This window comes from Niallia sp. WK069_GA_01 (assembly GCF_983173855.1).
On the sequence record NZ_OZ470138.1, the window covers coordinates 2,133,844 to 2,191,514 of the forward strand.

Consider the following 57,671-nt stretch of genomic DNA (forward strand, 5'->3'; position numbering starts at 1 on the left):
TTTGAACAACCTCTATAAACATATTTATTGAAACTTTGCTCATTATTGATAATAATAAAAGTATTAGACAAATTTTTAATAGACATGAATTATTTATTGGATAACAAAAGAGTATATTGAGAATTAATCAGATGAAGGAGCGAAATAATGAATATCGACTTTAATTTATTTATGAATGATGTTGTCCGTCAAGCACGTCAAGAGATTGTGGAAGCAGGGTATGAAGAGTTAACAACACCTGATGCTGTAGATGAGGCACTTGCTAAAAAAGGTACAACGCTTGTGATGGTTAATTCTGTATGTGGATGTGCTGGAGGGATTGCCCGTCCTGCTGCAAAATACTCTGTACACTATAGTAAAAAACCAAATCAATTGGTATCTGTATTTGCAGGACAAGATAAAGAAGCAACAGAAAAAGCTAGATCTTACTTTACTGGCTACGCACCATCTTCTCCATCGTTTGCCTTATTAAAAGATGGAGAGATTCTTACAATGATTGAAAGACATGAAATTGAAGGCCATGATCCAATGCAAGTAGTAGAAAAACTTCAGCATGCATTTGAAGCATATTGTGATGGGGAAGCATAAACTTAAATAAAAAAGCAGGCCAATAAGTTTTTTCTTATTGGCCAGCTTTTTTTATGCTACCCTGAAAAAAGGCTTTGACTCTCTCAAATGGGGGGGCGCAGCCGGAATACACTTTGGCTCATCTACGAGCCTCCTCGCTTTGTTGTGGGGGTTCGTCTTTCTCGAAAGAACTATATTGCTTGTTTATTAATATTCAGAAAAATCAAATAATTATATTTTTTCAGAATAATATTTAATCTTATGGAATTGTATTAATTCTATTGAATAATTATTAGTATGTGTTAAAATTCATAGTGTTGTATGAATATAAGTCGTAAATCGGCTATTTTTTTAAGAAAACAAGGCATATTAAAAAGAGTATAACAGGAAGAAATTATAGGAGGAAAATATTATGAAAAAATTAATGGCGCTATTGCTGTTAACCATAGTAGTACTAGCAGCGTGTGGATCTGGGACAAGCAATGGAGATAAACAATCAGGGCAAAAAGTATTAAAGATGGGAACATCAGCGGATTATAAACCATTTGAGTATGTAGATTCAGCAAAAAGCGAAGATATTATTGGTTTTGATATTGATTTAGCAAATGCACTGGGAGAAAAATTAGGCTATAAAATTGAAGTGAAAGATATGGATTTTAGTGGCTTGCTTACGGCACTTCAAGCAAATAAAGTTGATTTAGTGCTTGCAGGTATGTCAGCAACAGAAAAAAGAAGACAAAATGTTGATTTCAGTGATGTTTATTATTCAGCAAAAAATTTAGTGATTACGAAAAAAGACAGCGGGATCAAAACTGTTGAAGACCTTAAAGGAAAAACAGTTGGGGTGCAGTTAGGATCCATTCAAGCAGATTCAGCGAAAGAAATTGCTAAAACAGTTAAAGTGAATGTAGAAAACAGAGATAGAATCCCTGAATTATTACAAGAAATTAAAGCGGGAAGATTCGATGCTGTCATCATTGAAGATGTTGTTGCCCAAGGATACTTGAAAAAAGACAAGAACTTACTATCTTTTGAAGCACCAGAAGCAGAAGGTACAGAGGGATCTGCTATTGCATTCCAAAAAAATAGCAAGCTGACTGAGGAATTCAATGCTGAGCTTAAAAAAATGCAAGAAAATGGTGAGATCGACAAGTTAGTTGTGAAATGGTTCGGAAACTAATATATAGTATCAAAAAAGTATAATGGTAAAATTTCAGGCTGATTGAAAATGTTTGTCTATCGAGACTAGCAGGATGCTAGTCAATCGACAGTGCCACAGGACGTGGCTTAAGTCGACTCTCCTTAGTCGTTTGTGCTTGTTATTGGATAATGAGCACCGAAAAAATGGGGAGTAACGAAGGGAGCAAACGTTTTTCAACAGCCTGGAAACGTTTAAAGATGTACTGTCTTTAAAGTTTTTTTATTTTTTGAAGAATGCATTGCAAATTTTGAAAGGAATGTTGTACGAATGGACTTAAATTTCCACCAATTTATTCCCTCGCTCCCATTTTTACTGCAAGGGATTACTGTAACCTTAAAAATTGTTTTTATTGCTGGAATATTAGGATTTGTATTAGGAATTATTTTATCTGTATTAAAAATCAGTAAATTGCCGCTTCTTAGCTGGATTGCTGATGTCTATACATCGATTTTTAGAGGGACCCCTCTTGTATTGCAATTAATGCTGATCTATTATGGAACACCACAAATTACAGGAATTGAAATTGCTCCGTCTGTTGCTGCCATTTTATCATTTGGCCTTAACTCAGCAGCTTATATTTCCGAGATTATCCGAGCTGGTATTCTTGCTGTTGATAAAGGGCAAAATGAAGCGGCAATGGCACTTGGCGTTTCGAAAAAACAAGCGATGTTTGATTTGATTTTGCCGCAAGCATTAAAAAACATTTTTCCTGCATTAATAAATGAAGCAGTATCGTTAACAAAAGAATCCGCCATTGTAACGGTTATTGGAGTAACAGATATTATGAGACGGGCTTATATTATGGGAGGAGAACAATACTCTTATTTAGAACCATTAATATTGGCTGGAATCATTTACTATATTTTAGTAATGCTACTGACAATGCTGGCTAAGGTTCTGGAAAGGAGAATGAGACGTAGTGATTAAAGTTGAAGGTTTAAATAAATCATTTGGATCGTTGCACGTATTAAAAGAGATTACCACGGATATAAAAAAAGGGGAAGTAGTGACAATTATTGGTCCCTCTGGTTCTGGTAAATCCACTTTTCTTCGTTGTTTGAACTTATTGGAAGTACCAACAAGTGGTAAAGTAATTATTGATGATGTGGACATAACAAATAAAAAAAGCAATATAAAAAAAATGAGGGAAAATGTAGGAATGGTTTTTCAACATTTTCATTTATTTCCTCATAAAACCGTTTTGCAGAATATTACGTATGCTCCGATTAAAGTCAAAGGGCTGAGCAAACAAGAGGCAGATAAAATAGGCTTAGAATTGCTGCAAAAGGTTGGATTAAATGAGAAAGCGAATGAATATCCAAATAAATTATCTGGCGGTCAAAAGCAAAGGGTTGCAATTGCTAGAGCTTTAGCGATGAATCCTGATGTTATTTTATTTGATGAGCCGACTTCCGCACTTGATCCTGAAATGGTAAAAGAAGTGTTGGAGGTAATGAAGTCTTTAGCGAACACAGGAATTACGATGCTGATTGTTACTCATGAAATGGGATTTGCTAGGGAAGCGGCTGACAGGGTATTATTTCTTGATCAGGGTACTATTGTTGAGGATGCATCTCCTGCTCAGTTTTTTACTAATCCTGCTAGTGAAAGAGCGAAAGAGTTTTTGCAAAAAATGCTTTAAAATAAGGAGCTGCTTGTTAAGGTTTTTACTTTAGCAAAGCAGCTTTTTTTGTTGGCTACTCTGAAAAGAGGGGTGGTTCTCTCAATAAGTCCGCAGCCGGAATACACTTCGCTTTCCATGGGGCGGGCGCCGAGCCTCCTCTGAGCTTTGCTCCTGCGGGTCTCGCCTGTCCCGCAAATCCCATAGGAGTCTTCGTGTATTCCGGCTGCTCCCGGCTTCACATAACAACAAACTTCAAAAACACTCGCCTATTTTCATTCTTCATGGTGCAAATTTTTGTTTGCGTGAGTGTTTACCCGGAAAAAAAGGTTGCGGTCTAAATTAATCCGCAGTCAGAACACACTTCGTTTTTCATGGGACGAGGACGCCGAGCCTCTTCGTTGCGCTGCTGGGTTTATTTTTTGTTTCTACAGGCTGTTCTGGGGTATTTGTTATTTTATGAAGTGTAATTATAGGCGAGTATAAAAAGGGGAATGTTCCGCAAAATAAAAGCAAAAAGTGGTGAGGCTATGTTCAAGCTTTTATCATGTTTGCTGTTATTTCTTTCTCCTATTTGGCCATTGGGAACAAATCCAGTTCAAGGAGATCCTTTTGTAGTTATTAATAAAAGAACAAATGAATTAAGTTTTGTAGATGAAAATAGAGTGCAAACGGTTATTAGTGTAGCGACAGGAAAAAAAGCGGAAATGACGCCGGAAGGATTATTTACGATTACAGTAAAAGCGATCAATCCGTATTTTAGAAAAGCCAATATTAATGGAGGCGACCCGAAAAATCCATTAGGAACACGATGGATCGGTTTTGATGCGAAGGGGACAGATGGAAGAACATTTGGAATTCACGGTACGAATAACCCTGCATCAATTGGTCATTATGTTTCTCAAGGTTGTATTAGAATGCAAAATGAGGCAGTAGAATCGATTTATGACTTGATTCCAATTGGTACAAAATTGCTTGTTACCAATTCGACGAAAAGTGCTGAACAACTGGCAAAAGAGTTTGGAGCAATAAGTAATAGCGAGTGATCTACCTTTCGCTCTAAAGAAAACAGTTTTCTCAGAGGTTGTTGCTTTTAAATAAAAATTGGATGCGAATCAAAAGCAACAATTTATACAAAACAAACAAGAAAACGGAAAAAATTCAAACAATCTTTTCCGTTTTCTACATTATTATGTTAAGAAAATAACATGCCAAGACCTACTAATAAAGTCGACACAAGCATAATAAAAATCATTAAATAAACAACTAATTTTCTAAAATTACGGTTACGCATTATATCCTCCATTACATCAATCAATTTGTTCTTTTTATTTTACTAAGAAAAAGGGAATGTCACAACTAAAAAGTAAAGAAACACTGGTGAATTTAAGCAAGTAAGAACAAAAAAGATTAAGAAGATACTGTATTCTTTCATTTGCTGTTATATCGTACTACCGGTATACTAGAATAGTGAGTAATGACTTGGAGGAATGAAAATGATTAATCAAGAACGTTTACTAAAACAATTTTTAGAATTAGTGCAGATTGATTCAGAAACAAAGCATGAAAAAGAAATAGCTGCAGTATTAAAAAACAAGTTTTCTGCATTAGGATTAGAGGTTTTAGAAGATGACACAACCTCTGTAACAGGTCACGGCGCTGGAAATTTAATTTGTACATTAAAAGGAAATGTCGAAAATGCAGATCCTATCTATTTTACATCCCATATGGATACTGTAGTGCCTGGAGTCGGCGTAAAACCAACTATTCAAGATGGATACATAGTTACAGATGGAACAACTATCTTAGGAGCAGATGATAAAGCCGGCTTAGCTGTAATATTAGAAACACTTACTGTCTTAAAAGAAAATAATTTACCGCATGGTACCATTCAATATATTATTACGGTTGGTGAAGAATCGGGATTAGTCGGTGCAAAGGCATTGGATCCTGCACTTGTAACAGCAAAATATGGCTATGCACTGGATAGTGATGGAAAAGTCGGCAATATTATTGTAGCAGCACCTACTCAAGCAAGGGTAAAAGCAACTATCTTAGGAAAAACAGCACATGCTGGTGTTGCACCTGAAAAAGGAGTTTCTGCGATTACAATTGCAGCAAAAGCAGTTTCTAAAATGCCATTAGGAAGAATTGATAGTGAGACGACAGCAAATATTGGTCGATTTGAAGGTGGCAAACAAACAAATATCGTGTGTGATCACGTTGATATTTTAGCAGAGGCGCGTTCATTAATTGAAGAAAAAATGCAAAAACAAGTTACAAAAATGAAAGAAGCATTTGAAAGCACTGCAAAAGAAATGGGCGGAGAAGCAATTGTTGAAGTAAATGTAATGTATCCTGGCTTTAAGTTTGGTGAAGGTGACCATGTAGTAGAAGTTGCTCGCAAAGCAGCGGCAAAAGTTGGTCGAAGCTGTGAATTACAACAAAGCGGCGGCGGAAGCGATGCCAATGTTATTTGTGGATTTGGCATTCCAACTGTAAATTTAGCAGTTGGCTACGAAGATATACATACAACAAATGAAAAAATGCCAATTGAAGAATTAAACAAACTAGCAGAAATGGTGCTGGCTATTATTGAAGAAGTAGCAGCAAACTAAATATACTCTATAAAAAAGCACTTATTCCTCTCTAAAAGGAAAAGTGCTTTTTTAGCCTAAGGGATATAATAATAGAATGTTATTTAGAGGCATATACTAGAGTCCAATGAAGAAAATGGGTATAATGTAATTAATGGAACTTATTTAGTTAAGATGAAAAGGGAACAAAAGGGGAATAGTAGGGGTTGATAAAGAAATGGAAGAGAATAATAAGAAAGTAGTTGTTTTTCAAGTTGCAGAGGGAGAGTATGCTGTTTGTATAAATGATGTAATCTCCATTGAAAAGCAAGAAGGGATTACTGCTGTTCCGGCATTGCCATCTCATGTAGTTGGGATTAAAAAAGTACGAGACGAACTTATACCGGTAATAGACTTAGAAAAAGTACTATATAATCGCTCGATGGAGCAAAATGATCGCAATAGATTGATTGTGCTTAAAACAGAAGAGTTAACATTTGCCGTGTCAGTAAGTGATGCGAAAGAAATACTAGTAGTGACAGAGGATTCAATAAAACAGACAGGTATTTCAGCTTATCAGCATACACGTTATTTTACTGCTGTTATTCAATTGGAAAACCGTTTATTAATGGTGATTGATTCTTCCATCTTAATTCATTCTTTGGAAGGAATTAAGGAAATCAAAGAATATATGAATAATCAGCCTGCATAAGCTGCTTCATAAAGAGGATGTGGGTCTATTGCAAGAATATTATCCTAAAAAAGGAAGAGTTATTTTACATGTTGATATGAATAGTTTCTATGCTTCTGTTGAAATCGCATATGATCCTTCTTTAAAAGGAAAGCCGCTTGCCATCGCTGGAAATGAACTGGAGCGGAAAGGGATAATTGTGACCTGCAGCTATGAAGCAAGGAAATTTGGAGTAAAGACAACCATGCCTTTATGGGAAGCAAAAAAACTTTGTCCAAACTTACATATTATGAAACCAAACTTTGAACGTTATCGAAAGGCATCATTAGGTATGTTTACGATTTTGAATGAGTTTACGACAATTGTGGAACCTGTTTCCATTGATGAGGGCTATTTGGATATCACAAACAGCTACGATTTAGGAAGCCCAATAGAGATTGCCGAAACGATTCAGAAATGTTTAATAGAACGTTTGGATTTACCTTGCAGTATTGGAATTGCTCCAAATAAATTTTTAGCCAAAATGGCTTCTAATTTAAAAAAACCAATGGGTATCTCGATCATTAGAAAAAGAGATGTTCCCTCATGTTTATGGCCAATGGATGTGGAAGAAATGCATGGAGTAGGAAAAAAAACGGCTGAAAAATTAAAAACACTCGGCATCTTCACCATTAGAGATTTGGCGAATGGCGATTCCCTTCAACTGAAGGCTATTTTAGGGATTAATGGTTTGCGGTTAAAAGACAGAGCGAATGGGGAAGATAATAGAATCGTTGACCCAGAAGCTGCAGATGAATTTAAAAGCATTGGCAATTCAACTACATTACCAAAAGATGTAGCAAATCAACAAGAGCTTTTTCAAGTCTTACAATCCCTAGCTTATAAAGTGGCGACAAGGATGAAAAAAAAGCATGTTCATACAAAAACATTAAGCATTACGATTAGGTATGGAGATAGGAAAAATTACTCCAAAAGCATGAAGCTGGATAATCCGATTAAAATGGAACAAGAGATAGTTGAAAAAAGCAAGGAATTGTTCTTAAAGGCATGGAATGGCAACCCTGTGCGTTTGCTTGGCATTACGGCAACAAATCTAATTGAGAATAATATAGTAGTAAAACAACTTGATCTATTTTCATATGAAGAAGAGGCGGAAAAAGAACCACTTTGGAAAACGATAGCTGCATTAAAAGAAAAATATGGAAAATCGGTTATAGAACATGCGAGCGATATTCAAATGACAAAACCGGATGATAATATTGGTACACAAACTAGTTTTAACAAAGATTTTTTACAAGGAAAGAAATTTTTATAAAAAAAAGCTGCAGATGAAATTTTTTTTTGTAAAACGTCTAGCAAAAGTGGTGCTACTTCAGTTAGAATAGTTGCATATATAACAGAATCTTGCTAAAGTAAAGTGAATTCTACTATATAACGATACATAGAGTAAGAAGGGAAGTAAAAAAATGACAAAACAGCAATTTGGTGTTATTGGTTTAGCAGTAATGGGAAAAAACCTTGCAATGAATATTGAAAGCCGTGGCTACACTGTTTCTGTATTTAACCGTTCAAAGGAAAAAACAGAAGAAATGCTTAAAGAAACAGAAGGAAAAAATCTGTTCGGAACGTATACCCTAGAGGAATTCGTTCAATCATTAGAAGTTCCACGCAAAATTATGCTAATGGTAAAAGCAGGTCCTGCTACAGATGCGACAATTGAACAATTAAAGCCATTACTTGATAAAGGCGATATTGTGATCGATGGAGGAAATACATTCTTCGAAGATACACAACGCCGTAACAAGGAATTAAGCGAACTAGGTATCCATTTCATCGGTACTGGTGTTTCTGGTGGAGAAGAAGGAGCGCTAAAAGGACCTTCTATCATGCCTGGTGGACAAAAAGAAGCGTATGAGCTTGTTGCGCCAATCTTTAGAGATATTTCAGCAAAAGTAAATGAAGAGCCATGTACTACTTACATTGGTCCAGACGGTGCTGGGCACTACGTAAAAATGGTTCATAATGGTATTGAATATGGAGATATGCAGTTGATTTGTGAAGCATATTTTATTATGAAAAATGTGCTTGGCTTAGATGCAAAAGAATTGCATGAAGTATTTGCGGAGTGGAATAAAGGCGAGCTTGACAGCTACTTGATCGAAATCACTGCAGATATCTTTACAAAAGTAGATGAAGAAACTGGCAAGCCATTAGTAGACTTAGTATTAGATACTGCTGGTCAAAAAGGAACTGGAAAATGGACTAGCCAAAGTGCATTAGACTTAGGCGTGCCACTTCCAATGATTACTGAATCTGTATTTGCCCGCTTTATCTCTGCTATGAAAGATGAGCGTGTGAAAGCAAGCAAAGTATTATCTGGTCCAGCTATTCAACCGTTCACTGGTGATAAAGCTGCATTTATTGAATCTGTTCGCAAAGCACTTTATTTCAGCAAAATCGTTTCTTATGCACAAGGTTTCGCGCAAATGAGAGCAGCTTCAGAAGAATACAACTGGGATTTAAACTACGGAGAAATCGCAATGATTTTCCGTGGCGGATGTATCATTCGTGCACAGTTCTTGCAAAAAATTAAAGATGCATATGATCGCGATTCAGAATTAAAGAACTTATTATTAGATCCTTATTTCAGCGATATTGCAGAGAATTACCAAGCTGCATTACGTGAAGTAATTTCTGGTGCTGTAACAAATGGTATCCCTGTACCAAGTTTCGCCGCTGCATTATCTTATTATGACAGCTACCGTACAGAAACACTTCCAGCAAACCTTCTACAAGCACAACGTGACTATTTTGGTGCACATACGTATAATCGTACGGATAAAGAAGGCGTATTCCACACAAACTGGATGAAATAAGTAGTTATTTGCTACGTTTGAATGTTATTTTTAACATTCAAACGCGAATACAAAAGAGCTTGGGATATCTCTCAAGCTCTTTTGTATTCCTATACTATCATTTCCGATCCGTTCATTTTTTTCCTGTAAGTATTCTTAATAGTTCTGCTGATGTATTTTTGTCTAATTGAACATATTTGTTTTCAGCATGTATTACGAGCTCGACTTTATCTTTATTTGGACTTATCCAAAGTTGATATAATACAGTTTTTGCTTCTATTTCTGGGGTTTTGAATGAAAAGAAAAATCTGTAATCAGCTGGAAGTGTCATCTCTGTTTTTGTATTTTTCCAATTAATAGCATCTAATAGCTCTTTTGCTTCTTGAACTTGCTTCGTATTAGTAATTTTTTTGAATTCTTCATATTCGTTTTCTATTGCGTTTGAACAGCCAGTTATAAAAATAAAAATTAGTCCAATACAACCAATTAAATAGTTGAAATTTTTCAAGGTCATCATCCTCTTTATACCATTAGAAATTATTATTTGGAAGAATTGCGAATTTTTATAATAAAAACGAACGTTAAGAAGACAGACAAATAAATAAAGATTTGAAATTTCTAGTCTAAAGCGTAAAACTCTTTGCTCTTTTATATAAACTTTGAACTTTATTTATTCTTTCTTTTTCGATTGATCTCTAAAATAGATTCATAGATTATGTAAAAGATAACAAGCGCTACAAAAATTATATACCAAAGACTGTCGTTATCATTATTGAAAATTAAGATTAAGCCTAAACCAGTAATCACTAGTTTTATCAATAAGGTTAACTTGTTCATCTTTCTTTCCTCCTAGAAAATAATTGATTTTTAGTTGAAAATTAGGTGTATTAATACTGTATCAAAAGAGAAGGAAGGTATCCAAACAAGACCAATTAAAAAACTTTTTCCCTCACTAATCCCTGCAACTATTCTAAACGCATTTGCTCCGCCAGCTTGTATTTTCTCAAAGGGGTCTATTGATACAGTCTACTATACACTCTCCTAGAGCCACCGTGCTGGTCAGTATATGGTAAAGGTGACAACTAACTGTTGCGACAAAAAATTACTAGTTGTATTCATTTATATCGATGTTGACGATGCTTCTTAATTTCAGATTAACTGCTTTGTATCAACCTTAAGGGGTTATTATGCTAAAAAACTTAAAAAAAGCAACATATGCTATCTCGTTACTTTTTTTAGATTTATGGTTGATTCCAAAAAACAATAGAAGTAAGTGGAATGATAACTGACCAGAAAAGAACGATGAAGTTACCTGTAATTCCGATTATTTTTAATAGGCTTTTTGTGCCTAAAAAAGCAACAATTAATCCTATAATTGGGAGAATCATCCCAATCACGATTATAACTGAGTTAGAAAACAAATCTTCATTGAAAAACCAAGCTGTATACACCAAAAGCGAAATCGCAAAAATTGAAACGGAAATAATATTTAATTTGTTCATATACATCTCCCTTCTTGTAAACTTTACCATATAAAACGGTGAAAAACAGTACTTTTTCCATATATTCCTTTTAGTGTTAATTATAGCTTCCTATTCATTCACTTATTATAAAAATCTTTCGGGATAGATAACCGTTTTATCGTCTATATATAGATGATACTGATTGTTTTTTTAGTTGAAGCATTTTTACACATTTTTTTCAGAGTAGAAACCCATGCTAACAAATTTGTACCGTGGCCCATGAAAAGAAGGAGATTTCTTGAATTTATTAAGCAGGGAGCAGTCAGAATATACGAAGACTCCCGTGGGAATGCGAGAAAAGACGAGACCCCGCAGTACTCCGAGGAGGCTCAATGCCCACCCCATGGAAAGCAAAGTGTATTCCGCCTGCGGACTCATTGAGAGAGCCAATGCCTTTTTAAAACTTTAAAATATAAATCGGCAATAACGGGCAGTAAGAAATTACTGATGGAAGAAGATGTACTTATTGAAATTGAATATCGATAAAAACAATTTCTGAGCGGCTTCCTAACCGAATAGGAGGACCCCAAAAGCCAAAACCAGAAGAGACAATAGCATGAAGCTGTTTCTTCTGCTTATAGCCCCAGTCAAGCTCAAATACCCGTTTCGTAATAAAATGATTTGGAGCCATTTGTCCACGGTGAGTATGACCAGATACAATTAAATCTATACCTTCATTCATGGCTTCTGTTAAGGCTGCTGGTTGATGGTCCATCATGATAAGGGGAAGGTTTTCTGCTTTCTCAGAAACTAATTGCTGAATGGACTGTCTTTTTGGATCTGTTTTGTCTTTTCTCCCAATCAGTACAAAGCTATTATCTATCAACACACTTTCGTCCAGCATGATGTTTATCCCGATTCGATTCATTTCCTGTAAAAATTCAGGGATTTTTTTCCCGTAGTATTCATGATTTCCTAAAACCCCATAAACACCTAAAGGAGCTTTTAGATTCTTCATTTTTTCTCCCATCTTTTTCTTTAAGAAAGGATTGGGATCATCATCAATGATATCCCCTGGGAGCAGGATTAAATCTGCTTGCAATTCATTAATCATCGTTACGAGCTTATTTAAATGAGCGTTGCCGGAAAGGGTGCCAAAATGCATATCGGACGCCATAGCGATTGTTAATGAGCTGCGAGTTCCTTCTTTTTTTGGTAAAGTAAGTTTATATTTTTGGATAACAGGGGAATAGGCATTAAAAGTGCCATAAATTAAAATCAGCAAAAATATACTGACCGTAACAATCCCAGTTATTAGTATACTAGTTGATTTTTCCATATAAAATGACAAAAAATATGCTGCAATATTGGCAATTGGCAGGAGAATAATAGCGTATTGTAAAACGGCTAGCCAGTAGGAGCCAATTATTTTATATATGGTAATGGATGGAAAAGCGTGGCTTAAAAAATAAGAATACGCCAAAATAAGTAAAATGATAATATACGCAATCAGATGGAACTGTGAAAAAGCAGTATGAAATAATACATATCCATTCCAGCCAATATAAAAAAGAAAGACGTGGTAGAGAAGAACACTTAGAGAAATAAGTAAAATTGTCGTTGATTTTTTCATGATAAACTCCTTATGATTGATGACTATCCTTCCTAAACAACAGGAAATAAGCAAAAAAAATTAAAAATCTACAAAAAACTTCATACTGAAATTATACTAAGGTTTCCAGCGGGTTAATAAAGAAAAAACGCGAAATCTAAACGATTTCACGCTTTTCTTTATAGGCTAATGAACATTTACCTAGAATTGATTAACTGGCCACCAGAAAAATCCGTCTTCTTCTAATAGTTCATCAGCTTCTTTAGGACCCATTGTTCCAGAAGCATAGTTCGGATAGGTTGTAGCAGGAGTTTCTGCCCAAGCTTTAGAAATCTTATCAACATAGCTCCATGAAAGAGCTACTTCATCCCAGTGGGTAAAGTTGGTTGCATCTCCTTTAATACTATCATCAATTAATTTTTCGTATGCTTCCGGTGTATTAATGCTAGCGATGCCTGTATTTGCATAGCTAAGTTTAATAGGTGTTGCTTCCATATTTTGTCCAGCTTTTTTAGCATTTAAATGCAAAGTAATGCCTTCTTCTGGTGTTATATGAATAACAAGCAAGTTAGGAGTTAATTCTTTTTCTGGATGCTCATATAAATTCATTGGAATATCTTTAAATTGAACAACAATTTTTGTTGATTTTGATTCCATTCTTTTGCCTGTACGAATATAAAATGGAACGCCTGCCCAACGGAAATTATCAATCAATACTTTACCAGCAACATAGGTTTCTGTATTTGATTCAGGATTAACCATCTGTTCTTCTCGGTAGCTAGGAAGTTCTACATCATTTACGATTCCCTTGCCGTATTGCCCGCGAACAAAGTATTTTTTCACTTCTTCTCCTTCAAAGGAGCGCATTGCACGGAAAACTTTTACCTTCTCTGATCGGATTTCATCTGGTGTTAAACGAATTGGCGGTTCCATCGCAAGCAATGCAACCATTTGAAGCATATGGTTTTGCACCATATCTCGTAAAGCGCCACTTGTTTCATAATATCTACCGCGTTCTTCTACTCCTAATGTTTCACTAGATGTTACTTGAATATTGCTGATATATCGGTTATTCCAAAGGTTTTCAAAAATAGCGTTGGAGAAACGAATCGTTTCAATATTTTGCACCATTGCTTTTCCTAAATAATGGTCGATTCGATATACTTCATTTTCAGAAAAAGCTGTTCTTATTTGATCATTAAGCTCTTGAGCAGATTTTAAGTCATGACCAAAGGGTTTTTCAATGATTAATCGTTTGAAACCAGATACATCTGTTAATCCATCTTCTTTTAAATGTACGGCAATTGGACCAAAGAACTCTGGAGCCATTGCTAAATAGAATACACGATTGCCGCCTAATTCATATTTTTCATCTAAATCAGTTGCTATATTCTTTAGCTCTAGATAAGAGTTGGAATTTGTTACATCATGTGAATGATAGCAGAAATGTGACGCGAATGTTTCTAATTCTTTTGCGTTTGTATTGGAAATAGATTCTGCTACAGAGTTTTGAACATTTTGGATAAACTGTTCATTTGTTAATGTTCTTCTTCCTACACCGACAACAGCAAATCTTGATAGCTTTCCTTTTTGATATAGTCGGTAGAGTGAAGGAAATAGTTTGCGGTTTGCTAAATCTCCTGTTGCTCCAAAAATCATAATAAGTGCAGTAGATTGTTGATTTTGATTCAATTTCTTGGACCTCTTTTCATTAAATATGTATAAAAAACTTCAAATTAGCTTTGAATTGCATGTTTGCTATAAACTTTATAAAAGAATAACAGGTATTAAAGAAGATGAAAACAGTAGATTTTCTTTTTTTCTCGATATTGTTGTCAAAAATACCTGTACAGATATAAAATTCTATCTGTTTCTTTAAAATTAAGCAAACATTATGTTTGAAAAAAACACTTTAAACAGAAATTTTAGAAAAATTAATTTTTCAGGAAGCCTTGCAAAAAATCGTTGCTCCTTTTTTACTCCATTTTTCCTTTAGTATTTATAATTTTAGATATTACAATAAAATCGAGCAAGTTACTAGGAAAAGATAAAAAAAATTTGGTGAGTCCATCATTTTCTATTATACTTAAGGCATTATTCTGTATTAGGACATCGTACTCTTATAGTATTGTGTAGAAAAAAACGTTTTATCCGAGTATAAAATAAAGTCGATAATGAAATCTTTCGTGAAAGATTGACTTGTTCATTGATAAATGGTTTTAACCTTTTGACGTTTCAAGCTTCGAAGGAAAATGAATAGAAAGAAGTGTATAAAAAGTGGAATTACAGTTTCTGGGAACCGGCGCTGGCATACCAGCAAAATCAAGAAATGTGACGAGTATTGCATTAAAGCTTTTAGAAGAGAGAGGGAGCATCTGGCTATTTGATGTGGGCGAGGCAACACAGCATCAAATTTTACATACTAGCATTAAACCAAAAAGAGTTGAAAAAATCTTTATTACGCATCTACATGGTGATCATTTATACGGTTTGCCTGGATTTCTTGCAAGCAGATCTTTTCAAGGGGGAGAAACACCTGTAGCTATTTATGGCCCAAAAGGGGTTAAATCCTATATTGAAACTTGCCTTTCTATTAGTCAAACCTATCTTAAATATGAGCTGCAAGTAGTAGAGATAGAAGAAGGCACGATCTTTGAAGACGAAGGATTTAAAGTGGAAGCAAGATTATTAGAACATGGTGTCCCTAGTTTTGGTTACCGGGTGATAGAGAAGGATCGACCTGGAAAACTTTTAATAGACAGGCTGCAAAAATACGGCCTTACTCCAGGTCCGTTATTTAAAAAAATAAAAAGTGGGGAAGATATAACGTTAGAAAATGGCATCTATCTAAAAAGTGAAGATTTTGTTGGCCCAGCTATAAAGGGGAGAATCATTACGATTTTAGGAGATACAAGGGTATGTAAATCTGCCTCTCTTTTAGCGCAAGATGCAACCGTATTAGTACATGAAGCTACATTTGCAAGCAAGGAAGAAGAACTTGCCAGAGAGTACTTTCATTCTACAACGATACAGGCTGCTAGTATAGCAAAAGAGGCAAAAGTAAAACAGCTTATTTTAACCCATATCAGTGCTAGATATGAGCGTTGTCAAACAGATGAATTATTAGCGGAAGCGCAAAGTGTTTTTCCAAAAGCAGATATAGCAGAAGATTTTAAAGTATTCCCTATTTGATTTGAATAGAATATTAGTAAATTAGAGGAGAGAGGGAGAATTGATTTTAGGATCATAAAAGCAATTCTTCCTTTTTGCACACGCACTATAAGGGAGAAATGAAAAATGGAATCCATTACATTTACAAGTGTTGCTAGATTAGGAGATATTATATTAGAAAATAGCCTGTTTAAACATTTCCATTATCCGAATATGCTATTAAGTTATGATAATAATTTTCTTGAATTTAAAAAAATACCCTCCCTCTATAAATGTTGATCTATCAACGGTTTGACCCGTTGTTGGGGTATCAAAAAAATATTTTTCGACACAATCCCTAACAATATTTTTAAAATATGTGAAACTATTCCAATACATGGGTACGCTACGCGGTCACTACTGGATAATGGTGGAAAGTAGTGATAGGAAATTATGCGATGCACAATGGATCTCTGCGTAACTTATGATGACGTACCCTCCCATGTCTCTGGGCATCTAAGTGCCTACATTCCTTCGTTCGGTCTAGTCATAAGGCAGAGGCTAGCGAAGCTCCTTTAGGGACTCAAGGTCGAATGGAAAAAATAGTGCCAGCTTCTCCGTGTCATCCTGTTGTCTAGGTCTATTTAAGGGGATGAAGGGTCTTATGCAGCCTCTACGAGACTAGGAATATCCCTCATCATTCGCTGTGCGTCAAACGCTTTGTGCTTAGTGCTAATTCCATGTAATACTTTTAATAGCTTACCGCATAGAACCACGATGGATTGCTTCTTGCGTAATGGATTAACCATACGATTTGTGTAATACTCATGTAGCTTTCGAAAGGCTTCATTGTGACGGATCATCGGCATCATTACTCGGAACAGAAGGGCGCGAAGCTTTCTTCTCCCCCGTTTGGAGATGCGTTTTTGCCCCTTGTGCTGACCAGAGGAATTTTCACGTAACGTTAATCCCGCGAGTTTAATTAGTTGGCGTGGATCTTCGTAGTGTGAAAAGCTTCCGATTTCAGCTAATAGATCGACAATCGTTGTATCTCCGAGTCCCGGAACCGTTGATAGCCATTCGTACTCTACAGACGTTTTTACAAGGTCAACTAGATGTTGAGTAAGGCTTTCGATATCTTGTTCTAACTGATGGTAACGGCGAACGAGCGTGGTAATTTCAATACGGGCCATCTCACGTCCTTCTGTTACTCCGATAGAGTTAGCTGCGACTTCAATAAGACGCAATGCTTTGGGTCTTTGGGGGGATTTGAGCCCCTCAACCTTCCGATAAAGAGATAAAACTTCATCGGGTTGTTTTTGGTGAAGATCATTCGGAAATGGGGTACATTCAAGTACTGCCAAAGCCATTTTTCCGAATGACGGAAACACCTGAGTAAACTCTGGAAAATAGCGATCTAACCAACGAATAATCATGTTTTTGACAGACCCTAGTTCCTCAGTCAATTTACTTCTAAACGTTGACCCAACGCGAAGTTCGGCCTCCATACCTTTTAGGATACGGGGATAACTGAACCGTCCGTCTTTTAAAAGTCGAGCGATCACAAGTGCATCTTTTCTGTCATGCTTGGTTGGCAGATTGTCGTCCAACTCTTTTGAACGCTTAACATGCATAGGGTTAACCATGGCCAAGGGAATGCCCCGGTCCTCAAGGTAGTAGGCCAAATTGAGCCAGTAGTGTCCCGTAGGTTCAATCCCGACAATGACTTCCGTTTTTTCATTTTCTTTCATGGCTACCAGAATACGTTGATAGAAAAGCTCGAACCCGTCTCTAGCTTGAGAAACAGAGAACGATTTTTGGAGCACACGTCCACGGTCATCCACAAAGCAAGCGTAATGGGTCCGCTTGGCAATATCGATTCCGACTACGAGTGTTTTTTCGGTGACTTGATTTATTTTCTGATTTTGTTTAAAATCCATTTTGGAGTCCTCCTTGGTTAACTAAGTTAGGGGTCATTTCGGTCCACGATTTGACACCCCGTATCATACCAAGAGGGCTCTTTTTTGTTCAAGTCCCCGAAAATCCTTCTAACAGGAATGCTCTTTAGTAGAATTTAAAGAGGCAGCAGTCTATTTACGAGAATTTCATGCAAAGAATGATCAGAAGCATGTAAAATTCTATTTTCCTGCAAATAAAAAATTGAATTCCGAGCTTGAAGAATACTTGAAAGGCTCTAATTATGAAATCGGTTATCTTGAATTATATGCGATTTACCCTAATCAATTTCCTTCTGTTCATCGTAACGCGGATATTGTGATTGAAGAGGTGACAGCAAGCAACTATAATTTATTTGTTGAACTGCAGTATCAGGAGGATTTACAATATGGAAACGACTTCGCTGAACAAAAAAAAATCCTGTATAACAGACAATTAGTAGATCATACGGTTGTGCAGCTTCTAGCTCTTTATAAGGGGACTCCAGCTGGTGCTGTAACTGTTTTTATTTCGGAAAATACTGCAGAAATAGATGGATTGTTTGTCGTGGAAAAGTTACAAAAAAAAGGAATCGGAAGCAACATGCAAAAATTTATTATGGATAAATTCCCTAATAAACTTATTATTTTATTAGCTGATGGGGAGGACACTCCGAAAGAAATGTATAAAAAACAAAATTATCAGTATTGTGGCTGTCAATACGAAGCAATAAAAGTATACGAAAAATAAAACAGCATCGGCTATTTCGTAGGCTGTTTTTTCACAAGCTGGATTAAAAAAACTTGAGAATTATCCCTCAAGTTTTTTTGATCGTTATTTTTAAAAAATAAATAGGTTAAATGTTCCATCCTCTTGCATAGGGTGTAGGTGAATCCAATTCAAATCCAAGCTCCTTTGCCGCATGTTTCGGCCAATAAGGTTCTCGCAGCAGCACTCTCGCAAGGAAAATAAGATCTGCACGTTCATTTTGCAAAATTTCTTCGGCTTGAACAGGAGATGTAATTAATCCGACTGCACCAGTGTCTATATGCGCATGATGTTTAATTTTTTCTGCTAACGGAACTTGGTATCCAGGATAAACATCTATATGGGCCGGTACTACTGCACCTGAGCTGACATCGATAAAATCGACTCCTTGCTCTTTCATCCATAGAGAAAGGGTAAAATAATCTTCCACTGTTAATCCGTCTGGGTGATAATCCTCTGCAGATATACGGACAAATAAAGGGCCTTGCCATACTTCATTAACTTGATCAATAATCTCCTTTAAAAAGCGATAACGATTTTCCTTAGTGCCACCATATTCATCTGTACGTTTGTTCGTTAATGGAGAAAGAAATTGATTAATTAAATAACCATGTGCAGCATGTAGTTCAATTACATCGAATCCTGCTTTATTTGCACGTTCAGCTGCTAATTTAAAGGCTTCAATAGTAGCGTGTATCTGGTCTGTTGACATTTCTACAGGTGTTTTATACTGTTCATTGAATGGAAGGGAAGATGGAGCAATGATAGCTTCTTTTACAGTTGCTTTTCTGCCGGCGTGCCCTAGCTGGATGCCTGCTTTTGCTCCATGTTCTTTTATCATAGATGTTAGTTTTTTTAACGGTTCAATATGATCATCAGACCAAATCCCTAAGTCTTTTTCAGAAATTCTTCCTTGAGGTGTAACGGCTGTTGCTTCTATTAGTAACAATCCTGTTTGACCAACAGCTCTGCTTGTATAGTGGGTATAATGCCAATTCTCTACATAACCTTCCTCTGTACTGGAATACATGCACATTGGTGCCATTACAATTCGATTTTTTAGTGTAATGTTTTTAATGGTGTACGGGGTAAATAGTTTAATAGACATACATTATCCTCCCTTTTTGCTAATTCCTTCTATTATTATAGCAACATAGTGACAAAATGAAAAAGAATCGAATCGAAAAAAAGAAAGTCAGCTGGAATGCTCTCTCTGGGTGACGAAAAATAATAAATTTTATTCTTCAACAGCCTGAGAGCAATCATCCTTTTGACTTTCTAAGAGAGAGATGCCACTTTAGCTGAATTATGTAATTCGCCTCTTTTTTATCCTAATAACAGCAGACAGGGAAGGCTTTTCTAGCTTGTATTGGAATATCTCTAAACGCTCCATTTTTAACGCTCTTAACATGCAAGTTTTCTCCATCTTTAGATATAGAAAAAAGGAAAATAGGAAGGAAGCGATTAAATGAAACTAATTAGAAATCTTCAATTCTTCACTTAATGTGTCCCCAAGACGATTTGATTGTGCAGTTGCTTCTTGAATGCACTGAATAAAAGCATTTTGCACATGAAAAGATTCTAATACTTTAATGCCGGCTTCTGTAGTGCCACCAGGGCTTGTAACATTTTTGCGCAGTTCTAAAGGGGTTTTAGAAGAAGTGGCAATCATTTCAGCAGCCCCTTTTAATGTTTGTACAATCAGTTCATTTGCTAGTTGACGATCTAACCCTATGTCGACCGCACTCTTTTCCATTGCTTCCACAAGATAATAAATATAGGCTGGGCCACTTCCAGAAAGACCTGTTACTGCATCTAACTGGTTTTCTTCGACCACTGCAGCTAGGCCAACTGTTTCAAAAATTTCTAAAACAAATTGTTTTTGTTCAGCAGTCACTTGCTTATTCATGGCAATCCCGGTTGCAGACTTGCCGATAGCAGCAGAAGTATTAGGCATCGCTCGAGCAATTGGCAGATTCTTTTCTGCTAATAAGGTCATGCTTTTTATACTGACGCCTGCAAGTACGGAAATAAGAAGCGTGTTAGCGGATAATATTGGCTTTATTTGTTTCAGTGCGTCTTTAACATCTTTCGGCTTCATTGCTAAGATGACAGCATCTGCATCTTTTACAATAGTTTCAATGGAATAGGAAAAATTCACACCATATTGGTTTTTTAATGCTTCAAGTCGTTGTTGGTTTGCTCGGTTTGTTATAAAGATATCTTCCCCATTAATTAATTTGCTGCTTACAATTCCAGAAATTAATGCTTCGCTCATAGAGCCAGCACCAATAATAGCGAGTTTTGTCATGCTTTAACCTCCAGTAAATTTTTACTCTCTCTATTTTTATGAAATAAAAAACCTTTCATCCGATAAAGGACGAAAGGTTTATTTTCGTGGTACCACCTTAGTTCAATATGCAAGCATGTGGCATACTGTATCTTTTATCCGGGTAACGACGGAATACGTTTAGGTTTTCCTAACAACTCGTAAGGTAGGTTCAATAAGAAGAACGATGAAGTTTTCCAGCCTAAGAACTTCAATCTCTAATCGTATCTATCTCATTTACTCGTCTTAGTCATCATTATTTTATCTGTTAAATTTCTTTGATTATGCAAGAAAAAAGGCTAGTCTGTCAAGGGACAGATTAAAATCCATGCAAATAAAGATTCACACCATGACCCATGAAAAAAATAGTTTCCTTAAGTTTTTTATTAGAAGCAGGAGGAATACACGAAGACACTCGCAGGAAAGCGAAGTATTTTCCACCTGCGGAACCCTGTAGCCCAAACAAAAGATTGTTTATCTACTGAAGATATGTGAAAATAATTTTATTCTATAAACACAAAAAAATTAATAAATGTAGAAAGGTACAAGAGGTGAAAACATGCAATACACACTAAAAGATAAAAATATTGTAATCACAGGAGCTTCCTCAGGAATAGGAGAAAAAATTGCCCAAAATGTAGCTTCCTTAGGAGCAAGACCAATCCTCTTAGCTCGTTCAGCTGATAAGCTGCAGCAAATATGTGAAGAAATCAATCAGACTTTAAATGCAAAAGCTATTTATTTTCCACTTGATGTAGGCAATCCAAATGAAATAAGGACAGTCTTTCATCAAATTTACGCAGAAGTAGGTTTTATTGATATCTTATTAAATAATGCAGGATTTGGTGTATTCGATTATTTAAATGAAGCAAGTTTTGAAGATATTGAAAAAATGTTTCAAGTAAATGTGCTTGGATTAATCGCATGTACAAAAGAAGTGCTGCCAACGATGCTTGAACAAAACAGCGGACATATCATTAATACGGCATCAATCGCAGGCAAGCTAGCAACTGCAAAATCAAGCGGCTATTCCGCTACTAAACATGCAGTGCTAGGTTTTACCAATAGTTTGCGTATGGAACTTGCAAAGACTAATATTTCTATTTCTGCTGTAAATCCGGGACCGATTGCTACTAATTTCTTTGCAATCGCTGATAAGTCAGGAAATTACGTGAAAAATGTTGAAAAATATATGCTTACTGCCGATGAAGTTGCTCATGAAGTAACGAAATTAATGATGAAACCAAAAAGAGAGATTAACTTGCCGAACTGGATGAATTGGGGGAATAAGTTATATCAGTTATTTCCAAAAACTGCTGACAAAGTGATGGGAAAAATGTTTGATAAAAAATAAAGCTTGTTAGGAAGAAAAGAATTCATTTTCCAACAAAAAAAGTTCTCCTTAAAAATAAGCAGAATCTGTAATATATCCATACACAACATCCTGAACAAGATCGTAAATATTCATATCAGGTGTTTCGTTTTTACTGTACATAATGGTATTATACATGTTTTCATAATCCTGATTATTTAATAAGCTGCTTTCTGTATGATATTGCTTTAATGCCTTTTGAATCATTTTTATAATAAGGTTTTTATTCATGAGACTACCTCTGTTATTTTCGTTTTAAAGGAAGAAAAAATAGATTGCTTTCATAAAATATTATATACTATATCTCAATCGTATAAAATGGAACTTCTGACAGTGGGGGAACTTGCCGAAAGAAGCGATAAAATGATTGATGAAAAATGAAGGGGTATCTTTACGCAGAAATGAAAGAGAGAGGTCGGGAGTTATGGAGAAGGCTACATTTGCAGGGGGCTGTTTTTGGTGTATGGTTACACCTTTTGACGAGTTGCCGGGAATAGAAGGAATCGTTTCTGGATATATGGGTGGAACGAAAGAAAATCCAACATATGAAGAAGTGAAATCTGGAACAACAGGTCATGCGGAAGTCGTTCAGATCACGTTTAATCCAACGCTATTTCCGTATGAGAGATTATTAGAATTATATTGGCAGCAAATTGATCCAACAGATGCTGACGGTCAATTTCATGATAGAGGCTCCCAATATCGCACGGTTATTTTTTACCATAATGATACACAAAAGAAACTTGCAGAAGAATCAAAAAAAGTAGTTGTTAACAGTGGAAGATTTCGCAAACCGATTGTCACAACTGTGGAACCAGCAAGTGAATTTTACGTAGCAGAAGATTATCATCAAGACTATCATAAAAAAAATAAACAACATTATAAAGAAGATAGACAAAAATCCGGCAGGGATGAGTATATAACAGAATACTGGAAGTGAACTCGTTTTAGCGAGCTGAAATTTCGTGAAATCAGGTGGAGTCTCTACTCCGCCTGATTGAAAGATCCCGCCTTTGCTTCGCTAAGAGGTGGAGGTCTTAATCCTAAATTTCTTTGAGAACTGCTATGTTTCTTTGATAGGGACATATTCTTGTAAAAAATCATCGATCGCTTTTTCGTATGCTTCTTTGTTTTCGTTATAAGATTGAGCATGAACACCGTTAACAGCAAAAAATAATTTCTTTTGGTCTTTTTTCTTTTCAAATAATTTTTGCGTCATCTCTGGTAAAATAAAATCGTCTTTTTCACTATGAATAAACAGCATTGGCTTCGTTATTTTGTCAATTACTTTTATAGGAGATACATCGCGAATAGAATAATGCTCTCTCATCCTAATGAAAATATCAGCAATTGGCAAAATGAATTTTACAGGTAATTTTATTTCAGAGCGAATTAAATAATGGAGTTCTTCTTTGAAATCAGAAAAAGGACAATCTGCAATATAAAAGTCAGCTCCATCATCTAACATCCCTGCATAAAGAATCATTGTTGCAGCACCCATAGATTCTCCATGAATGCCCAGTGTAATATCTTCTCCTCTAGATGCATGAACCCAGTCAACAACTGCCTTTAAATCAAATTTCTCATAATGGCCAAAACTAGTCGTTTTCCCCCCAGATTCTCCATGTCTGCGATGGTCATATATAATGACATTAAATCCTCTTTTTAAAAAAAGATTCATATATTTAATCGAATTTGTTTTGTTTTCAGTAACTCCATGTGAAATAATAATATATCGTTTTGTCTCAAAAGGTTCGACAAGAATAGTTTTTAAAGTGTAGCCAAACGAAGAAGGTATTGTAACTTCTTGTTTATGCAATGCTGCAAAAGTCGAGGGGTTCAAACGCCCAGCCTTTATTTCTCGATTATAAATAAATTGATCTTCTTTTTTCTTCATGTACATTAATCGATTGGTGCAATAAACACCAATAGAGGTTAAAAATAATAAACATGAAAAGATATAACGCAAAAACCTTTTCATCATGCTCCCACCTTTGTTCGTTTACGCTGGCTGTATAATCTATATGTAGTTTACCATTTTTTTGAAACGAAACATAGGGACCGATTCCTATTCTTTTTTGTACAAGCAAAGATTTGTATAATGGATAGGTAATATTGAAATGAAGTACGAAAGGGAGGATGATTAAATGGAACATTCTACTGTATTATTAGAGGAATTGGCTATTAATGCCCAACCTTCTTCTACGATGATGTTAATGGATGGTTGGATTGCTCGTTTTAATGATGGGTATACAAAACGGGGTAATTCGATACAAGCCTTGTATCCTTTCTCCATGAATATAGATGAAAAGTTGTTGGATATGGAGTGTTTATATAAACAAAAAGGACTTCCTGTTATTTACAAGTTGACAAATTCCTCTAATCCTACAGAGTTAGATAGTATGCTCGAAAAAAAGGGATATAATAGGATAGATGAAACAAGTGTACAAACGCTGGCTTTATCTGATTGGAGTCCACTTTCGACTCTAGCAGCAACAGTTGAAATCTATCATTCTTACACAGAAGAGTGGCTGCAGCATTATTGTCAATGGAATCAAGTAGACAAGGCAAATCATTCGACTTTAATCCATATGTTACGTACTATTATTCCAGATACTTGTTATGTTTTACTTAAGGAAGGTACTGAAGTAGTTGCATGTGGGCTAGGGGTGCTGCAAGGAAAGTATATTGGATTATTTGATATTGTTACAAACAGTAATTATCGAAGAAAAGGGTATGGAAATGCATTAGTTCAAGCGATACTGCAATGGGGTAAAAATGAAGGTGCAGAATTTGCCTATTTGCAAGTGATGATAAAAAATGAAGCAGCATGGAGATTATACCAAGCATGTGGCTTCCAAGAAAGCTATCGTTATTGGTATAGAATAAAAAAATAACGATAGAAACTGCCGACAAGAGCTCGTTTTAAATAGCAGATTTTCTCTCCATCTAACCATTGTCGACAGGGATAAAATAACATTAACTATTGCTTAGCATTTTGTCTTTTTGTTGGATGGATAGCTTTTTCTAATTCTTCCACTGCAATCGTTTCTTTTACCGTATTGGCACTGTGTTTTCCCGCTTGACTAAAGCCTTTATCTCGTTTTTGGCTCATTAGGATGCTCCTTTCTAAAATAAAGATACTTTCCTAATTTAAGTCATATGCAGGATAATTATTCATTTTCATAAAAGAAAAACAACATAACATCCTAAGAGTGCGTGTTCAAAAAGGAGGGTAAAAAGGACCGAGAAGTTCGAGGCGGTTTCACCTTTAGCACCACCCTTTCACAGGATGTGATGACTTCCACGTTGCTCACAGGACGTGAGCGTTTTTAGTGGAAGAACCTCTAGTTAATACGTGAGAAGCGGAGAAGCAAACCAACGAAGAAATCCAATGTGTCATTTTTACCGGACTTTTTGAACAACCTCTAAGAGTAAAAGCAAGAAAAGGCTTTGATTCCTTTGGCGATAAACGACATACTTAAGACAGAAAGGGTGTACATATGGCTGAACATCATTTTTATTTACAGGCAAATTGGCCAGGGGGAAGAAATAATGTAGGAACTATTGCAAGCGGCATGCTAAAAACGGAAATATCTATTCCGAAAGAAATGGATGGACCAGGAGTTGGAACGAATCCTGATGAAATGCTTTTAGGAGCTGCTGCTACTTGTTTTATTATTACATTAGCAGCAATGATGGAACGAAATAACTTGCAAAAAGAAAGTTTAACTTTACAGTCTGAAGGCGTCGTAGATGTTACTAATGGTGTTTTTACGTATAAACAAATTATTCATCGTCCTACCATTGTTTTACTTCATGATGCAACGGAAAAAGATCGGCAGTTAGCTGAGCGTTTAGCATATAAAGCAGAAGCGTCTTGCATGATTACAAGAGCGATTAAAGGCAATGTAGAAGTGATATTAGAGGAAACGATTTACATACAGGATGAGAAGGCGTAAAGGATTTTTTCCCTTTGTGAAAGAGCAAAAATAAAAGGAACTCCTCTTTGTTTAGAGAGGAATTAATAGAAGAAAAGGATGAAGCAAGATGAAAAAACAGCGTAAACCAATAAAAAAACAAGAACAAGACAAACCAGTAACATTAGGAGATTTACTTAATGATCAGCTGTCAAAGCAGTTACAAGAGAAAAAACAGGAATTAAAGGCTGAAGAACAAAAGAAACAAAAAGCAGATGAAGAAAGAATAAAAGAAGAAAAAAGGTTAAAAGAAAAAAATAAATCTTTTGAAGAGCTTTTAAAGGAAAATCCTTTAAATTGGAAAGAATTTAAGTGATTTTACGTAATATGTTTTTAGGAAGCAAGCAACCTAAAATTAGGCTTACTTGGTGAATTCGCAGTCAGTGAAAAAGGGTTACGCAGGTGGAATACACTTTGCTTTCCTGTGGGCTCGTCTTTCTCGAATTCCCACGAGAGTCTTCGTGTATTCCGGCTGCTCCCTGCTTCAATTACAAGAATAAAACTTTAGAAAACTGCTTCTTTTTATATTATTAACGATGTTGACTATACGTATTTGCTTTTGTTATTTTTTGAACTAATTCTATTTCTTCAATAGATAAAGGATTACTATTTACTGCGTTAGCGTTTTCCACTAGCTGCTCAACGGTGCTTGCTCCGGCAATTACGGAGGCAACAGCTGGATCAGCTAAGTTATATTGAATGGCTGCTTCATTTAATGTACGTTTGTCCGCAAAGATCTCTTTGATTTTTGGCAAGGTATCTTCTAATTCTTCTAATGAATAATCTAAATAGCCATCTTTAAGCTTGTTTTGATAGTTTTCACTCAATAAACCTTTTGCAACTGGACCTCGTGTTACTACATTAATTCCATTTCCATATAATTGGGACAGCACTTCTTCTTCTGGTCGTCTATCCAACATACTGTATTGCATCATAACAGAAACGATGGAGGAGTGTGTCATATACTCACGAATAACATTTGGACGAATGGAAGAAATTCCATAATAGCGAATAAATCCTTCCGCTTTTAACTCTTCAAATGCTGAGATGGCTTCTTCGATATTATCTTCTAATGTACCGCCATGGAGCTGATATAAATCGATATAATCAGTGTTTAACCGTTTTAGACTTTGTTTAACGGCTTCCTTAATGTAAGCCTTGCTAGCATCCCATGACCAATTATCTTGACCTTCTTTCCACTTGTTTCCTACCTTTGTTGCAAGAATAATTTCTTCCCGGTTGTGTTTGAAAAAATTACCTAATAACGCTTCGTTTTTTCCGAAGTCATACAAATCTGCTGTATCAAAATAATTAATGCCCTGTTCAAGGGCCGCTTCTAAAATGGGAAAAGCTGTTTTTTCATCTGTACCTAAACTCATGCAACCTAATCCAAGCTGTGAAACATATAAATCAGAAGATCCTAATTGTCTTTTTTTCAAAATCTGGCACCTCATTTTTGTGAATTTATTACCTATTGTACCGAAAGAAGGAAGAGGTTTTCAAAAATATCGCCTTAACTTATTTAAATTCTTCTATTTTAGCCATTTTTCTCTTCTGCACTTTCTCCTCTTCCAACCATTCTTTTACATACCTATATTTTTTACTGTACTGTTTTAAAATTTGGCGGATTTCCCATGCTTTTCCGGCGCAAACTACTCTTTTATCATGTAAATAAATTTTCATATTGGGCTCCTTTCCTGTCTTTCTAAAAGGAAAAAAAGTATAATGACTTAAGAACTGATTTATTTCTTATCAAAGAGAATATTCGGCAGACTTTAAGAGGTTGTTCAAAAAGTCCGGTAAAAATGACACGTCGAATTTCTTCGTTGGCTTCACTTTTCCGCTTCTCACGTATCAACTAGAGGATCTTCCACTAAAAACGCTCACGTCCTATGAGCAACGTGGAAGTCATCACATCCTGTGAAAGGGCGATGCTCAAAGTGAAGCCGCCTTGAACTTCTTGGTCCTTTTTATCCTCCTTTTTGAACACGCACTTTAAGTATTTATATGTAAAAAACATAGTTGAATAGAACGAGAATAGGAGTGTATATAAAATGAACCTACAAGAAAAAACCATTTCAACGAAAAAAATATTTGATGGCAGAATTATCACGGTGCAAGTAGATGAAGTGGAGCTTCCTAATGGAAAAACATCGACGAGAGAATTAGTGAAACATCCTGGTGCTGTTGCCGTTATCGCAGTAACGGATGAGGGGAAATTAGTAATGGTCGAACAATATCGTAAACCATTGGAAAAGGAAATAGTGGAAATACCAGCAGGAAAATTAGAAAAAGGAGAAGATCCAGCAGTTTGTGCTGAAAGGGAGTTAGAGGAAGAAACAGGATATGGCTGTAAAAGGTTAGAGCTGCTTACCTCTTTTTATACATCTCCAGGATTTGCAGACGAGATCATACATATTTATATGGCAAAAGGATTATTTAAGCTGGAAAATGCTGCTGGACTAGATGAGGATGAGTTTGTAAATTTGATGGAGGTATCATTAGAAGAAGCACTAGAGATGGTGGGAAATCAGCGTATCTTTGATGCAAAAACCATCTATGCTGTTCAATATATGCAGCTCTTGAAAGCTTTGGAGAATGAATGAATCGGTACTATACAGATCTTCATATCCATATTGGTCGAACGAAAAGCGGAAAGCCAGTAAAAATTACTGGCTCCAGCACTTTAACTTTTACCAATATTATTCACTATGCAAAATTCCAAAAAGGGCTGGATATGATCGGTATTATTGATGCTCATTCACCGGAAGTACTGGCTGAAATAGAACAACAGATGGAAGATCATCTCATTGTGCCAAAAGCAAATGGTGGGTTAGATATGGATGGATTGACGATTATTTTAGGCTCAGAACTGGAAATATACGATCAAAATTGCAATGGTCCCGTTCATGTATTAGTATTTTTGCCAACATTGGAAAAAATGAAGCTTTTTTCTGATTGGTTATCTTACCATCTGAAAAACATAACATTAAGTTCACAGCGAATGTATACAACAGGATTAGAATTGCAGAAAAAAATAAAGAGCATGGGCGGATTATTTATTCCGGCCCATATTTTTACACCATTTAAAAGTCTTTATGGCAAGGGAGTCAAACAAACGCTAGCAGAAATTTTTGATCCAGAGTTAATTGATGCTGTGGAGCTTGGTTTAAGTGCTGATACAAAAATGGCAGATTGTTTAGCAGAACTGCACCGCTATACCTTTTTGACCAATTCAGATGCCCATTCGTTAGGCAAAATAGCAAGAGAGTACCAAATAATAGAAATGAAAGAAGCATCCTTTTTAGAATTGGAGAAAGCATTAAAAGGTATGGAAGGAAGAGGGGTAAAAGCAAACTATGGTTTGGATCCATTGTTAGGAAAATACCATGAAACCGTTTGTGCAAAATGCTTTAACAGACTAGCAAACATAGAAGAAACCTGTTCTGTCTGCGGCAGCCAAAAATCCATAAAAGGAGTCGCCGCACGAATAAAGGAACTGTCGAATTCGACGCTTCAGATATCAAGGCCACCGTATATTAATCAAATCCCCCTTGAATTTATACCTGGACTAGGCAAAAAAACATTAGAAAAGCTTTTGCAGTATTTTTCAACAGAAATGCAAATTATTCACGAAGTTCCAAGTGAGAAGTTAGCAGAAGTGCTGCCAAAAAAAATAGCAGATTATATAATAGCCGCCCGAAATGGAACATTATTAATTTCTATAGGAGGAGGCGGCAAATATGGAAAAGTGAAAAAAAGCTGATGAAAAGCAGTGTTGTTCTATCTAACCAGACGGACAGCACTGTTTTTAAATTTTGTAATCCCCACTAAGGGTGCTTTAATGTGCTGAGGGATAGGTGCACTATAAAGAATGACTAAACAAAGCCATTGATAATCTAAAGAAAACTAAAAGGGGATAATATGAAAAAAATAAGCAAAGAAATTAAATTAACATTAGATTTTGTTATTGGGAAACAAGATGTTAAACGTGGAATATTTGAAGGAGGAGTAAAGAGTCCTGAAGCTTTAGAATAGTTAGGGTTTGAGATTATAGAAGGTGAAATATATGATGTCGAAAAAGATGAATTTGTGCGAAATGGAAAACAAGAAATTCATTTAAAAGGAAGCACAAAGGCTTTTAGAGAATTAGGAAAAATCTTATTGCATTAACTTATTACGAATCCAAAGATCCAAGTTATCATAATCCTTGGATAACTTGTCTGATTTCAGTGAAAACAAAATTGTAGACCTGACAATTTATAAACCCTTGAAGTGAGGATTATGTTGATTTAAGTTTAATTGAACAAACAGAAGTAACTACTGAAAAAGCGAAAGTGTATTAAGCATTGTTATAAACTTCTAGACTTCCAATTGAATACCGCATTCAACCACCTAAAATAGTTCTAATATTGAGATTATTTAAGGTGAATAATATTATTATATCCATACCATGTATATAGAATAGCAAGAAAAAAAGGAGACTTTGATGAAAAAACATAAACTAAAAAAAATAGAAGAAGTAGTGGAAAGAAGAAGAGTAGAAATAAGCATAGATAAAAAATATGAATTAGATAGAAATAAATTAGCTTATAAAACGGATGAAAATGGCGAGTTACAAGCTACTTATATATTAACTCATGATACTAAAGAAGAGGAGAAGATAATTCTCTATGCTTTTGTTGAAAATGATAATTCTCAACTTTTGTTGAAAATTAATAATAAAGAAGCATCGTTTCATGCTATTAAAATGCCTAAAAAGGGAGAGCTAAAGCTTAATTTTACATTATCATGCCTGCCTTCTGGTGAACATATGGTCTTCATAGTAAGCGAAAAAGAAATGAACAAAAGAAGTACTGATGAATTAGAAATACTTCAATCACAACAAACGTTAGCAAAAAATTACTTCTCCTTATCTGTTACAAATAGTAAGAAGGAGCAGAACATATTTAAGGAAGAAGGTAATTTTAAAACTATAAAAAAAATTGGTGAATCTGATAAAAATAATAGGATATCAATGGAATTATATGATAATTCAAATTTGACAAAAGAAACTAATTTCATTGAAAAAAATAAGTACTATCTAGTAATAAATAATCCGCAAAAATTTGAATTAAAAGCTAAATTAAAATTGATAGTAGACTTTAAACCATATGAGGTTGATCAAATTATCTTACCAGCTAATTCTAAAACAGTTCTTCCCGTTACCCTCAATGATTATTATCCTAATAATAGTATTCGTTATATATTGGTTGGACAGCCAAAGGGAAAATTAGATGTTGCATTACCGGTTAGAATAATGTACAAAACAAAACGACTCCCAATAATTAAAATAGACAATACCTTAACTTAATACTCATAATAAGTTATTACTTTTTTCAACTACGAATATAAAAATTTTTTTGAGCTATGTGGTCTGTCTGCCCCCCTTGAAAGAAATCGAAAAATTTATCTGGTAATATTGAGCAATACGGTAGACATGATAGAAGATTAGTAAAAAACCCTTAAAAACATTTAACAAAAATACTTGTAAAGAGGTTAGAAAGAATTAAAAAAGCTAGAAAAAATTTTATGAAAAAGAAAAATAAACGAATTAGAACATCTAATGTGATTAAGAGAAGGCAGGTGAAAATAGTTGTTAGTTCTTTTCATTGATATCTTGATAAGTTTAATGACGTTAACAATAACATTCTTTTCAATTAATACACTAAAATTTAATAGTAGCACTTTAAAGAATATTGCTGCAGCATATCAAGGATTTGGAATTTTATTAGTAGGTACAGGCATGTACATTGGTGGAGGAAGTTCTTTTCATACATATCTCTATATAACATTTACCATACAATTGATTATTCTTGGTCTCTTCTTATTAGTTTATTATCTTCCTTTTAAAAAGGTAGGGCATTCAAAATTAATAAATATTTATTCACTTTGCTTAGTTACAATTAGTTATTTAATGTATGTTTATTATATTATTGCGAGTTTTATTTATTATTAGGCTTTGTTAAAGTTTGGTGTTGGAATAATGACAAGGATTTAGAGAATCAAGTGAATGTTCATCCATTCTTGTTTATAAAGAAGATAAGGAGTTATTCTAGTGAAAATATTTAAGATTGCATATTCTGATTGGATTTGTGAAATTGAACTAATGAATTTTTATGAAGCGGATGAATTTGACTTAGGTTATGAATTCGAAGCTTCTATAAATATTAAATGCAAAGGGTATTCAGCTAAGACTAATAGTTTTTATTTTACTAACAAAGATCTTAATGAATTTTATAAGAGTATAAAGAGACTTTCGAAAGGTCAAGAGGAAAATCTGGTTTTTAAATCCATGTCCGATGAATTAGTATTACGTTTTAATAAAATTAACAATGGTTTTACTATTATAGTTGATTACAAAAAGTTGGAAGATGAAGATCAATTATCTACTTATACTAACTGTGATTATTTTACCTTAGAATACATTATAAAAGATTTAGATACTTTCTTTTTATCCTTTCATTAAATGGATTATTCTTGGTATGGGATCCAGTTCCAGGCGATGTTAATAATTCATTATCAAAAAATGGAGATAGATATCAGAAAATAATCCTATTTATCTAGTGGAGGTTTCAGCAAAAGCATCATTTGGTAGAAGTAACTTTTTTATAAGCCATTGAAGTAGATTATATGGTGATTTTTCTGGAACTATTGGTTCACTAGTATCGGGATTTAGTAGTGGCAAAGCAGGTGAAAAATACTTAGAAAACCTAGTAGGTGGTGGATTCAAGGTTTAGTTAAATACGAGTAGGGATGAGAGGTATGTTGACCAGTTATCCCTTTGAGAACACTTGGAAGAATAAAGTACGAAATATGAAGAGGTAATATTTTGGAATATATATTAATGACTCCACCATTTGAAGTTAAACCATTTGAAAAAATGAAAAAAAAAGAAGCACAAATGCATTTTGATTGGTTTTTAAGTGAAATTCCTAAAAGAATTGAGTTGATTAGTAAAGCATATTTAGAAACTGGCGGTGGAAAATTAGAAGACTTGGATTTAACTCCACAGTCTTTAGTAAATTTATGGACTTGGTTTATACCTAGAATTGAGATTGTAACCAAAACTGATGAAGAAATTGCTGAGGAGTTAAAAGAAGCTCCTGAATGGTTAACAGAAATAGCTATGGAGAATAATAAGAAATTAAGTGTTGGTACTCTTTGTTTAGCAATGGATATAGCCATTTATTTTGCCGAAGTATTTGTGAAACACTTTAATAAGTTAGATTGGGGATATGTAACAAAACCCAAAAAAATGTTGTATGTTAATAGACCAGTAATTATTGGATTTAGTTCGGGAATAGAATTAGATCCAAGGAATATAGTTTATAATTTAACGTTTAGAGTAGTAGAGGGTGATAAAAGTAAAGAAGGGCTATTTAACTTATTCAAAGTATGGGAAGACGATATCTAATTTTTTTACTTCATTTGAGATCAACCTGACGACTTGAATCAATAAGTATGATGATGTGGGACAGCTGTTAATGAGAAGTTTTAAAGATTTAGCATTAAATTAGACGTTAGCCCAAGGTATCGTTTATGCCATAATTTAATTTGGAGAGGATAAAACCAAAAATGAACACAAAAAATATATTAGTAATATTTGCTGTTTATGCTGCAACCCAACTAACCAAAAGTATGGATTTTCATAACTGGTTTATTACTGAATTAATTCGAGGTATTTTATGTATTAGTATAGGACTAATAGTAGCCATGATATTGAACAAATTCTGGTCGCAGTGACGACCCGATCCGTCCCGAAGTTTGTCGAAACCAGCTAGATTAGAAGAGTATTGAATTTGTCTAACTTCTGATTATGGTGGCTGTTCGAGTGTGATAGAAGGATGAAAATTGATTTGTGTTCAAAAGTATAAAAGAGAATATTAGTTAAATGCTGCAGAACAATCCAGCTGTTACGCTTGTAATCTATAAAAATTCGACAAATTCAGAGAATATTCGGGGCGTCACTGTGACGAGAGAAAGGTGTTCTGTTATGAAAATGTTACCAAATATACTTTCTGTCCTGCGTATCTTGCTGTCATTTTTGCTGTTGATGTTGGGAACATTAGAACCTGAGGTGTTTATCACCTTGTATGCATTATGTGGTATAACTGATATTGCTGATGGGTATGTAGCACGTAAATTGAAGGTGGAAACGACCTTAGGGGCAAAATTGGATAGTGTAGGGGATATTGTATTTTGGGCAGTAGTGCTGGTTGTTTTTTTCTTTTTATCCGATATTTATGTAAGTAATACTGTACTGTTTTTTGTTGTAGTGGTGGCCTTAGTAAGGCTTTTTAACGTTATTATGACAAAAGCTAAATTCAAACAGTGGGGGATATTACATACTTTAGGGAATAAAGCAGCGGGATTTGCTTTATATACAGCAATCCCTTTGGCTATTGCTTTTGCTCATATTCCATCGCCATTAGTAGTTGTCGTAATTGCTATAGCCCTTGCTTCGGCAGTAGAAGAAACTTGTATATTGCTTACTTCTAGGCAGTATAAAATTAATCAAAAGAGTATCTTTTTACCTTAAGGTAAGAAAGTATAAAATTTTTCAACCTAGATTAGTGTCTAGCTTCAGCGCCTAGCCTCTGTGAAAGATCACCTCTTGCCTCTAAAAGTAAAGAACACTTTTAGATTCAAGAGAACATTTTTCTTCAGGGCTGAACAAGGCGCTTGCGCTTTTTCTGTGAAAATAAAACGGGCGAGTGGCTATTCTGGGTATCTGTATAATACAGTAACGTGTTCTATTTGATAGGGCGGGTACAGGATTTTGGTGTAAAGAAAATCTTGAAGCGTGGACTTCTAGAAAAAAGACAATAGTAAAGAAAGGGTGTGACCTCAATTTTTTAAAAAAATCACAACCTTAATAGAGTATTGTAATGGAAGGTCGTCTAACCAGCTAGACGTGGTTCAGAGAAGTGTTGCTTATTAATAAATAGGGTATATATAATTCTTAAAACTTTATGTGCAATAGCCTGTAAAGCTTTTTTCTTTCCTCTTCTTGCAGATAGAGACCAAAAAACATTTGACATTGAGGTATTTTTCGACCTTGATATAGCCCAAGCAACCTCACAAAGAGCAGCTTTTATATGTGGGTTTCCTTGAACGCTTTTGGAACTTTTCTTTTTACCAGCACTTTCATTATTGCCAGGTGATACACCAGCCCAAGAAGCTAAATGTCTTGATGAAGGGAATTGGCTCATATCTGTTCCGATTTCCGCAATAATAACAGCAGCTGTGTGTTCCTTTATACCTGGGATAGATAAAAGTATTTCTTTTTCTTCTTGATAGGAATGAAGCAGGGTATCTATCCTATTTTCAAGTTCTTGAATGGAAGTTTCCAAATACATGATATGATTCCAAGAGCTTTTAATCATAAACATTTGATGTTCATTTAATGTTCCGAAAAGAGAATCGGAAATGGTATCAGCCTTCTTGCGGAGAGAATGATGGATATTGGCATCAACATCAGCCTTATCAAGGTATCCATTATCGACTAACTGTTTCAAAAGTTTACGTCCAGAAACCCCAAAGATATCAGAAATAACTGAACCAAGCTTTATGTTTGAACATTCGAGGACCTTTGAAATTCTATTTTTTTCAGCTGTTAAGTTACCAACCCATTTCTTGCGTAAACGGTTCAAATCTCTTAATTCCCGAAGATCTTGGGAAGGGACAAAGCTTTTTTCAATCAATCCATGACGAAGAAGCTTGGCAATCCATTCTGCATCTGAAACATCGGTCTTACGACCAGGAACGTTTTTAATACGTTGGGCATTGGCCACAGTAATATCGAAATATCCTTCAAGGATGTTGTATACCGGCTTCCAATAGATTCCGGTACTTTCCAGAGCAATGTGTGTAATTTGTTTTTCTTCTAACCACTTTAATAAATCAAATAAACTTTTGGTTAAAGTGGAAAAAGTCTTGGTTTCTTTTTGAATGGATTCATTATTAGTGCCAGTTAGGGCACAAACTACAATCTCTTTTTGATGAACATCCATTCCGGCACAATGGGTTAATAAAATGTCCAAATAAAACAACCTCCAAAGTAGTGTCTATGGAAAGTGGAATAAGCTTGGTCAAACAGCATTTTTCTGTACGTGATCATCCTCAAAAATTGAAGAGTCAACAAAGGGGTGTACACAAGGCAAATTCCAAACAGTTTCTTATACAGGGTCGAACCACCACAAAAGCGCACGTAAAGATTACTTCCCATAGCATTAATCAGTATGGAAAAATGGACAAAAAAGTAAAACCCCGGCTTAGAAAAAATTTTCATGCCGGGGTGTGAGTGTGAAATCATGTGTGTTTCTTATAAGGCTTTGCGACAGGGGGGAAGAGGAATAATTTGGTGATTCCTAGGAAACCATTTTCTTTTGGAGTAGCTTTTTCTGTGAAAATAAAACGGGCGAGTGGCTATTCTGGGTATCTGTATAATACAGTAACGTGTTCTATTTGATAGGGCGGGTACAGGATTTTGGTGTAAAGAAAATCTTGAAGCGTGGACTTCTAGAAAAAAGACAATAGTAAAGAAAGGGTGTGACCTCAATTTTTTAAAAAAATCACAACCTTAATAGAGTATTGTAATGGAAGGTCGTCTAACCAGCTAGACGTGGTTCAGAGAAGTGTTGCTTATTAATAAATAGGGTATATATAATTCTTAAAACTTTATGTGCAATAGCCTGTAAAGCTTTTTTCTTTCCTCTTCTTGCAGATAGAGACCAAAAAACATTTGACATTGAGGTATTTTTCGACCTTGATATAGCCCAAGCAACCTCACAAAGAGCAGCTTTTATATGTGGGTTTCCTTGAACGCTTTTGGAACTTTTCTTTTTACCAGCACTTTCATTATTGCCAGGTGATACACCAGCCCAAGAAGCTAAATGTCTTGATGAAGGGAATTGGCTCATATCTGTTCCGATTTCCGCAATAATAACAGCAGCTGTGTGTTCCTTTATACCTGGGATAGATAAAAGTATTTCTTTTTCTTCTTGATAGGAATGAAGCAGGGTATCTATCCTATTTTCAAGTTCTTGAATGGAAGTTTCCAAATACATGATATGATTCCAAGAGCTTTTAATCATAAACATTTGATGTTCATTTAATGTTCCGAAAAGAGAATCGGAAATGGTATCAGCCTTCTTGCGGAGAGAATGATGGATATTGGCATCAACATCAGCCTTATCAAGGTATCCATTATCGACTAACTGTTTCAAAAGTTTACGTCCAGAAACCCCAAAGATATCAGAAATAACTGAACCAAGCTTTATGTTTGAACATTCGAGGACCTTTGAAATTCTATTTTTTTCAGCTGTTAAGTTACCAACCCATTTCTTGCGTAAACGGTTCAAATCTCTTAATTCCCGAAGATCTTGGGAAGGGACAAAGCTTTTTTCAATCAATCCATGACGAAGAAGCTTGGCAATCCATTCTGCATCTGAAACATCGGTCTTACGACCAGGAACGTTTTTAATACGTTGGGCATTGGCCACAGTAATATCGAAATATCCTTCAAGGATGTTGTATACCGGCTTCCAATAGATTCCGGTACTTTCCAGAGCAATGTGTGTAATTTGTTTTTCTTCTAACCACTTTAATAAATCAAATAAACTTTTGGTTAAAGTGGAAAAAGTCTTGGTTTCTTTTTGAATGGATTCATTATTAGTGCCAGTTAGGGCACAAACTACAATCTCTTTTTGATGAACATCCATTCCGGCACAATGGGTTAATAAAATGTCCAAATAAAACAACCTCCAAAGTAGTGTCTATGGAAAGTGGAATAAGCTTGGTCAAACAGCATTTTTCTGTACGTGATCATCCTCAAAAATTGAAGAGTCAACAAAGGGGTGTACACAAGGCAAATTCCAAACAGTTTCTTATACAGGGTCGAACCACCACAAAAGCGCACGTAAAGATTACTTCCCATAGCATTAATCAGTATGGAAAAATGGACAAAAAAGTAAAACCCCGGCTTAGAAAAAATTTTCATGCCGGGGTGTGAGTGTGAAATCATGTGTGTTTCTTATAAGGCTTTGCGACAGGGGGGAAGAGGAATAATTTGGTGATTCCTAGGAAACCATTTTCTTTTGGAGTAGCTTTTTAGTATTAGCTAAAGGTAGTTAATGAGTATATGCATGTATCTCTTAAATTACTACCATCGGCACTTAAGCTTTCATTTTGCAAAATACCATCCAATGTAAAGCCTAATTTCTCTGGTATTGCTCGGGAGTTGTGATTTAATGCATCACATCTTATTTCGATTCGTTTTGCCTCTAATGTTTCCCTCGCAAACGAAATTAATGTTTTTGTGCTTTCTTGAATATATCCATTACCAGTAAAGCTAGTGTCACACCAATAGCCTATTTCAAAGGAACGAACCTCCCAATCAATGGAATGTAGACCAGTTGAACCGATAAATGTATTATTTTTCTTTAAATAAATATGTAGCCGAATATCTTCTTTTAAAATAAATTTTGCATAAGCTTTGCGAATATTTTCTTCTACACCGTCCATTGTTTGTGCTTGATTAGCAAAAGGCATCCATTTCTGTAATTCTTTTTTCGAACGCTGCATGCTTTCATACACTTCTTTTCCATCACCAGGCAAGCAAGGTCTTATATACAATCTCTCTGTTAAGATTTTGTCTGGAAAATCTATTAATATTGGCTTCATTTTTGTCTCCTTTCCCATCTATAGCATCTCCTTTATCATAATGGAAATCATTTGGAAAAGATAACGAAAGCACCTATTTTCTCCATTAATTTTCTACACTTATCCTACTTTAAACGGGCAATAAGCCTCTGAAAACCCAGCACATGCTAATATATTAAAGTTTATCTTGATGACATGGATTAAGTACCCGGCATCAAAGTGGCGAGAAATCGAGGAAGCTAGTCGTTGAAACTATCCTGTAAAGGGTCTGATAAGTTCAACTAATCATCAATCGAGAAGGAAGAAAACCTCACTGATGGAAAAGTTCTCTTGATGAAAATACTAATTATTTAATAGAAAAAATACTAGATTTATATGTCTATTGCCTCCGTTGTTTGCATAGAATGAATTAACTGATTAGTAGGAGGAAAAGCGATGAAGAAAAAAAAATACCAGAACATTTTAGCCAATCATTTTCGGGAGCATTCCTCAATTTATTTATTTGTCGTTGTTTTATTTCTTATGGGTGTGATCTTCGGAGCTGTTGTTGTCAATAGTTTAACGTTAACGCAGAAGGAAGATTTATTTTATTATTTATCCCAATTTTTTGGCCAAGTATCAGATGGGAAAGTAGCGGACAGCAAGGACCTGTTTATACAAAGCTTTTCACATAATAGTAAGTTTATTGGGTTAATGTGGTTATTAGGCATTTCGATTATTGGATTGCCAGTCATACTGATACTGTTATTTATTAAAGGCATGGTTGTGGGCTTTACAGTTGGTTTTTTAGTAAACCAAATGGGATGGAACGGATTTTTACTTTCATTTGTGTCCATTTTGCCACAAAATATCATTGTCATTCCTATTTTTATAATTTCTGCTACACTTTCTGTAGCATTTTCATTTAAAATGATAAGACAGCAATTTATAAAAAAAATGGGGGAGCCAATGCTTCCATTATTCGGGAGATATATGTTTCTTTTGTTGATTGCCTTTCTTTTTTTAGCAACTGCTGCTGGAATTGAAGCATATATTTCACCAATGTTAATGAAGTCTGTTATAAATATGGTACAATCGTTTATTATGCCAGTTCAGCTATGAGAGATGAGTTTAAATGGAAAAGAAGAGAACTTTTGGATAAAAAATATAATAAATAGTATATAATAATAATTATTGATACTTATTAATAATAATTTTTATTAGGATTCTTTTCCTCCTTCTGTTATAATGAGATGGACAGTGGCTAGGGAGGGACTTTCGGAATGGAAAGTAGAATTGATAGAATTAAAAAGCTGTTGCACTCATCGAGCTATAAATTAACTCCCCAAAGAGAAGCAACAGTAAGAGTATTGCTTGAAAATGAAGAAGATCACTTAAGTGCAGAAGATGTATACCTCCTTGTAAAAGATAAATCACCAGAAATTGGATTAGCAACCGTTTATCGTACATTGGAGTTGTTAACTGAACTTAAAATTGTTGATAAAATAAATTTTGGAGACGGTGTCTCAAGATATGATCTACGACAAGAAGGAGCAGCACATTTTCATCATCATTTAGTTTGTATAGAATGTGGTGCTGTTGATGAAATTCAAGAGGACTTATTAGGGGAAGTTGAAAAAGTAGTAGAACGTGATTGGAAATTTAAAATAAAAGATCATCGCTTAACCTTTCATGGAATATGCCATCGCTGCATTGAAAAAAGCGAAAACGCAGCTGAAGAAGAGTAAAAACCTTCTCTTTTGGGGAAGGCTTCATAATTGTGGGCAAAAAAGCAATATACGGATCATAACAATTCGTTGTCTACAAGGTGAAACCTTTTCCTATGAGAAGGTTTTTTTGCGTTGTTCTTCTATTATTAGGTATAAAACCTGTCCAAACTGGCATAGCTTTTAAAAGAGATTAGTTTGGAGGCAGAAAAATGGTACAATGGACTAAGATGGTATTTCGGACAATCAAAGTATTTCTTTTGTTTACAGGATGCACGATTCTTTTCTATTATGCAATCATTTGGTTTAATGAAGAATATCAAGATTTGCATCGTTATGATGAACCATCAGGTGCTGCTGTGAAGGTAAACAGTACGGTGGCGAAAGAAGAATATTCCTGGAAGGATCGAATACTATTGTTTTATTTAAATGGGGAGTAATGTTATGGAAAATCAATTACAAGATTTTATGCATTTTTTGTTAGTAGAGAAAGGGTTGGCAAAAAATACACTCGTTTCTTATGAACGGGATTTAAAAGGCTATCATAAATATATAAAAACAATGGAAAATTGTTCAATACAACAAATAAATCGCTCTCATATTATGCATTTCTTAGCGTTTTTAAAGGATCAGGGGAAATCTTCGAAAACGATTGCACGACATATTGCCTCCATACGGGCATTTCATCAATTTTTATTAAGAGATGGTGTTTTACAACAAGATCCAACTGTACATATTGAAACACCTCATGCTGAAAGAACATTGCCAAAGGTGCTTTCGATGCAGGATGTGGAAAGATTGCTTGAGTCTCCCAAGGTACATGATCACTATGGAAAAAGGGATAAAGCAATGTTAGAAATGTTATATGCAACAGGTATAAGAGTTAGTGAACTAATTAGTTTAAATGTAGAAGATGTTCATATGACAATGGGGTTTGTCCGCTGTATTGGGAAAGGGAATAAAGAACGTATTATTCCTATTGGTGGTGCTGCAACAAAGGCTCTTCAACTCTATTTAGACGAGGGACGTCTCCTTTTTATTCATAAAAACAAAAATGAGACTGCATTGTTTTTAAATCATCATGGAAATAGATTAACAAGACAAGGGTTTTGGAAAATTTTAAAACGTCTTGGCAAAGAAGCACAAATCAACAAAGAGATAACTCCGCATACATTAAGACATTCGTTTGCCACGCATTTATTAGAAAATGGCGCAGACCTTCGCGCTGTACAAGAAATGTTAGGACATGCAGATATTTCTACAACACAAATATACACACATGTAACAAAAACTAGATTAAAAGATGTATATACAAAGTTTCATCCAAGAGCATGATGAATTTTTAATAATGGGTGATTAATGCTTATAATCAAAGAAAGAATAGATATCCTGTCTGAAATGGCAGGTTTTTTGTTGTTTTTTGTTTGTTGTAAGTGAAAAAGATGTCAGACTTCTGACGATTATGATATAATTTTCTCAGATTAAAGATATTTAATAAGGGGTACAATAAGCTCATTATTACCCTTGAAGGAGGAATTAAAATGTCTTCATATACATACAAACGAATATTTCTGATTGTTATGGATTCAGTGGGGATTGGGGAAGCGCCGGATGCTGAAAAATTCGGGGATATAGGTTCCCATACATTAGGGCATATTGCAGAAAAAATGAATGGACTTGCAATGCCGAATATAGGAAAATTAGGTTTAAGCAATATAGAAGAAATAAAAGGAATTGAAAAAGCAGACCAACCGCTTGCTTATTATACAAAAATGCAAGAAGCCTCCAATGGAAAAGATACAATGACGGGCCATTGGGAAATCATGGGTTTACATATCGCTACACCTTTTAAAGTCTTTCCAGATGGTTTTCCAGATGAATTACTGAACACGATCGAAGAAAAAACAGGCAGAAAGATTATCGGAAATAAACCTGCTAGTGGAACGGAAATACTCGATGAATTGGGAGAGGAGCATATGAAAACGGGTGCTCTTATCGTTTATACATCTGCCGATTCTGTTTTGCAAATTGCAGCACATGAAGAAATTGTACCATTAGAAGAATTGTACGAAATTTGTGAGCTGGCTAGAGAATTAACTTTAGATGAAAAATATATGGTAGGAAGAATTATTGCTCGTCCATTTCTTGGGGAGCCAGGCAATTTTAAAAGAACAGCAAATCGACATGATTATGCGTTAAAACCATTTGACAGAACGGTTATGAACGAGTTGAAAGATCAAAATCTTGATAGTATTGCCATCGGAAAAATTTCCGATATTTATGATGGTGAAGGTGTTACTAAATCGTTGAGAACCGTTAGCAATATGGATGGAATGGACAAATTAGTTGATACGCTGAATATGGATTTTACGGGCTTAAGTTTCTTGAATTTAGTAGATTTTGATGCTCTTTTTGGGCATCGACGCGATCCAATTGGATATGGAAAAGCATTAGAAGAATTTGATGCACGACTTCCAGAAGTGTTTGACTTATTAAAAGAAGAGGATCTGTTAATTATTACAGCCGATCATGGGAATGATCCTGTTCATTATGGAACAGATCATACAAGAGAATATGTGCCATTGTTAGTTTATAATAAAAATAAGACTGCTGGAAAAGAACTGCCGATAAGACAAACTTTTGCTGATATTGGCGCAACGGTTGCAGATAATTTCCAAGTTGCATTGCCAAAGTACGGAAAAAGTTTTTTAAATGAGCTAAAGTAAGGAGAGAATGAAATGAATTATACAACTATTAAACAAGCTGCGGATTTTTTAAAGGAAAAAAACAATAAATTACCTAAAATCGGACTTATTTTAGGTTCTGGATTAGGCGTACTTGCAGAGGAAATCGAAAATGCTGTTAAGATACCATACAGTGAAATACCTGAATTTCCTGTTTCGACTGTGGAAGGACATGCTGGCCAATTAGTATTCGGCAGTATTTTTGGTATAGATGTTGTTGCCATGCAAGGACGCTTTCATTTTTATGAAGGTTATTCTTTCGATAAAGTAACTTTCCCTGTACGTGTGATGAAGGAATTGGGAGTAGAAACGTTAATTGTAACCAATGCTGCAGGTGGAGTGAATGAATCGTATGCACCTGGAAACTTAATGCTTATTTCTGATCATATTAATAATATGGGCACAAATCCTTTAATTGGTCCGAATGATGCTAATTTAGGTGTGCGTTTTCCTGATCTATCAGAAGCTTATTGTAAAGAATTAAGAAAAACAGCAAAAGAAGTAGCAGATAAAATTGGTTTAGCCATTCAAGAGGGAGTATATGTTGGGAATACTGGACCATCGTATGAAACACCTGCTGAAGTTAAAATGCTGAGAATAGTAGGTGGAGATGCAGTCGGAATGTCCACTGTGCCTGAAGTAATTGTAGCAAGACATGCAGGCATCAAGGTTCTAGGCATTTCTTGTATTTCCAATATGGCAGCAGGAATTTTAGATCAACCACTAAATCATGAAGAAGTTATTGAAACAACGGAAAAAGTAAAAAATGATTTTCTTCGTTATGTAAAAGAATTGATAAAACAAATTGGTTAATCGAATGACAAAATAAGAAAAAACAAGCGGAGAAATGGAAAGAAGTCAAGCTGAACGTCTGAATGCGGATAAGCAAACTTTTTAGAAATTCCTCCGCTTTTTATCTGATTTTAGGAACATTTCTAGTAGTGGAAAAGGGGTTGAATAAATATGCGAATGGTAGACTTGATTGCAAAAAAAAGAGATGGATTAGAACTGACAAAGGAAGAAATTACGTTTCTTATTAATGGGTATACAGACGGTTCTATTCCAGATTATCAAGTAAGTGCTTTTACAATGGCTGTTTTTTTTCAAGGAATGACGGAGAAGGAATGTGCTGATTTTACGATGGCTATGGTGCATTCTGGCGATATGATTGATTTATCGGAAATAGAAGGCATTAAAGTAGACAAACATTCGACAGGCGGTGTCGGGGATACTACCACACTAGTACTTGGCCCTTTAGTCGCCGCTTTAGATGTTCCTGTTGCTAAGATGTCAGGAAGAGGACTTGGACATACTGGCGGAACGATTGATAAGTTAGAAGCGGTAAAAGGATTTCATGTTGAATTAAATAATAAAGAGTTTATAGAGCTTGTTAATAAAAATAAAATTGCGGTAATTGGTCAAAGTGGAAATTTAACCCCTGCAGATAAAAAATTATATGCATTGCGTGATGTAACCGCTTCAGTTAACAGTATGCCATTGATTGCAAGCAGTATTATGAGTAAAAAAATTGCTGCAGGCGCAGATGCGATTTGTTTAGATGTTAAAACAGGCGCTGGTGCTTTTATGAAAACATTAGAAGGCTCTAGGGAGTTAGCAGAAGAGATGGTGCGAATAGGAAATAATGTCGGCCGAAAAACGATGGCGGTTATTTCGGATATGAGCCAGCCTCTTGGTTATGCGATTGGCAATGCATTAGAAGTAAAAGAGGCAATTGATACATTAAAAGGAAATGGTCCAGAAGACTTAACTGAGCTGTGTTTAACACTTGGAAGCCAGATGGTTTTATTAGCAGAAAAAGCCGATACTTTAGAAGATGCAAGAAAGCAGCTGGAAGAGGTGATTGCCAATGGAAAAGCACTTGAAACCTTGAAGCTCTTTTTACGTTCACAAGGTGGAGATGATTCTGTTGTTGATCAACCAGATAAACTGCCGCAAAGCAAGTACATATATGAGCTTCCTGCAAAAGAAGCAGGCTATGTTTCGGAAATGACAGCTGACAGCATTGGAACAGCCGCAATGATTCTTGGCGCAGGAAGAGCAACGAAGGATTCAGAAATTGATTTAGCTGTTGGATTGACTCTTCGCAAAAAAATTGGCGATCAAGTGGAAAAAGGTGAATCACTTGTGACGATATACAGCAATTCAGAAAACATAGAAGAAGTAAAAGAAATACTATACACACATATTAAAATATCCAATACTTCTGTAGAAGCACCTGTATTAATACATGAAGTGATCACAAACTAATAGTTGTATAAGAACTCTTTAAAAACGAAATGTAATCAGTTTTCGAACTGTACAACTCGTTTTTGGAGAGTTCTTTTTTATTCTCTTTCCTTCAATATCATGGCACTGTGATATAATTTTGGTATACAATTTTTTATAAAAGAGAGGAAAACAAATGGCTAAAAAAACACTGTTGTACAGATATGACGGATAGAGTTAATTATGTTTGCGAGCAACATGAAGACCCATTTGATTGTGCAGATCACTTGATATCTTACAGTTCTGAATTTGATGAATACGGAATAATTATTCACGATGGAGGGTCTTCCACGATAGAAATATCATTTTGTCCCTGGTGCGGTTCAAAATTGCCAATATCAAAAAGAGATTTATGGTTCGACACACTGGAAAGGTTAGGTTATGACGAACCTTTTGAGCAAGATATACCAGAAGAGTTCAAATCAGATAAATGGTATCACAAATAAATCCTTATTATAGGGGTTACCTCTCGATGGATCCGCAGACAGAATACACTTCGATTTTCATGGGGATCATCTACGAGTCTTCTCTGCGTGATTTCCTGTTGGGTCTTTTCCCCATATAAGTTGTTAATGGAATTTATTTCGAAAAAATGTAAGTTCGTTTTCTATTAAGAGTGTTGATTATCTAAAATTATACAGAAATATCCTGTGAAACATTAAGTAGCTTTTTTAACTAGTAGATTTTACCTGTTTAGATTCGAAAAGGATGAATCAGGACCAAAATGCAAAGAAAAAGAGGGGAAAGTGTCCGATAAAAGAGCAATCAGGACAAAAACAGCAGAGAAAAGAGGAGAATTTGTCCGATAAAAAATTTTGCTTTAGTAGAATACAAGACTAAAATATCCTTATGATTGATAAAAAATATCGTAATGGTGTAACTGTTTCATCAGTGTTAAAGAAAGTTGGATTGAATGGGTATGAAAAAAGATTATTTATTCAATTCTTTCATATATAATCCCTTTATTTTACTTCTATTAAAATAATCCGAATGAATTTTATTATTTTTGCTTGAGTTCACACAATGAGTCCTATTGGCAGCAGCCAAAAAAGAAAAAGGTGGAATGTGTCCATATTCGGGCAAATTCCACCTTTTTGTATTTGGGAAATAACGGAAAAACAGGGTCAATCATTCAAAAGTAAAACTCATGAATGCATTTTTCTTTTTCTATTCGAATGTTTTAGCTACTGCAATTTTCGTTCAAAAATAATCAGAAAAATATGGTGTCTGCTGCTCAATTATATCTTCCAACAGTTCGACTGTTTTTAAGTCGCAATCAAGACGGCCGATTTTATACAAGTAGTCTGGTGTTTTATAACTGAGAAGCAAGGTTGTCATTGTCTGAATATCCAGCTTCAGTTCACTGTCTTTTCCTTCCCGGTATAGCTTTCCTTGTCCATTTTTTGAAACATAAAGGGTGAAGGTGCCTTGGTTCCAAGTAAGAAGCGGATCAACGAGACTAAATGTTAATTGTCTGTCTATTAATTGTGGTTTAAAAGGATATTGAGCAATAAACAACTCTAAATCTACAATCCTTGCCATATAATAAGGTGCGATTGTTTCTTTAATATCTGCATCTTCTAGCAGAAACGCTAATGGTTCATCTGTAAATGTGTTTCCAACTACTTTGGATACCATGGAAAAGTGAGCGCTGATAAAATTCCATAATCCAATTCGTGCTTCTTCATTTACAAAAATCATTTCTTTTATATAAAAAACTTCATCTGCAATCCAATACAGGACGTAGCCATTAGGTTCTCGGTCTTCGCTATAATAAACGGCAGCCGTAAGATCTTCAAAATCCCATCGCCAATATTCATCCCATGCCAATTCGTTACGCAGCATGGCACCATGTGTCTGCATGGCAAATCGGTCATAAACTGTTTCCAATATTTTATTGTCTGTGGACATCCGTTCTACCTCTCCGGCAATCTGTTTCATTTTAGGAAGCTGATAGTCTTTCACTTCAAATGTCATTTTATTGGATATTATTTCCCAGCCTTTTCTACGATAATAGGGAATGGAATAAGGAAAAAGATAGCTGATTGACTGTTTTTTCTCCCGCATATTTGCAAGCGCATGACGCAATAATTTATCCATTAAACCAAGGTTTGTGTATTCAGGGAATGTACCTACTCCGGTTAATCCGCCCATTTTGTAAGTTTGATTAAAGATTCTGACTTGGAAAGGATAGACAGCAACCTGTGAGACTAATTTCTCCCCATCAAACCAGCCAATCACATCTGCTTGTTCTAATACTGGTGATTTTGCCAATATTATTTCTCGTTCTTCCCAACCGATTTTTTGCAATTCATGATTTGTTACTTGAAAAACATAGCGAAGCAATTGGTTATATTGTTCTAAATGCTCTAACTGAACATCTTTCATTTTTAACCTTTTTTTGCGACTCATAAAATACCTCTCTTTTTTAAAAGCAAATTTACCATTCTCTTCTTACTATACAACCTTTTTAATCGTCTAGGAAATGATAAACAAAAAAGCGAGAATAACTTTGTATTCTTCGCTTTTACCTATGGAGCTAGTTTGATAGTTAACTCTTAAATAAAAAACTATTCCAATATTTAAACACTAGAATTTGTTATAAATAGGATGTTTCTAAAAGGGATTAGTAATACTTCATCCCTTAAAGAGTGTTCAAATTTGAACACGAACTTAAAAAATTATTGTTTTGTTAAAATTTCGGGACCATTTGCAGTTATTGCTAAAGTATGTTCATATTGGGCGGATAGACTTCCGTCGACGGTTCTTGCTGTCCAGCCATCCAAGTCTACTTTAGCATGATATAAGCCAGTATTAAGCATTGGCTCAATCGTGATAACCATGCCTTCTTTTAATCTTTTTCCTACATTAGGAGGTCCGAAATGGGGAATTTGCGGATCTTCATGCATATTGCTGCCTATCGCATGACCAACAAAGTCACGAACAACTGAAAAACCTTGTGCTTCTGCAAATGTTTGAATAGCATGAGAAATATCTCCTACGCGATTTCCAACAACAGCTTGCTCGATTCCTTTATAAAGGGCAGCTTCAGTCGTTTTTAATAATTTGTCTGCTTCATCTGAAATAGTTCCAACAGCATAAGACCATGCAGAATCAGCGAGCCAGCCATCTAAATTTACGACCATGTCAATTGTCACAATATCGCCATTTTTTAACGGGGTTTTGTTTGGGAATCCATGGCAAATGACATCGTTAACGGATGCACATGTGGCAAAAGGGTACCCATGATAACCTTTTTGTTCCGGTGTAGCCCCTCTTTTCAATATATATCTTTCTGCAAATGCATTAATTTCTTCGGTAGTAATACCGGGTTTGATGAAAGAAGCGAGCTCTTTATGGCAATCTGCCAATATTTCACCAGCTTTTTTCATTTTTTGTATTTGTTCCGGTGTTTTTATGATAATCATTTATTCTCCTCCTTCCACCTTCAACAACGAAAAATTTTTTCTAACTACATGTTCCCAAAATAATATGTACTTTATCACTAGCGTTGCATTAAAATAATTTTACAACAAACAATTAATTGTCTTTTCTGTCAATTGATTTATCCATAAAAAAATCCTTTATAATGGTTTGGTGGTAGTAACCTATCCAAATCCAAAATAAAGGACAATCGCATGGATAAGTTTACACGAAAAACATCATTTGAACAATGGCTTTCGCCTATTTCCAACAATTTGTTTGAAGAACAGGTGAAGGCTTATCAGCTAAATCACTATACGAAGAAGCTGAATATGACCTCCTTTTTGAAATTACTACTTTATGCACAACTGCATGAAACGGAGAGTTTGCGTGCATTAAGTGATTGCGTGTTTTCAGAAGAATTGCAGAACGCAACTCAACTTGATTCCATTAGTTTTTCTCAACTGGGTAGACGATTAAATCAGGTACCAACAGCGTTTTTCCAAACTATTTTTCTTGATTTAGTCACGCAAATTCACACGAAGACTGATTTTCAAGCGAGACGAAAAACAACAACTCCACTTAAAATCATTGATTCAAGTACATAGCGTTCCATAATGCTTTCAACATCGCCAGTTGTACTCGTCAAAGGTTATAGTAAAAAAATGGATGTTCACTACCTCTAGTTAATTGTCTTTCTTTTTACTTTAATGCAACAAAAATAAAAACAGAAAATTCAATCATTATTTATGCGACGATAGTGGTACTTTATAAGTATATTCTTTTTAACTAAGAAGAGAAAATCATTTTTTACCATATCCTACTCTCGTATGAAAGTCAAGTAATGGAAAATAATCCAATTGGAGAAGAAAATTATTCAAGAGTGGACAGTATAAAATATCCTTCATTGGAAAAAATGGAATCTATAGAGAATGGAGGGTCTTTGAGATGAAACGCATCATATCAATTGTAATAACGACGATTTTAATGGCATTAACGCTGGCTCAGCCAACATTAGCTGCAGAAAAAAAAGCTGAATTGGTGGAAAATGTGAAGTCAGCTATCTTAATTGATCGAGATACAGGTACAATTTTGTATGAAAAAAACAGCAATGAGAAACTACCCCCTGCAAGTATGACAAAAGTTATGACGATGCTTTTGATTATGGAAGCACTTGATGAAGGCAAGTTGAAAATGGATGAAAAAATTCGTACTAGTGAATATGCTGCTTCAATGGGTGGTTCACAAATCTTTTTAGAACCTGGTGAGGAAATGACAACAGAACAAATGTTAAAAGGAATTGCCATCGGTTCAGGAAATGATGCGGCTGTTGCAGTAGCAGAAAGACTTGCCGGTTCAGAAGAAGCATTTGTTGAAATGATGAATAATAAAGCAAAAGAATTAGGATTAAAAAATACAAAGTTTAAAAATGTAACTGGCTTGCCGACAGAAGATCATTACAGCACAGCTAATGATATGGCGGTGATGGGGAAAGAACTTCTTAAATACGAAAATATTACGAAATTCACTGGTACTTATGAAGCGTACCTACGTGAAGATAGCGATAAAAAGTTTTGGCTAGTTAATACTAATCGTCTTGTTAAGTTTTATCCAGGAGTGGATGGATTAAAAACAGGTTTTACAAACGAAGCAAAATATTGTTTAACAGCAACTGCTGAAAAAAATGGCATGCGTGTGATAGCGGTTGTTTTTGGAGCTCCAACGTCAAAAGAACGAAATGCCCAAGTGACAAAAATGCTGGATTACGCTTTCAGTCAATATGAAACACACCCTATATATAAACGAAATGAATCGATTGGTAAAGTGAAAGTCAGCAAAGGGGAACAAAAGCAAATAACAGCAGTAACGAGTGAACCCATTTCTCTCCTTACAAAAAAAGGCGAAAAAGTGGATAAAGTGAACAAAGAAATCACGATAGACAAAAAGTTAAAAGCGCCGATTGAAAAAGGGCAGAAAATAGGAACCATTAAGTTTACAAAAGACGGTAAAACTTTAGTGGAAAGTCCACTCGTTGCCCAAAAAGATATAAAATCAGCAAACTGGTGGCAACTATTTAAACGATCAACAGGAATGTTCACAAAAACAAATTAAAAAAACGAAAAGCGGAAGCGTCTCGATCAACCCTGAAGAAAAATGTTCCTTTGCCTCAGAAAGTGCTTTTCAACTTTCAGAGGAAAAGGGTTATTTTACACAAGGGTTAGACGCTGCAGCTGAAAAACGAAAAGCGGAAGCGTCTTGATTAACCCTGAAGAAAAATGTTCCTTTGTTTCAGAAAGTGCTTTTCAACTTTCAGAGACAAAGGGTTATTTTACATAAGGGTTAGACGCTGCAGCTGGAAAACGAAAAGCGGAAGCGTCTCGATCAACTCTGAAGCTGGACTTTCGTGAATTATTTTTGTGCGTTGTCGAATAAATCATCATTTTTACTATTTTTAGCGAATTAGCACTAGTTTTGTCTTTCGGGAAGGAATTGAAAGGAACAGTATAGAATTGACTCACTAAACCAAATGAGGAGGTTATGGATAGTGAGTCTGAGTATTGATCTTGAAGTGAAAAATAATGTCCTTTGTATTCGATTAGCTGGTGAATTAGATCATCATTATGCAGAGGAGCTGCGCTCAAAGGCAACGAATGCAATTGAAAGTTATAATATTCGTCATATAGTGCTTAATTTAGAAAACTTATCTTTTATGGATAGTTCAGGTCTTGGTGTGATTTTAGGCCGATATAAACAAATTAAACAGTTAGGTGGAGAGATGGTTATTTGTGCTATTTCTCCAAGTGTTCAAAGGCTTTTTGATATGTCAGGATTATTTAAAATTATGAGGCTGGAAACAAATGAGGAATTTGCACTTCAACGATTGGGGGTAGCATAATATGAAAAATGAAATGCAACTTCAATTTAGTGCGTTAAGTCAAAATGAATCGTTTGCTCGTGTAACAGTTGCTGCTTTTCTTACCCAATTAGATCCAACCATGGATGAACTTACGGAAATTAAGACTGTTGTTTCGGAAGCTGTTACGAACTGTATTATTCATGGATATGAAAATGATCCAAATGGAATTGTTTATATTTCTGTTATTTTGGAAGATTCCTATATTGATTTGATGATTAGAGACGAAGGAAAAGGCATTATCGATGTGGAGGAAGCGAGACAGCCACTATTTACAACTAAACCGGAATTAGAAAGATCTGGCATGGGTTTTACCATTATGGAGAATTTTATGGATAATATTGAAGTGCAATCAAGCCCTGAAAGTGGAACAGAGATCCGTCTGCGCAAGCATTTAATGAAAAGCAAAATGCTAAGCAATTAAGGAGAATCGTCTATGGATGTGGAGGTAAAAAAAGATAAAAAACAAACATATTTAAAGGATCATGAAGTTAAAGAGCTCATTAAACAGAGCCAGGATGGAGATCAAACTGCAAGAGATACAATTGTTCAAAAAAACATGCGTCTAGTATGGTCTGTTGTTCAAAGGTTTCTTAATAGAGGATATGATCCAGATGATCTTTTCCAAATTGGCTGTATCGGTTTATTAAAGTCAGTGGATAAATTTGATTTAAGTTATGATGTTAAATTTTCGACTTATGCTGTGCCAATGATTATTGGAGAAATTCAGCGTTTCATTCGTGACGATGGAACGGTGAAAGTGAGTAGATCGTTAAAGGAATTAAGCAATAAAATCCGGAAAGCGAAAGATGAGCTGTCCAAACAGTATGGAAGAACTCCAACAGTTGGTGAACTATCTGAGTTCTTAGAGATTCCCCCTGAAGATATTGTGCTTGCACAGGAGGCAGCAAGATCGCCTTCTTCTATTCATGAAACAGTATATGAAAATGATGGAGATCCTATTACTCTTTTAGATCAGATTGATGATGGCAATGAAGGGAAATGGTTTGATAAAATTGCGCTTCAGGAAGCTATACGTGAATTAGATGAAAGAGAACGGCTTATCGTTTATTTAAGGTATTATAAAGACCAGACTCAGTCAGAGGTTGCTGAAAGGCTTGGGATATCTCAGGTGCAGGTTTCTCGGTTGGAGAAGAAAATTTTGAAGCAGATGAAGGAGCAAATGGATTAGTTCTCAGATTGCGAGGCTACCCTAAAAAAGGGTTCTGCAGGTGCTTTCTTGTAGGCTCATCTACGAGCCGCTTCGTCAGGTCTCGTCTTGCATTCCCACGAAAGTCTTCGTGTATTCTGTCTGCTTCCTGCTTATAACTTAAGAAATTTGCTTCATTTCATGTTCCATGGTGCAATTTTAGTTGTATGGGGTGTCTCTTTGTGTACTCGTTCTTGTCTTGCAGACTGTAGAATAATTTAAAGAATCTAGGAGGCTTCAGCTCTATATTTTTAGGGCTGAGGCCGTTTTTGCGTTTTAGTAACTGATTAAAAAAGGGTCTTCAAATCTTTCGGACTTTATGTTTGTGCTTAAGGGCTTCTTCTCCAGCTTCTCTGCAAATTTTATTATCTATAGATAAACTTGTTGATGCGAAACCTCGTAGTTGACCACTCCTTTCTAGTAATACTCTCTATTTTATAATCAACTAGTACAATTCCTTAAATCTAGAAAATACATCCAAAGATATATCTGTCTACCCTGAAAATAGGGTTTGTCTCTCTCAATGAGTCCGCAGCCGGAATACACTTCGCTTTCCATGGGGCGGGCGCCGAGCCTCCTTCGGAGTAAACTGAGGCCACTGAAAAAGTCCTTTTTTTTACTTAGGCAGTCGAAAGTTCATTCTAAATGACCTTTTGACTGCCTTTTGTTTTATAATGAAGAGATCAAATGTATGTAGGTGGTATATAAAATGATTTCCAATCAAGAATCTTTCACACTTAGTCCGTTTTTATCTATTTATGATTTCGTTGTTCCAAAGGATAATATGCTTCGCCAAATAAATGAGCTAGTGGATTTCTCATTCGTTCTCGAAGAATTAAAGACAAAATATTGTCTGGTAAATGGTCGCCATGCCGAGCCGCCGATCCGTATGTTCAAGTATCTCCTTCTAAAATCAATTTTTGATTTGTCCGATGTAGATGTAGTGGAACGTTCTCGGTACGATATGTCGTTTAAATTCTTTCTCGATATGGCACCAGAAGATGCCGTCATTGATCCAAGCTCGTTAACGAAATTTCGCAAACTCCGTCTTCAAGACGTGAGTTTATTAGATATGCTAATCGGCAAGACAGTGGAGATTGCATTGGAGAAAGAAATCATGAAAAGTAAAACCATTATTGTAGATGCTACCCATACAAAAGCGCGTTATAATCAAAAGTCACCGAAAGAATTTTTACAAGAAAAATCCAAAAATGTCCGAAAAGCCGTCTATCAAATAGACGAATCCATCAAAGAAAAATTCCCGCAGAAAACAACTTCTAATGAAGTAAAAGAGGAGTTGGATTACTGTAAAGACATCATTTCTGTTGTGGAATCCGAACCACAAGTCGCTTCCATCCCTGCCGTTAAAGAGAAACTGAATGTGTTAAAAGAAGTGGTGGAAGATTATACAGAACAACTACATTTTTCAACGGATCCAGATGCACGTGTGGGGCATAAATCAGAGGATTCTTCTTTCTTTGGATATAAAACACATATCGCGATGAGTGATGAGCGAATTATAACAGCGGCAGTAGTGACAACAGGCGAAAAAAGCGATGGAAAATATCTTCAAGAGTTAATAAAGAAAAGTAAAGAGACAGGAATGAAAATAGATACAGTTATCGGGGATGCAGCTTACTCCGAGAAAGATAATATTCGCTATACGAAAGAAAATGAGCTGGAACTTGTTTCTAAATTACATCCTCATATTACCCATGGAGCTAGGACAAAAGAAGAAGAATTTTCCTTTAACAAAGATGCGGGAATGTATGTCTGCAATGCAGGTCATATGGCTATTCAAAAAAAATATGATGAGCGAAAGAATCAAGATAAAAACCCTCGAATCAAGTACCTTTTTGATATTGAAAAATGTAAAGTTTGTCCTTTTCGTGAAGGATGTTATAAAGAAGGAGCGAAAAGTAAGTCCTATTCTGTGACCATCAAATCAACGGAACATAAAGATCAGGAGGAATTTCAAGGTACGGAAAAATTCAAAGAACTAGCGAAAACTCGCTATAAGATTGAAGCGAAAAATAGTGAACTAAAACACAGACACGGGTATGAAACAGCCTCCTCCTCGGGTTTATTTGGTATGCAAATTCAAGGAGCGACAGCGATATTCGCTACCAATCTCAAACGAATAATCAAATTAATGCAAGAAAAAGACAACAAATAGAAAAGAATACGAAAGAAAATAGGCAAAAAAAGAAAGGTTTCTGTCAAATTTTTGACAAAAAGCTTTCTTTTTTTTTCTATCGTAAATTACTAAAAGAAAAACAATAGGTTTTTCAGTGGCCTCAGTAAACTCCTGTGGGGTCTCGCCTGTCCCGCTAATCCCATAGGAGTCTTCGTGTATTCCGGCTGCTCCTTGCTTTAACATAACAACAAACTTAATAAAACTGCCTATTTTTATCGTTCTTAGGCTCAGCGCACGCCCCGCGGAAAGCGAGCATCCTGAAACGGAAAGTAAGCCCCTATTTATAAGGAATAATGTTTGCAAGAAAAACACCTTAAAAGACGAATCAATCACTATTTTATAATTGCTTTAAACTAATTTATGGAAAATGCATCAAAAGGAATTTATAACTGCGAAGTTTGAGTGCTTTAGAAATGATAAGAAAGTGTACTAGTCTGAATGCCTGAAAATTCTAAGAGGAAAAAAGTTTCTAAAATTCGGTAATAACAATAAAAAAGGTTATTGCATGAACTATTTCATGAAAAAGGCTCGACTGTTAACATAACGGTTTTGTCAGTGAACAAGAACATCTTTTTTTATTTGGAAAAATTACCATTGCTTCATTATCATATATTTTGCTTTCTTAACAAATACTACCTTAAAAAGAATGACTTGTATTACTAGGGAGGAATAAGAATGGGGGAAATTATTTATATACGAATGAGACATCGAATTCAGAAGAAGCTTCACGACAAAGTATTGTTAAAAGATCTCGCACAAATAGTCGCTTCTAATACGTTGGTTAACTCGCTGCAAGATGTATGTATTTATGATATTTCTGAAAAAGATCGTAATATTATTATCATTGACAGCACACAGATTATAAGAAAGATACGAAGCATAAGTGAAGATATTGAAATTCAATTGATAGGTCCTGCTCAAACGATAATTGAAGTAGTATTTAAAAAAAAAGGTGTTTCGCTCCCATTATTTCTGTTGGTTTGGCTGTTATTATTTATCGGCTCCGCATTAACGATTATGAATTTTCATGAGGACGTTAGCATGCAATATGTTCATCAGCGTTTATACACGATGATAACAGGCAAGGAAGTCGAAAAACCACTCTTGTTTCAAATTCCCTATTCTATCGGATTGGGTTTAGGGATGATTATCTTTTTTAATCATGTCTTTAAAAAACGTTTAAACGAGGAGCCTAGCCCATTAGAAGTGGAAGTATTTAATTACCAGCAGTCATTAGATCAGTATGTCATTATGCATGAAAATAAAGAAAGCATGAAAAAACTCGATGATCATTAATATTCTATTGATTATTTTTATTGGTTTGGCATGGGGAACAACGGTGGGGGCTGGATATGTTGCGTTTTTAACCGTCTTCGGAATTATTCCCCGTTTGACACAGTTAACAAAAACAGGTAGTAAAATTCATGCATACGAATGGTCTGTTGTTTGCGGTGCAGTATGTGGAACATTTGCTTTTTTAAGAGAACCGACTTTTTCGCTGCCGTCCATATTGCTTGTCATTATGGGGATCGCAGGCGGTATTTATATTGGTATGATTGCTGCTGCTTTAACAGAAGTACTGAATGTTTTTCCTTTATTAGCAAAAAGAATTGGCATTGATGATCGTTTGTTAGTGCTTATGATGGCGATTGTATTTGGTAAAATTTTTGGCTCCTTGTTTCATTGGATGTACTTTATTCCATAACTATCTTGCTAGTAGTGTACCAATTAGAAAGGAAGTATAAAAATGATAAAAAGGAGAAAAGTGATAGTAATTACGGATGGAGATGAGTATGCAAGACGTGCAGTGGAAGTGGTTGCAAAAGAAGTTGGAGGAAGATGTATTTCTATGTCTTTCGGCAACCCAAGCAATCATACTGGACCAGAAATAATCAATATGATTCAAAAAGCAAAAAATGATCCAGTATTAGTAATGGTGGATGATAGTGGATTTGTTGGAGAAGGAGAAGGAGAGAAAATATTAAGATACATAGTAACACATAAAGACATTGATTTACTGGGAGTAATTGCTGTTGCAAGCAGAACAAGAAGAGAAGAATGGACAAGAGTTCATGTCAGCGTAGATCAAAATGGAAAATTAACTCAATATGGAGTGGATAAATACGGAATAGCCGAAAATGAAATTGGCCGTATGAATGGCGATACTGTTTATAACTTAGATGAACTACATTTACCATTAGTTGTTGGCATCGGCGATATAGGAAAAATGGGAAAAAAAGATGCTTATGAAAAAGGAGCGCCCATTACAAAAACAGCAGTGGAATATATCTTAGAAAGAAGTGGTTTTTATCATGGAAAAGCAAACCGAAAAAATGACTCCGATCTATAAAGATATAGAGTTGGTT

General features: G+C 35.3%; 60 protein-coding genes, 2 pseudogenes and 1 other annotated feature (1 of these 63 running past the window's edge). Of the genes and pseudogenes, 42 read left to right on the forward strand and 20 right to left on the reverse strand.

Going from position 1 to position 57,671, the window contains the following annotated elements; genetic code table 11:
* The first annotated feature begins 147 nt into the window (after window positions 1-147).
* The 5 genes from AC5LWL_RS10185 to AC5LWL_RS10205 all read left to right on the forward strand — a co-directional run bounded on the left by AC5LWL_RS10185 (window position 148) and on the right by AC5LWL_RS10205 (window position 4,435).
* On the forward strand, window positions 148-588 hold the full coding sequence (locus AC5LWL_RS10185) for a BrxA/BrxB family bacilliredoxin (protein ID WP_493434206.1): 441 nt from the start codon (window positions 148-150) through the stop codon (window positions 586-588).
* Window positions 589-979: 391 nt separating this feature from the next.
* Window positions 980-1,747, forward strand: coding sequence for a transporter substrate-binding domain-containing protein (locus AC5LWL_RS10190; protein WP_493434207.1), 768 nt, complete (start codon window positions 980-982; stop codon window positions 1,745-1,747).
* A 288-nt stretch (window positions 1,748-2,035) separates the two neighbouring features.
* On the forward strand, window positions 2,036-2,695 hold the full coding sequence (locus AC5LWL_RS10195; RefSeq protein ID WP_493434208.1) for an amino acid ABC transporter permease: 660 nt from the start codon (window positions 2,036-2,038) through the stop codon (window positions 2,693-2,695).
* The gene (locus AC5LWL_RS10200) at window positions 2,688-3,410 is read left to right on the forward strand and encodes an amino acid ABC transporter ATP-binding protein (RefSeq protein WP_493434209.1); all 723 of its coding nucleotides are present in this window, start codon (window positions 2,688-2,690) and stop codon (window positions 3,408-3,410) included. The genes AC5LWL_RS10195 and AC5LWL_RS10200 overlap by 8 nt, the downstream gene beginning before the upstream one ends.
* Before the next feature lie 509 nt (window positions 3,411-3,919).
* Window positions 3,920-4,435, forward strand: coding sequence for a L,D-transpeptidase (locus AC5LWL_RS10205; protein WP_493434210.1), 516 nt, complete (start codon window positions 3,920-3,922; stop codon window positions 4,433-4,435).
* Between the two features lie 149 nt (window positions 4,436-4,584).
* Here AC5LWL_RS10205 and prli42 read toward each other — a convergent pair whose 3' ends face one another.
* Window positions 4,585-4,683 (reverse strand): stressosome-associated protein Prli42, encoded by a 99-nt coding sequence (prli42, locus tag AC5LWL_RS10210; RefSeq protein WP_493434211.1) that lies wholly within the window; start codon window positions 4,681-4,683, stop codon window positions 4,585-4,587.
* Between the two features lie 202 nt (window positions 4,684-4,885).
* Here prli42 and AC5LWL_RS10215 point away from each other — a divergent pair, with 202 nt between their 5' ends.
* From AC5LWL_RS10215 to gnd, 4 genes are all read left to right on the forward strand, one after another.
* Window positions 4,886-6,007 carry a tripeptidase T gene (locus AC5LWL_RS10215; protein ID WP_493434212.1) on the forward strand — a complete coding sequence of 374 codons (1,122 nt, stop codon included), beginning with the start codon at window positions 4,886-4,888 and terminating at the stop codon, window positions 6,005-6,007.
* A 196-nt stretch (window positions 6,008-6,203) separates the two neighbouring features.
* Complete coding sequence (locus AC5LWL_RS10220) at window positions 6,204-6,677, forward strand: chemotaxis protein CheW (RefSeq protein ID WP_493434213.1); 474 nt, start codon at window positions 6,204-6,206, stop codon at window positions 6,675-6,677.
* A gap of 28 nt (window positions 6,678-6,705) precedes the next feature.
* Window positions 6,706-7,971 carry a DNA polymerase IV gene (locus AC5LWL_RS10225; RefSeq protein ID WP_493434214.1) on the forward strand — a complete coding sequence of 422 codons (1,266 nt, stop codon included), beginning with the start codon at window positions 6,706-6,708 and terminating at the stop codon, window positions 7,969-7,971.
* A gap of 151 nt (window positions 7,972-8,122) precedes the next feature.
* The gene (gnd, locus tag AC5LWL_RS10230) at window positions 8,123-9,532 is read left to right on the forward strand and encodes an NADP-dependent phosphogluconate dehydrogenase (protein ID WP_493434215.1); all 1,410 of its coding nucleotides are present in this window, start codon (window positions 8,123-8,125) and stop codon (window positions 9,530-9,532) included.
* Window positions 9,533-9,644: 112 nt separating this feature from the next.
* Here the strand turns inward: gnd and AC5LWL_RS10235 are convergent, their stop codons facing one another.
* The 5 genes from AC5LWL_RS10235 to zwf all read right to left on the reverse strand — a co-directional run bounded on the left by AC5LWL_RS10235 (window position 9,645) and on the right by zwf (window position 14,245).
* Window positions 9,645-10,025: a YhfM domain-containing protein gene (locus AC5LWL_RS10235; protein ID WP_493436590.1), complete on the reverse strand. Its 381-nt coding sequence runs from the start codon at window positions 10,023-10,025 to the stop codon at window positions 9,645-9,647.
* A 152-nt stretch (window positions 10,026-10,177) separates the two neighbouring features.
* Window positions 10,178-10,348 carry a hypothetical protein gene (locus tag AC5LWL_RS10240; RefSeq protein ID WP_493434216.1) on the reverse strand — a complete coding sequence of 57 codons (171 nt, stop codon included), beginning with the start codon at window positions 10,346-10,348 and terminating at the stop codon, window positions 10,178-10,180.
* 404 nt (window positions 10,349-10,752) lie between these two features.
* A complete protein-coding gene (locus AC5LWL_RS10245; protein WP_493434217.1) occupies window positions 10,753-11,013 on the reverse strand; it encodes a hypothetical protein in 261 nt (86 codons plus the stop codon).
* A 484-nt stretch (window positions 11,014-11,497) separates the two neighbouring features.
* Window positions 11,498-12,607 (reverse strand): metallophosphoesterase, encoded by a 1,110-nt coding sequence (locus tag AC5LWL_RS10250; RefSeq protein WP_493434218.1) that lies wholly within the window; start codon window positions 12,605-12,607, stop codon window positions 11,498-11,500.
* A gap of 180 nt (window positions 12,608-12,787) precedes the next feature.
* Window positions 12,788-14,245, reverse strand: coding sequence for a glucose-6-phosphate dehydrogenase (gene zwf, locus AC5LWL_RS10255; protein ID WP_493436591.1), 1,458 nt, complete (start codon window positions 14,243-14,245; stop codon window positions 12,788-12,790).
* 618 nt (window positions 14,246-14,863) lie between these two features.
* On the opposite strand from zwf, the gene rnz reads away from it, so the two are divergent.
* Complete coding sequence (gene rnz, locus AC5LWL_RS10260) at window positions 14,864-15,778, forward strand: ribonuclease Z (protein WP_493434219.1); 915 nt, start codon at window positions 14,864-14,866, stop codon at window positions 15,776-15,778.
* A gap of 105 nt (window positions 15,779-15,883) precedes the next feature.
* Window positions 15,884-16,036, forward strand: coding sequence for a DUF5613 domain-containing protein (locus AC5LWL_RS10265; protein WP_493434220.1), 153 nt, complete (start codon window positions 15,884-15,886; stop codon window positions 16,034-16,036).
* Window positions 16,037-16,398: 362 nt separating this feature from the next.
* Here AC5LWL_RS10265 and AC5LWL_RS10270 read toward each other — a convergent pair whose 3' ends face one another.
* On the reverse strand, window positions 16,399-17,676 hold the full coding sequence (locus AC5LWL_RS10270) for an IS110 family RNA-guided transposase (protein ID WP_493432641.1): 1,278 nt from the start codon (window positions 17,674-17,676) through the stop codon (window positions 16,399-16,401).
* A 133-nt stretch (window positions 17,677-17,809) separates the two neighbouring features.
* On the opposite strand from AC5LWL_RS10270, the pseudogene AC5LWL_RS10275 reads away from it, so the two are divergent.
* A pseudogene (locus AC5LWL_RS10275) lies at window positions 17,810-17,950 on the forward strand (DUF5613 domain-containing protein); the annotation flags it as partial.
* Between the two features lie 15 nt (window positions 17,951-17,965).
* The gene (locus AC5LWL_RS10280; RefSeq protein ID WP_493436592.1) at window positions 17,966-18,421 is read left to right on the forward strand and encodes a GNAT family N-acetyltransferase; all 456 of its coding nucleotides are present in this window, start codon (window positions 17,966-17,968) and stop codon (window positions 18,419-18,421) included.
* 106 nt (window positions 18,422-18,527) lie between these two features.
* Here the strand turns inward: AC5LWL_RS10280 and namA are convergent, their stop codons facing one another.
* Entirely contained in the window at window positions 18,528-19,547 is a 1,020-nt protein-coding gene (gene namA, locus AC5LWL_RS10285) for an NADPH dehydrogenase NamA (protein WP_493434221.1), read from the reverse strand.
* A 366-nt stretch (window positions 19,548-19,913) separates the two neighbouring features.
* On the reverse strand, window positions 19,914-20,750 hold the full coding sequence (proC, locus tag AC5LWL_RS10290; RefSeq protein ID WP_493434222.1) for a pyrroline-5-carboxylate reductase: 837 nt from the start codon (window positions 20,748-20,750) through the stop codon (window positions 19,914-19,916).
* Window positions 20,751-20,812: 62 nt separating this feature from the next.
* Window positions 20,813-21,031: a binding site (T-box leader), on the reverse strand.
* A gap of 296 nt (window positions 21,032-21,327) precedes the next feature.
* On the opposite strand from proC, the gene AC5LWL_RS10295 reads away from it, so the two are divergent.
* Complete coding sequence (locus AC5LWL_RS10295; RefSeq protein WP_493434223.1) at window positions 21,328-22,122, forward strand: SDR family NAD(P)-dependent oxidoreductase; 795 nt, start codon at window positions 21,328-21,330, stop codon at window positions 22,120-22,122.
* Window positions 22,123-22,170: 48 nt separating this feature from the next.
* Here AC5LWL_RS10295 and AC5LWL_RS10300 read toward each other — a convergent pair whose 3' ends face one another.
* Window positions 22,171-22,371, reverse strand: a complete 201-nt coding sequence (locus tag AC5LWL_RS10300; RefSeq protein ID WP_493434224.1) for a YqzH family protein — start codon at window positions 22,369-22,371, stop codon at window positions 22,171-22,173.
* 193 nt (window positions 22,372-22,564) lie between these two features.
* On the opposite strand from AC5LWL_RS10300, the gene msrA reads away from it, so the two are divergent.
* Window positions 22,565-23,080, forward strand: coding sequence for a peptide-methionine (S)-S-oxide reductase MsrA (msrA, locus tag AC5LWL_RS10305; protein ID WP_493434225.1), 516 nt, complete (start codon window positions 22,565-22,567; stop codon window positions 23,078-23,080).
* A 123-nt stretch (window positions 23,081-23,203) separates the two neighbouring features.
* Here the strand turns inward: msrA and AC5LWL_RS10310 are convergent, their stop codons facing one another.
* A complete protein-coding gene (locus tag AC5LWL_RS10310; protein ID WP_493434226.1) occupies window positions 23,204-24,121 on the reverse strand; it encodes an alpha/beta hydrolase in 918 nt (305 codons plus the stop codon).
* Between the two features lie 166 nt (window positions 24,122-24,287).
* Between AC5LWL_RS10310 and AC5LWL_RS10315 the strand changes: the two genes are divergently transcribed.
* Entirely contained in the window at window positions 24,288-25,037 is a 750-nt protein-coding gene (locus AC5LWL_RS10315) for a GNAT family N-acetyltransferase (RefSeq protein WP_493434227.1), read from the forward strand.
* An 86-nt stretch (window positions 25,038-25,123) separates the two neighbouring features.
* On the opposite strand, the gene AC5LWL_RS10320 is transcribed toward AC5LWL_RS10315, so the two are convergent.
* Window positions 25,124-25,255, reverse strand: a complete 132-nt coding sequence (locus AC5LWL_RS10320) for a hypothetical protein (RefSeq protein WP_493434228.1) — start codon at window positions 25,253-25,255, stop codon at window positions 25,124-25,126.
* Window positions 25,256-25,643: 388 nt separating this feature from the next.
* On the opposite strand from AC5LWL_RS10320, the gene AC5LWL_RS10325 reads away from it, so the two are divergent.
* Window positions 25,644-26,102: an OsmC family protein gene (locus AC5LWL_RS10325; RefSeq protein ID WP_493434229.1), complete on the forward strand. Its 459-nt coding sequence runs from the start codon at window positions 25,644-25,646 to the stop codon at window positions 26,100-26,102.
* Window positions 26,103-26,190: 88 nt separating this feature from the next.
* Window positions 26,191-26,436 carry a YqkE family protein gene (locus AC5LWL_RS10330; RefSeq protein ID WP_493434230.1) on the forward strand — a complete coding sequence of 82 codons (246 nt, stop codon included), beginning with the start codon at window positions 26,191-26,193 and terminating at the stop codon, window positions 26,434-26,436.
* A gap of 214 nt (window positions 26,437-26,650) precedes the next feature.
* On the opposite strand, the gene AC5LWL_RS10335 is transcribed toward AC5LWL_RS10330, so the two are convergent.
* Together AC5LWL_RS10335 and mciZ are read right to left on the reverse strand one after the other, a co-directional pair.
* Window positions 26,651-27,559 (reverse strand): aldo/keto reductase, encoded by a 909-nt coding sequence (locus AC5LWL_RS10335; protein ID WP_493434231.1) that lies wholly within the window; start codon window positions 27,557-27,559, stop codon window positions 26,651-26,653.
* Window positions 27,560-27,638: 79 nt separating this feature from the next.
* The gene (mciZ, locus tag AC5LWL_RS10340) at window positions 27,639-27,803 is read right to left on the reverse strand and encodes a Z-ring formation inhibitor MciZ (protein ID WP_493434232.1); all 165 of its coding nucleotides are present in this window, start codon (window positions 27,801-27,803) and stop codon (window positions 27,639-27,641) included.
* Window positions 27,804-28,174: 371 nt separating this feature from the next.
* Between mciZ and AC5LWL_RS10345 the strand changes: the two genes are divergently transcribed.
* The 6 genes from AC5LWL_RS10345 (at window position 28,175) to AC5LWL_RS10370 (ending at window position 34,701) form a co-directional block, all read left to right on the forward strand.
* Entirely contained in the window at window positions 28,175-28,726 is a 552-nt protein-coding gene (locus AC5LWL_RS10345; protein WP_493434233.1) for an NUDIX domain-containing protein, read from the forward strand.
* Complete coding sequence (locus AC5LWL_RS10350) at window positions 28,723-29,886, forward strand: endonuclease Q family protein (protein WP_493434234.1); 1,164 nt, start codon at window positions 28,723-28,725, stop codon at window positions 29,884-29,886. Before AC5LWL_RS10345 ends, AC5LWL_RS10350 begins: the two co-directional genes overlap by 4 nt.
* Before the next feature lie 723 nt (window positions 29,887-30,609).
* Window positions 30,610-31,473 (forward strand): hypothetical protein, encoded by an 864-nt coding sequence (locus tag AC5LWL_RS10355; RefSeq protein ID WP_493434235.1) that lies wholly within the window; start codon window positions 30,610-30,612, stop codon window positions 31,471-31,473.
* 744 nt (window positions 31,474-32,217) lie between these two features.
* A complete protein-coding gene (locus tag AC5LWL_RS10360) occupies window positions 32,218-32,628 on the forward strand; it encodes a WapI family immunity protein (protein ID WP_493434236.1) in 411 nt (136 codons plus the stop codon).
* Between the two features lie 363 nt (window positions 32,629-32,991).
* A complete protein-coding gene (locus AC5LWL_RS10365) occupies window positions 32,992-33,576 on the forward strand; it encodes a hypothetical protein (RefSeq protein WP_493434237.1) in 585 nt (194 codons plus the stop codon).
* A 579-nt stretch (window positions 33,577-34,155) separates the two neighbouring features.
* Complete coding sequence (locus tag AC5LWL_RS10370; protein ID WP_493434238.1) at window positions 34,156-34,701, forward strand: CDP-alcohol phosphatidyltransferase family protein; 546 nt, start codon at window positions 34,156-34,158, stop codon at window positions 34,699-34,701.
* A 361-nt stretch (window positions 34,702-35,062) separates the two neighbouring features.
* Here AC5LWL_RS10370 and AC5LWL_RS10375 read toward each other — a convergent pair whose 3' ends face one another.
* From AC5LWL_RS10375 to AC5LWL_RS10385, 3 genes are all read right to left on the reverse strand, one after another.
* Complete coding sequence (locus AC5LWL_RS10375) at window positions 35,063-36,205, reverse strand: IS110 family RNA-guided transposase (protein WP_493432573.1); 1,143 nt, start codon at window positions 36,203-36,205, stop codon at window positions 35,063-35,065.
* A 567-nt stretch (window positions 36,206-36,772) separates the two neighbouring features.
* The gene (locus tag AC5LWL_RS10380; protein WP_493432573.1) at window positions 36,773-37,915 is read right to left on the reverse strand and encodes an IS110 family RNA-guided transposase; all 1,143 of its coding nucleotides are present in this window, start codon (window positions 37,913-37,915) and stop codon (window positions 36,773-36,775) included.
* A 364-nt stretch (window positions 37,916-38,279) separates the two neighbouring features.
* Window positions 38,280-38,846, reverse strand: coding sequence for a GNAT family N-acetyltransferase (locus tag AC5LWL_RS10385; protein ID WP_493434239.1), 567 nt, complete (start codon window positions 38,844-38,846; stop codon window positions 38,280-38,282).
* Between the two features lie 414 nt (window positions 38,847-39,260).
* Between AC5LWL_RS10385 and spoIIM the strand changes: the two genes are divergently transcribed.
* The 8 genes from spoIIM (at window position 39,261) to AC5LWL_RS10425 (ending at window position 46,007) form a co-directional block, all read left to right on the forward strand.
* The gene (spoIIM, locus tag AC5LWL_RS10390) at window positions 39,261-39,926 is read left to right on the forward strand and encodes a stage II sporulation protein M (protein ID WP_493434240.1); all 666 of its coding nucleotides are present in this window, start codon (window positions 39,261-39,263) and stop codon (window positions 39,924-39,926) included.
* 161 nt (window positions 39,927-40,087) lie between these two features.
* A complete protein-coding gene (gene fur, locus AC5LWL_RS10395) occupies window positions 40,088-40,552 on the forward strand; it encodes a ferric iron uptake transcriptional regulator (protein ID WP_493434241.1) in 465 nt (154 codons plus the stop codon).
* A 191-nt stretch (window positions 40,553-40,743) separates the two neighbouring features.
* Window positions 40,744-40,971 (forward strand): YqzK family protein, encoded by a 228-nt coding sequence (locus AC5LWL_RS10400; protein WP_493434242.1) that lies wholly within the window; start codon window positions 40,744-40,746, stop codon window positions 40,969-40,971.
* Between the two features lie 4 nt (window positions 40,972-40,975).
* Window positions 40,976-41,866, forward strand: coding sequence for a site-specific tyrosine recombinase XerD (xerD, locus tag AC5LWL_RS10405; RefSeq protein ID WP_493434243.1), 891 nt, complete (start codon window positions 40,976-40,978; stop codon window positions 41,864-41,866).
* 206 nt (window positions 41,867-42,072) lie between these two features.
* A complete protein-coding gene (gene deoB / locus AC5LWL_RS10410) occupies window positions 42,073-43,257 on the forward strand; it encodes a phosphopentomutase (protein WP_493434244.1) in 1,185 nt (394 codons plus the stop codon).
* Window positions 43,258-43,269: 12 nt separating this feature from the next.
* A complete protein-coding gene (locus tag AC5LWL_RS10415) occupies window positions 43,270-44,088 on the forward strand; it encodes a purine-nucleoside phosphorylase (protein WP_493434245.1) in 819 nt (272 codons plus the stop codon).
* Between the two features lie 150 nt (window positions 44,089-44,238).
* Window positions 44,239-45,543 carry a pyrimidine-nucleoside phosphorylase gene (locus AC5LWL_RS10420; protein ID WP_493434246.1) on the forward strand — a complete coding sequence of 435 codons (1,305 nt, stop codon included), beginning with the start codon at window positions 44,239-44,241 and terminating at the stop codon, window positions 45,541-45,543.
* A 128-nt stretch (window positions 45,544-45,671) separates the two neighbouring features.
* Entirely contained in the window at window positions 45,672-46,007 is a 336-nt protein-coding gene (locus AC5LWL_RS10425) for a DUF6980 family protein (RefSeq protein ID WP_493436593.1), read from the forward strand.
* A gap of 754 nt (window positions 46,008-46,761) precedes the next feature.
* Here AC5LWL_RS10425 and AC5LWL_RS10430 read toward each other — a convergent pair.
* Complete coding sequence (locus AC5LWL_RS10430; RefSeq protein WP_493434247.1) at window positions 46,762-47,973, reverse strand: GNAT family N-acetyltransferase; 1,212 nt, start codon at window positions 47,971-47,973, stop codon at window positions 46,762-46,764.
* 269 nt (window positions 47,974-48,242) lie between these two features.
* Window positions 48,243-48,989: a type I methionyl aminopeptidase gene (gene map, locus AC5LWL_RS10435; protein WP_493434248.1), complete on the reverse strand. Its 747-nt coding sequence runs from the start codon at window positions 48,987-48,989 to the stop codon at window positions 48,243-48,245.
* A gap of 210 nt (window positions 48,990-49,199) precedes the next feature.
* Between map and AC5LWL_RS10440 the strand changes: the two are divergent.
* The 6 genes and pseudogenes from AC5LWL_RS10440 to AC5LWL_RS10465 form a co-directional block, all read left to right on the forward strand.
* A pseudogene (locus AC5LWL_RS10440) lies at window positions 49,200-49,589 on the forward strand (DUF4372 domain-containing protein); the annotation flags it as partial.
* A gap of 343 nt (window positions 49,590-49,932) precedes the next feature.
* Entirely contained in the window at window positions 49,933-51,096 is a 1,164-nt protein-coding gene (locus tag AC5LWL_RS10445) for a D-alanyl-D-alanine carboxypeptidase family protein (RefSeq protein ID WP_493434249.1), read from the forward strand.
* A gap of 433 nt (window positions 51,097-51,529) precedes the next feature.
* Window positions 51,530-51,880 carry an anti-sigma F factor antagonist gene (gene spoIIAA / locus AC5LWL_RS10450; RefSeq protein WP_493434250.1) on the forward strand — a complete coding sequence of 117 codons (351 nt, stop codon included), beginning with the start codon at window positions 51,530-51,532 and terminating at the stop codon, window positions 51,878-51,880.
* Between the two features lies 1 nt (window position 51,881).
* Window positions 51,882-52,322: an anti-sigma F factor gene (spoIIAB, locus tag AC5LWL_RS10455; RefSeq protein WP_493434251.1), complete on the forward strand. Its 441-nt coding sequence runs from the start codon at window positions 51,882-51,884 to the stop codon at window positions 52,320-52,322.
* A 12-nt stretch (window positions 52,323-52,334) separates the two neighbouring features.
* A complete protein-coding gene (sigF, locus tag AC5LWL_RS10460; RefSeq protein ID WP_493434252.1) occupies window positions 52,335-53,090 on the forward strand; it encodes an RNA polymerase sporulation sigma factor SigF in 756 nt (251 codons plus the stop codon).
* Window positions 53,091-53,817: 727 nt separating this feature from the next.
* Entirely contained in the window at window positions 53,818-55,284 is a 1,467-nt protein-coding gene (locus AC5LWL_RS10465) for an IS1182 family transposase (RefSeq protein WP_493434253.1), read from the forward strand.
* Here AC5LWL_RS10465 and AC5LWL_RS10470 read toward each other — a convergent pair.
* Window positions 55,258-55,608 (reverse strand): hypothetical protein, encoded by a 351-nt coding sequence (locus AC5LWL_RS10470; protein ID WP_493434254.1) that lies wholly within the window; start codon window positions 55,606-55,608, stop codon window positions 55,258-55,260. The two genes, AC5LWL_RS10465 and AC5LWL_RS10470, sit on opposite strands and share 27 nt — an antisense overlap.
* Before the next feature lie 372 nt (window positions 55,609-55,980).
* On the opposite strand from AC5LWL_RS10470, the gene AC5LWL_RS10475 reads away from it, so the two are divergent.
* The 4 genes in view from AC5LWL_RS10475 to AC5LWL_RS10490 are tightly spaced (at most 42 nt apart) and all read left to right on the forward strand, a layout consistent with a single transcriptional unit that may run on beyond the window.
* Window positions 55,981-56,601 (forward strand): stage V sporulation protein AA, encoded by a 621-nt coding sequence (locus AC5LWL_RS10475; protein WP_493434255.1) that lies wholly within the window; start codon window positions 55,981-55,983, stop codon window positions 56,599-56,601.
* A complete protein-coding gene (locus AC5LWL_RS10480) occupies window positions 56,591-57,010 on the forward strand; it encodes a stage V sporulation protein AB (RefSeq protein WP_493434256.1) in 420 nt (139 codons plus the stop codon). The genes AC5LWL_RS10475 and AC5LWL_RS10480 overlap by 11 nt, the downstream gene beginning before the upstream one ends.
* Before the next feature lie 42 nt (window positions 57,011-57,052).
* The gene (gene spoVAEA, locus AC5LWL_RS10485; RefSeq protein WP_493434257.1) at window positions 57,053-57,655 is read left to right on the forward strand and encodes a stage V sporulation protein SpoVABEA; all 603 of its coding nucleotides are present in this window, start codon (window positions 57,053-57,055) and stop codon (window positions 57,653-57,655) included.
* Window positions 57,618-57,671: the 5' portion of a spore germination protein gene (locus AC5LWL_RS10490; RefSeq protein WP_493434258.1), read on the forward strand. Its footprint extends 1,431 nt past the window's final position; only the first 54 of its 1,485 coding nucleotides appear in the window; it begins with the start codon at window positions 57,618-57,620; its stop codon lies beyond the right edge, outside the window. The genes spoVAEA and AC5LWL_RS10490 overlap by 38 nt, the downstream gene beginning before the upstream one ends.

Excerpts from the sequence above, each read along its gene's own strand:
- AC5LWL_RS10295 (WP_493434223.1), top strand. The coding sequence starts at position 21,328 with ATGCAATACACACTAAAAGATAAAAATATTGTAATCACAGGAGCTTCC.
- mciZ (WP_493434232.1), bottom strand. The coding sequence starts at position 27,803 with ATGAAAATTTATTTACATGATAAAAGAGTAGTTTGCGCCGGAAAAGCA.
- AC5LWL_RS10220 (WP_493434213.1), top strand. The coding sequence starts at position 6,204 with ATGGAAGAGAATAATAAGAAAGTAGTTGTTTTTCAAGTTGCAGAGGGA.
- spoIIM (WP_493434240.1), top strand. The coding sequence starts at position 39,261 with ATGAAGAAAAAAAAATACCAGAACATTTTAGCCAATCATTTTCGGGAG.
- deoB (WP_493434244.1), top strand. The coding sequence starts at position 42,073 with ATGTCTTCATATACATACAAACGAATATTTCTGATTGTTATGGATTCA.
- sigF (WP_493434252.1), top strand. The coding sequence starts at position 52,335 with ATGGATGTGGAGGTAAAAAAAGATAAAAAACAAACATATTTAAAGGAT.
- AC5LWL_RS10265 (WP_493434220.1), top strand. The coding sequence starts at position 15,884 with ATGGAATCCATTACATTTACAAGTGTTGCTAGATTAGGAGATATTATA.
- AC5LWL_RS10185 (WP_493434206.1), top strand. The coding sequence starts at position 148 with ATGAATATCGACTTTAATTTATTTATGAATGATGTTGTCCGTCAAGCA.
- AC5LWL_RS10235 (WP_493436590.1), bottom strand. The coding sequence starts at position 10,025 with ATGACCTTGAAAAATTTCAACTATTTAATTGGTTGTATTGGACTAATT.
- AC5LWL_RS10320 (WP_493434228.1), bottom strand. The coding sequence starts at position 25,255 with ATGAGCCAAAAACGAGATAAAGGCTTTAGTCAAGCGGGAAAACACAGT.
- AC5LWL_RS10445 (WP_493434249.1), top strand. The coding sequence starts at position 49,933 with ATGAAACGCATCATATCAATTGTAATAACGACGATTTTAATGGCATTA.
- AC5LWL_RS10480 (WP_493434256.1), top strand. The coding sequence starts at position 56,591 with ATGATCATTAATATTCTATTGATTATTTTTATTGGTTTGGCATGGGGA.
- gnd (WP_493434215.1), top strand. The coding sequence starts at position 8,123 with ATGACAAAACAGCAATTTGGTGTTATTGGTTTAGCAGTAATGGGAAAA.
- AC5LWL_RS10400 (WP_493434242.1), top strand. The coding sequence starts at position 40,744 with ATGGTACAATGGACTAAGATGGTATTTCGGACAATCAAAGTATTTCTT.
- AC5LWL_RS10310 (WP_493434226.1), bottom strand. The coding sequence starts at position 24,121 with ATGAAAAGGTTTTTGCGTTATATCTTTTCATGTTTATTATTTTTAACC.
- AC5LWL_RS10385 (WP_493434239.1), bottom strand. The coding sequence starts at position 38,846 with ATGAAGCCAATATTAATAGATTTTCCAGACAAAATCTTAACAGAGAGA.
- xerD (WP_493434243.1), top strand. The coding sequence starts at position 40,976 with ATGGAAAATCAATTACAAGATTTTATGCATTTTTTGTTAGTAGAGAAA.
- AC5LWL_RS10475 (WP_493434255.1), top strand. The coding sequence starts at position 55,981 with ATGGGGGAAATTATTTATATACGAATGAGACATCGAATTCAGAAGAAG.
- AC5LWL_RS10245 (WP_493434217.1), bottom strand. The coding sequence starts at position 11,013 with ATGAACAAATTAAATATTATTTCCGTTTCAATTTTTGCGATTTCGCTT.
- AC5LWL_RS10465 (WP_493434253.1), top strand. The coding sequence starts at position 53,818 with ATGATTTCCAATCAAGAATCTTTCACACTTAGTCCGTTTTTATCTATT.
- AC5LWL_RS10415 (WP_493434245.1), top strand. The coding sequence starts at position 43,270 with ATGAATTATACAACTATTAAACAAGCTGCGGATTTTTTAAAGGAAAAA.
- msrA (WP_493434225.1), top strand. The coding sequence starts at position 22,565 with ATGGAGAAGGCTACATTTGCAGGGGGCTGTTTTTGGTGTATGGTTACA.
- AC5LWL_RS10215 (WP_493434212.1), top strand. The coding sequence starts at position 4,886 with ATGATTAATCAAGAACGTTTACTAAAACAATTTTTAGAATTAGTGCAG.
- AC5LWL_RS10315 (WP_493434227.1), top strand. The coding sequence starts at position 24,288 with ATGGAACATTCTACTGTATTATTAGAGGAATTGGCTATTAATGCCCAA.
- map (WP_493434248.1), bottom strand. The coding sequence starts at position 48,989 with ATGATTATCATAAAAACACCGGAACAAATACAAAAAATGAAAAAAGCT.
- AC5LWL_RS10270 (WP_493432641.1), bottom strand. The coding sequence starts at position 17,676 with ATGGATTTTAAACAAAATCAGAAAATAAATCAAGTCACCGAAAAAACA.
- AC5LWL_RS10205 (WP_493434210.1), top strand. The coding sequence starts at position 3,920 with ATGTTCAAGCTTTTATCATGTTTGCTGTTATTTCTTTCTCCTATTTGG.
- fur (WP_493434241.1), top strand. The coding sequence starts at position 40,088 with ATGGAAAGTAGAATTGATAGAATTAAAAAGCTGTTGCACTCATCGAGC.
- namA (WP_493434221.1), bottom strand. The coding sequence starts at position 19,547 with ATGTCTATTAAACTATTTACCCCGTACACCATTAAAAACATTACACTA.
- AC5LWL_RS10250 (WP_493434218.1), bottom strand. The coding sequence starts at position 12,607 with ATGAAAAAATCAACGACAATTTTACTTATTTCTCTAAGTGTTCTTCTC.
- zwf (WP_493436591.1), bottom strand. The coding sequence starts at position 14,245 with ATGATTTTTGGAGCAACAGGAGATTTAGCAAACCGCAAACTATTTCCT.
- AC5LWL_RS10330 (WP_493434230.1), top strand. The coding sequence starts at position 26,191 with ATGAAAAAACAGCGTAAACCAATAAAAAAACAAGAACAAGACAAACCA.
- AC5LWL_RS10190 (WP_493434207.1), top strand. The coding sequence starts at position 980 with ATGAAAAAATTAATGGCGCTATTGCTGTTAACCATAGTAGTACTAGCA.
- spoIIAB (WP_493434251.1), top strand. The coding sequence starts at position 51,882 with ATGAAAAATGAAATGCAACTTCAATTTAGTGCGTTAAGTCAAAATGAA.
- spoVAEA (WP_493434257.1), top strand. The coding sequence starts at position 57,053 with ATGATAAAAAGGAGAAAAGTGATAGTAATTACGGATGGAGATGAGTAT.
- AC5LWL_RS10325 (WP_493434229.1), top strand. The coding sequence starts at position 25,644 with ATGGCTGAACATCATTTTTATTTACAGGCAAATTGGCCAGGGGGAAGA.
- AC5LWL_RS10430 (WP_493434247.1), bottom strand. The coding sequence starts at position 47,973 with ATGAGTCGCAAAAAAAGGTTAAAAATGAAAGATGTTCAGTTAGAGCAT.
- AC5LWL_RS10195 (WP_493434208.1), top strand. The coding sequence starts at position 2,036 with ATGGACTTAAATTTCCACCAATTTATTCCCTCGCTCCCATTTTTACTG.
- AC5LWL_RS10345 (WP_493434233.1), top strand. The coding sequence starts at position 28,175 with ATGAACCTACAAGAAAAAACCATTTCAACGAAAAAAATATTTGATGGC.
- AC5LWL_RS10300 (WP_493434224.1), bottom strand. The coding sequence starts at position 22,371 with ATGAATAAAAACCTTATTATAAAAATGATTCAAAAGGCATTAAAGCAA.
- proC (WP_493434222.1), bottom strand. The coding sequence starts at position 20,750 with ATGACAAAACTCGCTATTATTGGTGCTGGCTCTATGAGCGAAGCATTA.
- AC5LWL_RS10420 (WP_493434246.1), top strand. The coding sequence starts at position 44,239 with ATGCGAATGGTAGACTTGATTGCAAAAAAAAGAGATGGATTAGAACTG.
- AC5LWL_RS10355 (WP_493434235.1), top strand. The coding sequence starts at position 30,610 with ATGAAAAAACATAAACTAAAAAAAATAGAAGAAGTAGTGGAAAGAAGA.
- AC5LWL_RS10350 (WP_493434234.1), top strand. The coding sequence starts at position 28,723 with ATGAATCGGTACTATACAGATCTTCATATCCATATTGGTCGAACGAAA.
- AC5LWL_RS10240 (WP_493434216.1), bottom strand. The coding sequence starts at position 10,348 with ATGAACAAGTTAACCTTATTGATAAAACTAGTGATTACTGGTTTAGGC.
- AC5LWL_RS10370 (WP_493434238.1), top strand. The coding sequence starts at position 34,156 with ATGAAAATGTTACCAAATATACTTTCTGTCCTGCGTATCTTGCTGTCA.
- prli42 (WP_493434211.1), bottom strand. The coding sequence starts at position 4,683 with ATGCGTAACCGTAATTTTAGAAAATTAGTTGTTTATTTAATGATTTTT.